The organism is Pseudomonas sp. GLN_2 (assembly GCF_043106005.1).
In the GTDB taxonomy this organism is placed as follows: Bacteria; Pseudomonadota; Gammaproteobacteria; order Pseudomonadales; family Pseudomonadaceae; genus Aquipseudomonas; species Aquipseudomonas alloputida.
The window spans coordinates 167,456-224,417 of record NZ_JBICMC010000087.1; the positions used below are offsets into that span (position 1 = coordinate 167,456).

The following is a 56,962-nucleotide window of genomic DNA, read 5'->3' on the forward strand; positions in this document are numbered from 1 at the left end:
TTCGGCCTCGTCGGGCTTCGGCGGAAGGTTCCCAACACGCCTCACCACATCAACATCCGAGAGAATTCTAGGCAAGCATTCAATCAGCGGGTTGCCATCATATTGAGGCATGCCTGTAGGAATGTATTCTGCGGGGGAGAAGGTCAAATCGTTCATGTCTCTGTCTCGCTACCCTCGCTGACTACCAGTTTCAGAAACGCCGCGCTTCTTGTGGAACTGGGCCTGCCGGTGACTGGCCTAGAATTTTCTCCCGCAAGGGGCGTGTGATCCACAACGCGTAGCTGATTCAGATCAGCGGTATGGGAATCGCGCTCGGTCTGAGCTTCGGTCGCACGCTTGGCACGTTTGTCCCGCTTGAAATCTGCATTCGATTTCGGGTCACCCTGTGCGGCACGTTTGGCTTTGGCCCGGTCAAGGATTTCCTCTTGCCGCCCCCTTACAAGCGCCGCAGTATTGTCACTGTCATAACGGGCATCCGGCGATACTTGGTTCAAGACATGGACCATATCAAGAACCTCCTCCATACGGAGTCCACCATATTTCTGCCGTTGCTGCGGTACAATAGTTAAAGCCTCAAAACCTGCTTCGGACTTGATCCAGCAATTTTCAATAGAGTTAGGATCGTAGAATACTCGAACATACTTCGTCCGCAGATTGTGCGAGCGCTCCAACCACTCCTCACGCAAAGCTGTTTGACATGTATATTGGACGCCTTGGAAAACAATACCGCCTCGACTGATACGACACTCTTGAGAGGGCAATAAAGCAATTTTCAACTCAGCCGGAGAAACCACTTTAGAATTGATAGGACTGTTAGCTTTAGACCAATTCCAAACTGCTATAGGCGTCGCATCTATACCGTCAGCAATCATCTCGCGACTTAATAGGTGTGGTATGCGTAGGCTCTTATTGTGCGCCAAGACCCCTACAATAACCATTTCTGTGAACTCGTCGATATCCAAAATCGCATCGAGTTGGTAGTCCCTATCACCACGCTCCATTTTACGAGCATCTACTCCGCCTGGAACAAATTTCAAATCCAGGTGTTCATTGATCAGACGGAAGCGGCTTTCGATGATCCCTTTCCAATCAGGCCTGAAGGGAGGCAAAATTTGCACCGCTAGTCCCAAGCTTTGCGACAGCGTTGCCCCAGCCTCACTTAGAAGCTCGGCCCGGTCAGCAACTATTTCGACTGGTAAGTGCGAGCACGGCCAGTCAGCCTCATCTATTTCAACATTGTATCGCTTGCAAAAATCGACCTTTGGGGTGCAAGCATTGTATATCGCATGTCGAGCCCCATTCCAACTGGGACCCTCAAGGCCCACGTGAATCCCTACAATCATTCTAGTAAAGGTATCGACGACCACATATAGTATGGGGCGCCCTATGAGCCATAGCCTGTTAACGCGATGCACTAAATATACATCAGCGATGGTGGAATCTATCTCATATCGATGGGTCGCACCCATCAGGCCTTGGGAAGCTGCGCCAACGATAGCACGATGATCTTTGTTGTATCGAACAGAACCGCCACGCACCTTAAGTTTATAAAGATCATCGAAAAAAAGCTTACCGTGATATCTGAGCTGTGTAGTAGTCGGGTAACTGCCGCGTACAATATTTCCTTTCGAACCGTCTGGCAGAGTCTCTCTATAAAATTTGTTTAACATCCACTTATGTGCGTCTTTCAGGGTACCGCATTTGCCGCTAGCAACCCGCCCGTAAGCCAAACGGATATGAGAGAGATGGCGCTGTTCGAGCGTGATGGCACCACCATCATTGACAATGACACCACGATACTTACGCGGCCTACCGGGGATAATGCCTGAGGATCGATCCTTTTTCTTTCCCCGTCCACCGCAAGCGCTAGTGTTCCAAAGAAACGCGTTAGGTGTCTGCCCCATGCTCCAATAGCGGTATAGAAGCCGGTATATCTGTTTACGCTCTACTCCTGCCTCTAGGGCATGCCTAGCAACCAGCTTCCCAAAACCCGGTCCAAGAATTTCCAAGGCGGAGCGATCTTCTACTAAACCTCTAATAAGGCTCCAGTTACGATTTCGGCTCGATTTTTCATTTTCACTAATTTCATCGTCACTTCTGAGTAGATGTAAGGGCACCATTTCTCGACTTAAGATTGCGCGTCCTGCGTCAATATCGTCAATTAAAACGGACCGCTCGATCTGCCACGGTTTGCTGGGATTCGTACTCAGCTCAATCACAATGACAGAATCATCATCTATGCCTACAATCCGAACCGCTTTTTTTAGCAGGCTAGGTTCTGCGCCAGGAGTGACAATGCTGTTGATTTTAAGATCAAGCATGATGGGAGACCTCGTTTGGCAGAGACAAAGCCGCTGACCTTTGGTTCGGCCATACGTGCAACGGCTGCGACATGCTTATTACTTTCGAGGTAAGATCTGACTCTAAACGACCGTTCCACAACAGGTGATGGAAGAGGCGCTTTACGCCCATATATTCAATGTAAAGATCACGAGACGCTCTATCTAAAAGAATTTTTAACGGTATTTGATCCGTCTTTGCCCCCTCGATGTATCCAAGCAAATTGCCAATGTTCTTCTCCGTCGGTAACGAGGGATGAATACTGGCGTATGTCCTGAGAATCTTGAGGTTCGCTAATTTAATCTTCGAGAGGTTTTCATGCAGGACCAGCTTCCAGTCCACCCCCCGCATTGCCCAGTATTTTTCTTCGATGGCTAGCTTTTCTGCTATTCGATTACGCGCATGAAGATCAGCTTGCTCAAACTCTTTTCTATACTTCACTGATCGAGCAGCAAGCCTAGTTTCGCCAGATGAGTCCAAGAAGGTAACGAGAAAGTCCGTCGTCATAACGACAGGTATTTGCGTACCAGGGTATATAGGGTGGCGACAGTTAATACTTGAGGCAATAGCTTGGGTCTCAGCCTGTGTCAGCAGAGGATACTGCTCTCGGATATCGATGATCGAGGCATCGTGCTCAAGTACAGTTAAGTAATCTCGCTCTGCATTGGACAGCAGGTGGTGTGTGCGGTGAATTTTAACTCCCGCGATCATATGAGAGACACCCTTTGATTTGATCTCCCACACTTTGATCCATGGCTTATAGGAATCTCTGACTCCACACCCACGACCCGATTGAATTTTCTTATCTATTTTTGCCTGGGTCATCAGCTTGCGATGTGCAGCCTTGACCGGAGCTATGGGCATGGATGCCATTGTTCGAGTCGCTCAAAATTGGGCGACCCGCTCGACCGGGACGAGGACAGGTGTCGTGCACAGGGGACACCCCAGAGAGCGGGCTAAGCCAGGACAACAGTCACAGCGTTGGGTAGAGGATTGTCACCCGAATCTCCAAGGCCTGGCTCCGGCCCGATGTGCGGTCAGAGCCTGCCTTGTGACAACCTTTATTACGTTGTGACAACCTTTATTGTTTTGTGACAACCTTTATTATTCAAAAACAGCTGATCAACACCTGACTACCCGTTACTCGACAGTCACCGACTTGGCCAGATTGCGCGGCTGGTCAACGTCGGTCCCCTTTAGCACGGCCACGTAATAAGACAGCAACTGAAGCGGAATGGTGTACAGGATTGGCGCCAGGGCATCGGCAATGTGCGGCACCTTGATCACGTGGGTGCCTTCGCCATTGGTCATGCCAGCGTGCTCGTCGGCGAATACGACCAGCTCGCCACCACGGGCACGCACTTCCTGCAGGTTGGACTTCAGCTTCTCCAGCAGTTCGTTGTTGGGTGCAACGGTAACCACCGGCATGTCGTTGTCCACCAACGCCAGCGGGCCGTGCTTCAACTCGCCTGCTGGGTACGCTTCGGCGTGGATGTAGGAGATTTCCTTAAGCTTGAGAGCACCTTCCATCGCCACCGGGTACTGCGCGCCGCGGCCGAGGAACAGGGTATGGTGCTTGTCGGCGAACAGCTCGGCAATTTTCTCGACGGTGGCATCCATGGCCAGGGCTTCGCCCAGGCGGGTTGGCAGGCGACGCAGCTCTTCAACCAGCTCAGCTTCGACACCGGCTTCCAGCGTACCGCGCACCTGACCAAGGGCCAGGGTCAGCAGCATCAGCGAAACCAGCTGGGTGGTGAATGCTTTGGTCGAAGCCACGCCGATTTCAGGGCCGGCCAAGGTCAGCAGGGTCAAGTCCGACTCGCGTACCAGCGAGCTGATACCCACGTTGCAGATCGCCAGGCTGCCAAGGAAACCCAACTCCTTGGCGTTGCGCAGTGCGGCCAAGGTATCGGCGGTTTCGCCGGACTGCGAGATGGAGACGAACAGCGTGTCCGGCTGCACCACCACCTTGCGGTAACGGAACTCGCTGGCCACTTCTACCTGGCATGGGATGCCTGCCAGGCTTTCCAGCCAGTAACGCGCAACCATACCGGCGTGGTAGCTGGTGCCACAGGCAACGATCTGCACGTTGCGCACCTTGGCAAACAGGTCGGCAGCTTGCGGGCCAAAGGCCTGGACCAGCACGTTGTCCTTGCCCAGGCGGCCTTCAAGCGTGCGCTGAACAACGCTTGGCTGCTCGTGAATTTCCTTGAGCATGAAGTGGCGGTAAGCGCCTTTGTCGGCAGCCTCGGCACCTTCGTGGTACTGCACGGTTTCGCGCTGGACCTTGTTGCCCTGCTGGTCCCAGATAGAGACCTGATCACGGCGGATTTCAGCGATGTCGCCTTCTTCCAGGTACATGAAGCGGTCAGTAACCTGACGCAGCGCCAGCTGGTCGGATGCCAGGAAGTTCTCGCCAAGGCCCAGGCCGATAACCAGCGGGCTACCACTGCGTGCTGCCACCAGGCGGTCCGGCTGCTTGGCACTGATCAGCGCGAGGCCGTAAGCGCCATGCAGGCGCTTCACCGCCGCCTTAAGGGCGTCGGTCAGGTCTGGAATGCTCTTCAGGGTGTGGTGGATCAGGTGGACGATGACTTCGGTATCGGTCTGCGAAGTGAAGACATAGCCCAACCCCTTCAGCTCTTCACGCAGCTCCTCGTGGTTTTCGATGATGCCGTTGTGCACCACGGCCACGTCATTGCCCGAGAAGTGCGGGTGGGCGTTGCCTTCAGTCGGCGCGCCGTGGGTAGCCCAGCGGGTGTGGGCAATTCCCAGCTGGCCTGCCAATGGGTCATCAGTAACAGCAACCTCCAGCTCGCTGACCTTGCCGATGCGGCGGCGGCGCTGCAGTTCACCATTCTGGGTGAGTACAGCCAAACCGGCGCTGTCGTAACCGCGGTATTCAAGACGCTTGAGGCCTTCGATCAGGATGGCTGTGATATTACGCTCGGCGACAGCACCAACGATTCCACACATGTTTTATTGCTCCTGGCTGATCGCGGCGCAGATCAGGTTGATGCCGCGGGCTTGAATTTGTTCGCGCGCTGCTGCTGGCAGGCGTTCATCTGTAATAAGGGTGTGTACGCTGCCCCAGGGCAGCTCGAGGTTAGGGATCTTGCGCCCCACCTTGTCCGACTCGACCATCACGATCACTTCACGGGCAACTTCGGCCATGACCCGGCTCAGCCCAAGCAGTTCGTTAAAGGTAGTGGTACCCCGGCCGAGGTCGATGCCATCGGCACCGATGAATAATTGGTCGAAATCGTAGGAGCGCAGTACCTGCTCCGCGACCTGGCCCTGGAACGATTCGGAATGTGGGTCCCAGGTGCCACCGGTCATCAGCAGCACCGGCTCGTGTTCGAGGTCGCAGATTGCACGAGCCACATTGAGCGAATTGGTCATCACCACCAGGCCTGGCTGGCGCCCCAGCTCGGGGATCATTGCCGCCGTGGTGCTGCCGCTGTCGATGATAATGCGCGCATGTTCGCGGATACGCCCCACAGCGGCACGCGCAATGGCCTTTTTATACGAAGAGACGGGTTGTGCCGGTTCACCGAGCAACTCTTGCGGCACCGGCACCGCACCACCGTAGCGGCGTAACAACAAGCCGTTGGTTTCCAAGGCGGCAAGGTCTTTGCGAATAGTCACTTCCGAGGTGGCGAAACGCTTGGCCAACGCGTCCACACTTACCTCACCCTGCTCGCTGAGCAGAGCCAGAATATTGTGTCGCCGTTGTGGTGTGTTTCGTTTCGACATGTGCGTTTAAGTTTCGATTCGAAAGTTAATGGTTGCAATCAAAACCTAAGACGAGCGATTCGTCAAGCTGTCGCTGACCTGTGGATTGTTTGCCTCTGCTTTGACGCGGTCCCTTTAGGCGCGGCAGCGCCAATAAAAAAGCCGACTTATTCACATAAGTCGGCCTTCGATCGAAACGGCTGTGAATAACTCAGCTCTTCTTGATCTTCTCCGGGCGCTTCCAGCCCGAAATGTTGCGCTGGCGCGCACGGGCTACAGCCAGGTCACCCGCTTCTACGGCCTGGGTGATGGTCGAGCCGGCTGCGGTGGTCGCGCCGGCCTTGATTTCCACAGGCGCCACCAGTGAGTTGTTCGAACCGATGAACACGTCTTCACCCATCACGGTCTTGAACTTGTTGGCGCCATCGTAATTGCAGGTGATGGTGCCGGCGCCGATATTGGTGCGCGCACCGATTTCGGCATCCCCCAGGTAGGTCAGGTGACCAGCCTTGGCCCCTTCACCCAGGTGGGCGTTTTTCAGTTCGACGAAGTTACCCACATGGGCCTTGGCGTCCAGTACGCTGCCCGGACGCAGGCGGGCGAACGGGCCAGCATCGCTGCCTTCTCCCATCACAGCGCCTTCGAGGTGGCTGTTGGCCTTGACCACCGCGCCTTTGCGCAGGGTCGTGTTCTTGATCACGCAGTTAGGGCCGATCTGCACATCGTCTTCGATGACCACCTTGCCTTCGAGAATCACGTTGATGTCGATCAGTACATCACGACCAACGCTGACTTCACCACGAACATCGAAGCGTGCCGGGTCACGCAGGGTAACCCCCTGAGCCATCAGACGGCGGCCTTCACGCAACTGGTAGTGACGCTCCAGCTCGGAGAGCTGGCGGCGGTCGTTGGCGCCCTGCACTTCCATAGCGTCGTGTGGCTGTTCAGTTGCCACCACCAAGCCATCGGCCACTGCCATGGCAATTACGTCGGTCAGGTAATACTCGCCCTGGGCGTTGTTGTTCGACAGCCGGCCCATCCAGTCAGCCAGACGCGCGGCTGGCAGCGCCAGAATGCCGGTGTTGCCTTCCTTGATCGCTTTTTGCGCGTCGTTGGCGTCCTTGTGCTCAACGATGGCAGTTACCTTGCCCTGCTCGTCACGCACGATCCGGCCATAGCCGGTCGGATCGTCGAGGGTGACTGTCAGCAGTCCCAGCTGCTGATCGTTGGCCTTCGCCAACAGACGCTGCAGGGTCTCCACTTCGATCAACGGCACGTCGCCGTACAACACCAGCACGGTGTCAGCGGTCAGCGCCGGCAGTGCCTGGGCAACAGCATGACCGGTACCCAGCTGTTTATCCTGCATGACGAAATTCAGGTCGTCAGCGGCCAGGCGCTCGCGAACCAGCTCGGCACCATGGCCAATGACCACGTGAATACCTTGCGGCTGAAGTTGGCGCGCGCTGTGGATAACATGGCCGAGCATGGAATTGCCAGCTACCGGGTGCAACACTTTGGGCAGCGCCGAGCGCATGCGAGTGCCTTGGCCGGCGGCGAGAATAACGATATCGAGTGACATTACTGGCTACCAATCCTGGGCGGTCAGTGAAAGACCGGGGGAGAAAACAGAAAAAGAAAAAGGGTAGCCGAGGCTACCCTTTTACTCAATCGCAACAGAAGTTATCAGCCGGGGCCGATTACTTGCCTTTGCGCATTTGCTGGACGGTACGCAGCTGGGCTGCGGCCTCGGCCAGACGTGCGGCGGCGGCGCCGTAGTCGAAGTCCGCGCCTTTCAGATTCAGGGCGTTCTCGGCAGCCTTGAGGGCCTCCTGAGCCTGAGCTTCATCCAGGTCTGCAGCACGTTGCACGGTATCGGCAAGCACCTTGACCATGTTCGGCTGAACCTCGAGGAAACCACCAGAGATGTAGAACACCTCTTGTGCGCCACCCTGCTTGGTCAGCGTGATCGGACCAGGCTTGAGATTGGTGATCAGCGGCGCATGGCCTGGAGCGATACCAAGATCACCCAGGTTACCGTGCGCAACCACCATCTCGACCAGGCCGGAGAAGATCTCTCCTTCCGCGCTGACGATATCGCAATGGACTGTCATAGCCATCTGCTTGCCTCAACCTGATAGCGCCCCTTGCGGGGCGCAGGAATTACAGTTTCTTGGCTTTCTCGATCGCTTCGTCGATGCTGCCGACCATGTAGAACGCTTGTTCTGGCAGGTGGTCGTAGTCACCTTTGAGGATGCCGCTGAAGCCAGCGATGGTGTCTTTCAGGGAAACGTACTTACCTGGCGAACCGGTGAAGACTTCTGCCACGAAGAACGGCTGCGACAGGAAGCGCTGGATCTTACGAGCGCGGGCTACCAGTTGCTTGTCGGCTTCGGACAGTTCGTCCATACCCAGGATCGCAATGATGTCCTTCAGCTCTTTGTAGCGCTGCAGAACATACTGAACGCCACGAGCGGTCTCGTAGTGCTCGTTGCCGATCACGTTCGGGTCCAGCTGGCGCGAAGTCGAGTCCAGTGGGTCGACCGCTGGGTAGATACCCAGGGAGGCGATGTCACGGGACAGAACGACGGTGGCGTCCAAGTGGGCGAAGGTGGTCGCTGGCGACGGGTCGGTCAAGTCGTCCGCAGGTACGTATACGGCCTGTACGGAGGTGATCGAACCTTCCTTGGTGGAGGTGATGCGCTCTTGCAGAACGCCCATCTCTTCAGCCAGGGTCGGCTGGTAACCTACTGCCGAAGGCATACGGCCCAGCAGTGCGGATACTTCGGTACCGGCCAGGGTGTAACGATAGATGTTGTCGACGAACAGCAGAACGTCGTTACCTTCGTCACGGAACTTCTCGGCCATGGTCAGGCCGGTCAGCGCTACACGCAGACGGTTTCCTGGTGGCTCGTTCATCTGACCGTAGACCAGCGCTACCTTGTCGAGAACGTTGGAGTCCTTCATCTCGTGGTAGAAGTCGTTACCCTCACGAGTACGCTCACCCACACCAGCGAACACGGAGTAACCGCTGTGTTCCATGGCGATGTTACGGATCAGTTCCATCATGTTTACGGTCTTGCCGACACCGGCACCACCGAACAGACCAACCTTACCACCCTTGGCGAACGGGCAAACCAGGTCGATAACCTTGATGCCGGTTTCCAGCAGGTCGTTGCCGCCTGCCTGGTCAGCGAACGAAGGCGCTGGCTGGTGGATACCGCGACGCTCTTCTTCGCCGATCGGGCCGGCTTCGTCGATCGGGTTGCCCAGTACGTCCATGATACGGCCCAGGGTGGCCTTACCAACTGGAACGGAAATGGCAGCGCCGGTGTCGACGACATCCAGACCGCGCTTCAGGCCTTCGGTCGAGCCCATCGCAATGGTACGAACCACGCCGTCGCCCAGCTGCTGCTGAACTTCCAGGGTGGTTTCCGCGCCTTGTACTTTAAGCGCGTTGTATACACTCGGCACGACGTCACGTGGGAATTCCACGTCGATGACGGCGCCGATGATTTGAACGATACGTCCGCTACTCATAGCTGGATCCTCTGAATATGTGAACCGTTAAACCGCGGCAGCGCCGCCGACGATTTCCGAGATCTCCTGGGTGATCGCAGCCTGACGCGCCTTGTTGTAGATCAACTGAAGCTCTTTGATCAAATCACCGGCGTTGTCTGTGGCGTTCTTCATGGCGATCATCCGGGCCGCTTGTTCAGCAGCGTTGTTCTCGACCACCGCCTGGTATACCTGCGACTCCACGTAGCGCACCATCAAGCCGTCCAGCAGCTCTTTTGCGTCGGGTTCGTACAGGTAGTCCCAGTGATGCTTGAGATCCTGATCCGGGGTTGCCACCAACGGTACCAATTGCTCGACCGTCGGCTTCTGGGTCATGGTATTGATGAACTTGTTCGAAACCACCGAGAGGCGATCGATACGGCCGTCCAGGTAGGCGTCCAGCATCACTTTGACGGAGCCGATCAGATCGTTGATCGATGGCTCTTCGCCCAAGTGGCTGATCGCTGCTACGACGTTGCCGCCAAAGATGCGGAAGAAAGTCGCACCCTTGCTGCCGATCACGCACAGGTCGATTTCCACGCCCTGTTCGCGGTTTGCGCTCATGTCCTTGACCAGGGCCTTGAACAGGTTGGTGTTCAAGCCACCGCACAGACCACGGTCACTGCTCACCACGATATAACCAGCGCGCTTTACAGGGCGCTCGATCATGAACGGGTGGCGGTATTCCGGGTTGGCGTTGGCCAGATGACCGATCACCTGGCGGATACGTTCCGCGTAAGGACGGCTAGCAGCCATGCGCATTTGTGCCTTGCGCATCTTGCTGACCGCCACTTTCTCCATGGCGCTGGTAATTTTTTGCGTGCTTTTGATGCTCGCAATCTTACTGCGAATCTCTTTTGCGCCTGCCATGTATCACCTATCAGGTTAGCAAGCGGGGGCCTGAGCCCCCGCTGCGGCTTACCAGGTCTGGGTGGCCTTGAACTTCTCGATACCGGCTTTCAGGCCTGCGTCGATTTCGTCGTTGAAGTCACCCTTCACGTTGATCTTCGCCATCAGTTCAGCGTGATCACGGTTGAAGAAGGCGATCAGAGCTTGCTCGAAGCTGCCGATCTTGGAGACTTCTACGTCGATCAGGAAGCCACGCTCAGCGGCGTACAGCGACAGAGCCATGTCCGCGATGGACATCGGCGCGTACTGCTTCTGCTTCATCAGCTCGGTAACGCGCTGACCATGCTCCAGCTGCTTGCGGGTCGCTTCGTCCAGATCGGACGCGAACTGGGCGAATGCAGCCAGTTCACGGTACTGAGCCAGAGCGGTACGAATACCACCGGACAGCTTCTTGATGATCTTGGTCTGAGCGGCACCACCTACGCGGGATACCGAAACACCGGCGTTCACTGCAGGGCGGATGCCCGAGTTGAACATGGCCGATTCCAGGAAGATCTGACCGTCGGTGATGGAAATCACGTTGGTCGGAACGAACGCAGAAACGTCGCCAGCCTGGGTTTCGATGATCGGCAGAGCGGTCAGGGAACCGGTTTTGCCAGTGACAGCACCGTTGGTGAACTTCTCTACGTACTCTTCCGAAACGCGCGATGCACGCTCCAGCAGACGGGAGTGGAGATAGAACACGTCGCCTGGGTATGCTTCGCGTCCTGGTGGACGGCGCAGCAGCAGGGAGATCTGACGGTAGGCAACGGCCTGCTTGGACAGGTCATCGTAAACGATCAGTGCGTCTTCACCGCGGTCGCGGAAGAACTCGCCCATGGTGCAACCGGCGTATGGCGCCAGGAATTGCAGTGCGGCGGATTCCGAAGCACTGGCAACAACCACGATGGTGTTGGCCAGGGCGCCGGTTTCTTCCAGCTTGCGAACGATGTTGGCAACGGTGGAACGCTTCTGGCCGACTGCAACATAAACACAGAAAATACCGGAGTCTTTCTGGTTGATGATGGCGTCGATGGCCATGGCGGTCTTGCCGATCTGACGGTCGCCAATGATCAGCTCACGCTGGCCACGGCCGACAGGGATCATGGCGTCGACGGATTTGTAACCAGTCTGTACAGGTTGGTCTACCGACTTACGCCAGATCACGCCTGGAGCCACTTTCTCGACTGCGTCGGTCTGGGTGTTGCCCAGAGGACCTTTGCCGTCGATCGGGTTACCCAGTGCGTCAACGACGCGACCCAGCAGTTCCTTACCAACCGGAACTTCCAGGATGCGGCCGGTGCACTTGGCGCTCATGCCTTCGGCGAGGGTGTCATAGGCACCCAGGATCACTGCACCTACGGAGTCTTGCTCCAGGTTCAGGGCCATGCCGTATACGCTGCCAGGGAACTCGATCATTTCGCCGTACATGACGTCGGCCAGACCGTGGATCCGCACGATACCGTCGGATACCGAAACGACGGTACCTTCGTTACGGGCTTGGGAGCTCACATCGAGGTTATCGATGCGGCCCTTGATGATTTCACTAATTTCGGAAGGATTGAGTTGCTGCATTGCTCTGCTGCCCCTTCAAACTCAAGATTTCAATGCTTCGGCCAGTTTCGCGATTTTGCCGCGAACAGAGCCATCGATTACCAGGTCACCGGCGCGGATGACGACGCCGCCAATCAGGCTGGCATCCTCCGACGCGTGCAGGCGCACTTCCTGGCCTAACCGTGCACTGAGAACCTTGGCGAGTTTGTCTTGCTGTTCTTGGTTCAACGCGAAGGCACTGGTGACTTTCACGTCCACGGATTTCTCTTGCTCGGCCTTGTACAGGTCGAACAGGGCGGCAATCTCCGGCAGAAGCAGGAGACGGTCGTTTTCCGCGGCAACATGAATGAAATTCTGTGCCTGTGCATTGAACTTGTCACCGCACACGTCAATGAACGTGGCGGCCTTTTCTGCGCTCGTCAGTCGCGGGGCCTTGAGCAGGCGCTGCATGGTGTCGTCTTGCGACACCGCAGCAGCCAGGCCGAGCATGGCTGACCAATTGGCCAGTTGCTGATGGGCCTGGGCATGCTCAAAGGCAGCCTTAGCGTAAGGTCGGGCCAACGTGGTCAGTTCTGCCATGATCGCCCTCGCTTAAATTTCAGCGGCCAGTTTGTTAACCAGCTCCGCATGCGCGTTTTGATCGATTGTGGCGCCAAGGATCTTTTCAGCACCACCAACGGCCAGAGCACCCACTTGGGCACGCAGGGCGTCTTTAGCGCTGTTCAGTTCCTGTTCGATCTCGGCCAGAGCCTGAGCCTTCACACGGTCAGCTTCGACGCGAGCCTGTTCACGGGCTTCGTCGACAAGCTGAGCAGCGCGTTTCTTGCTTTGCTCGATGATTTCGGCTGCCTGTGCTTTAGCTTCACGCAGTTGCTGACCCGCTTTCTCTTGGGCCAGCTCCAGGTCGCGAGCTGCGCGGTTGGCAGCGTCCAAGCCGTCGGCAATCTTCTTTTGGCGCTCTTGCAGAGCAGTGATGACCGGAGGCCATACATACTTCATGCAGAAGAGTACAAAAATCAGGAAAGCAACGGATTGGCCAATCAGGGTTGCATTAATGTTCACGCCAACACCTCGCTCGGTCTTAATTCATACAGCCATCAACTCGTGGTGACGAGTGATTAGCCGGCGATCTGACCAACGAACGGATTCGCGAAGGTGAAGAACAGAGCGATACCAACACCGATCATGGTTACGGCGTCGAGCAGACCGGCAACGATGAACATTTTGACCTGCAGCATCGGAACCATTTCTGGCTGACGAGCAGCGCCTTCCAGGAATTTGCCACCCAGCAGGCCGAAACCAATGGCGGTACCCAGAGCACCCAGGCCGATCAGCAGAGCAACAGCGATAGCGGTCAGACCAACTACAGTTTCCATCTTTCCTCCCGACTTTTACGTCGTATTGGTTAGGTTTTTAGTTTGAAGCGGTAAAACAAATCGTTTGGTACAGCATGCCCTTGCGGACTTTTTAAGCCCTCCCCCCGTACAGGCAGGGAAGGCTATCAGACACGCCAGGCGGTCTTAATGGTTATCTTCGTGAGCCATCGACAGGTAGACGATGGTCAGCATCATGAAGATGAAAGCTTGCAGGGTGATGATCAGGATGTGGAACACAGCCCACGCCCATTGCAGCACCACACCCAGGCCGCTGAGCCACAGCAGGCCGGAGCCGAACATTACAGCGATCAGGATGAACACCAGCTCGCCAGCATACATGTTGCCGAACAGACGCAGTGCCAGCGAGATCGGCTTGGCGATCAGGGTGACGAATTCCAGCAGGAAGTTGACTGGAATCAGCAGGATCTGCACGAAGATATTCTTGCTGCCAAACGGGTGCAGGGTCAGCTCACCGATGAAGCCGCCCAGTCCCTTGACCTTGATGCTGTAGAAGATGATCAGGGCGAAGACGCAGAAGGCCATGGCCAGGGTCGCGTTCGGGTCGGTGGTCGACACGGCGCGGAACGGAATGTGCGGGTCACCGGAAATCAGGATGGCCAGCTGAGGAATCCAGTCGACCGGTACCAGGTCGACGGCGTTCATCAGGAATACCCAGACGAAAATGGTCAGCGCCAGTGGTGCGATTACCGGGCTACGGCCGTGGAAGGAGTCCTTCACGCTGCCGTTGACGAAGTCGACCATCACCTCAACGAAGTTCTGCAGACCGCCAGGTTGGCCGGAAGTCGCCTTCTTAGCCGCCATGCGGAAGATCAACAGGAAGATCAGACCCAGCGCGACGGACCAACCCAGGGTGTCCAGGTGGAACGCCCAGAAGCCCATTGCCTTGGCTTCTGCAGCCGAATGGGCGAAGCCCCAGCTGCCGTCTGGTAGTTGACCGTAGGTCAGGTTCTGCAAGTGGTGCTGGATATAGCCCGAAGCGGTTTCTGCTGCCATGGTTGCCTCAAACGCCCTAAGGTCTCGAAAGTCTTTTATTCATCAGCAGGGGCGCGAACCAGCTGACCAAAAGGGTCAACACGAAGACGCCGAATACTGCTAGCGGCGCCAGTGGCTTCACTCCTGCAAAGGTCAGTGCAAAAAGCACTGCCGTCAAAATCATCTTGCCTGCCTCGCCAGCGTAAAACGACTTGACGATAGCTTGTGCCGCCCGAGCCCCGCTGAAGCGAAAAGCCTTCCAGGCGAAATACACATTGGGCAGCCAGGCAATCAAACCTCCGCAAAGGCCTGAATATCCACTGACCGCCCCTTTCCACTGCCACAACACCAAGGTTGCCAGCAGCAGTACGACAAATTGAGCCAGCAGTACCGGAAAAACCGCCCAGCGATGGAAAGGCAGGCGGTTTGGCGTGCGTATTTCCATCACAACTGCTCCTCGGAAGTCGACCAACAAGTCAGCTATGACTTGGCATAATTTGTGCCGACAAAATGCGCGCAGAGTATAGGGGTGGATTAACCCCTATTCAACTCTTCGGTAGTGATTTCCGACTTCGCGCTACAACAGGAATTGTTTCAGCGGATGTGAGCGAGCACGCCTTGCAACTCATCAAGCGAGTTGTAGCGAATAACCAACTGGCCTTTGCCCTTGTTGCCATGACGGATCTGCACGGCCGAGCCCAGGCGCTCTGCGAGCCGCTGTTCAAGGCGTGCGATATCCGGATCAGGTTTGCTCGGTTCGACCGGATCAGGCTTGTCGCTGAGCCACTGACGGACCAGTGCCTCGGTTTGGCGCACGGTGAGGCCACGTGCGACAACATGACGCGCCCCCTCCTCCTGACGATTTTCATCCAGGCCGAGCAATGCACGGGCGTGCCCCATCTCCAGATCACCGTGGGCGAGCATGGTCTTGATCGCATCAGGCAAGGTAATGAGGCGCAGCAGGTTGGCCACAGTCACCCGCGACTTGCCCACAGCATCAGCCACCTGCTGCTGGGTGAGCTCGAATTCCTGTTGCAGGCGCTGCAGGGCCATGGCCTCTTCCAGTGGGTTGAGGTCTTCGCGCTGGATGTTCTCGATCAATGCCATGGCGATGGCGGCTTCGTCGGGCACTTCGCGGACCATGGCCGGGATCGTGTCCAGGCCGGCCTGCTGGGTCGCGCGCCAACGGCGCTCACCGGCGATGATCTCGTATCGGTTGTCGCCAATCGGGCGTACCACGATCGGTTGCATCACACCATGGTTGCGAATCGAGTGCGCAAGCTCTTCCAGCGCCTCCGGGTCCATGTCCCGGCGAGGCTGATACTTGCCGCGCTGGACCAGCTCGACCGGCAGGTGTTGCAGTTCTTTCTGGTCGATCTTCACAGCCTGCTCTTCGAGCGCGCTGACGGAAGGACCACTGAGCAGTGCATCCAACCCACGTCCGAGACCCCGTTTCTTGACGGCCATACGGATTCCTTAAGTTGTTTGTGCAGTGCGTGATGGACGGCGTTGACGGCGTACCAGTTCCCCAGCCAGGGCCAGGTACGCCAGCGCGCCCCGCGATTGCTTGTCGTAAGCAAGGGCTGGCATGCCGAAGCTGGGGGCCTCGGCCAAGCGAATGTTGCGCGGAATGACCGTGTCGTATAGCTGAGGGCCAAAGTGCTCCTTCAACTGTGCCGAAACATCGTTGTTCAGGCTCAGACGCGGATCGTACATGGTCCGCAGCAGGCCCTCGATCTTCAACTCCGGGTTCAACCGGGCGGCGATACGCTTGATGTTATCCACAAGGTCGCTGAGACCTTCCAGTGCGTAGTACTCACACTGCATGGGGATAATCACGCCATCGGATGCGACCAGAGCATTCAGCGTGAGCATCGACAGCGATGGCGGGCAGTCGATGAGGATGTAGTCGTAGTTATCGCGAATAGGCGCCAGGGCGTTGCGCAGACGGCTCTCCTTGACCTGCATTTCCAGCAGCACCACCTCAGCGGCGGTCAGGTCACGGTTGGCCGGCAGCAACTGGAAGCCTCCGTGCTCGGAGTAGTGCATAGCCTGGGCCAAGTCGCACTCCCCGATCAGCAGGTCGTAGACCGAATGCTCGAGCTCGTGCTTGTCCACACCGCTGCCCATGGTGGCGTTGCCCTGCGGATCGAGGTCGATCAGCAGGACACGACGCTTGGTCGCAGCCAGCGAGGCGGCGAGATTGATACAGGTGGTTGTCTTGCCCACACCACCTTTCTGGTTCGCGATTGCGAATACCTTAGCCATTGTTGCGAGTGTTCCCAGTCATGCCTTGCGGCGCAGTATCAGCAGATGGCGCTGGCCCTGGCAACCCGGAACGGTCAGGGCCTGTTCGCTTTCCACTGTGAAGTCTGCGGGCAATGCTACCAGTTCATCGGCAGGATGCAGCCCCTTCATTGCAAGCCATTGCGTCCCGGTGTCGCCCAAGTGGCGGGTCCAGTTGGTGAAGTTCTCCATGCTGCTGAAAGCGCGGGAGATGATTCCGTCGAACGGTTGTGCCGGCTGGAAGGCCTCGACCCGGCTGTGGATAACCGTGAGGTTGTCCAGCTTGAGTTCCATTTTCACCTGAGTCAGGAAACGGGTTTTCTTGCCATTGGCGTCCAGCACGGTGACGCGCTTGTGTGGATGCAGGATAGCCAGCGGGATGCCGGGCATGCCACCGCCGCTGCCAACATCCAGCCAGTTATCACGATCGTTGTGGATAAAAGACATGACGCTAAGGCTGTCGAGCAGGTGGCGCGAAACCATCTCGTCCGGGTCGCGCACAGCAGTCAGGTTGTAGGCTTTGTTCCATTTGATCAACAGAGCCAGGTAGCCAAGCAGCTTCTCGTGCTGCTCGGCAGTCAGCTCGACGCCAAGCTGGCGCGCACCTGTGGATAACTCTTCAGCGTGTTGAGGGGTGACCAGGGAACTCAAGCGCTTTGCTCCAATTCGCGGCCAGCGCCGCGTTTTTTCAAGTGAATCAGCAACAGGGAAATCGCCGCCGGGGTCACACCCGGGATACGTGAAGCCTGGCCCAGCGTCTCCGGACGGGTCTGGCTCAGCTTGCCCTGTATCTCCTTGGACAGGCCGGAAATCGTCGTGTAGTCGATATCCACAGGCAGGCGTGTGTCTTCGCTGGCGCGCAGTCGGGCAATTTCATCCTGCTGGCGGTCGATGTAGCCGGCGTATTTGGTGCGGATCTCGACCTGCTCGGCAACCTGTGGATCGATCGCTTCACCGCCAGTCGCTTCGATCAGGCCGGCGTAGTCGATTTCGGGGCGCGCCAGCAGGTTCAGCAAGCTGTACTCGTGGCTCAGCGGAGTGCCGAATTTATCCACAATGGCCTGGCCTTGCTCGGTATTCGGCCTAACCCAGGTCGATTTCAGGCGCTGTTCCTCACGCTCGATACCGTCGCGCTTGGCGCAGAACGCGGCCCAGCGCTGGTCATCGATCAGGCCCAGTTCACGGCCCTTTTCGGTCAGGCGCAGGTCGGCGTTGTCTTCGCGCAGTATCAGCCGGTACTCGGCACGCGAGGTAAACATGCGGTACGGCTCCTGGGTACCCAAGGTAATCAGGTCGTCCACCAGTACGCCGATGTATGCCTCGTCGCGGCGCGGGCACCAGCTGTCACGGCCCTGCGCCCGCAGTGCGGCGTTAGTCCCGGCCAGCAGGCCCTGGGCGCCGGCTTCTTCGTACCCGGTGGTGCCGTTGATCTGCCCGGCGAAGAACAGGCCGCCGATGACTTTGGTCTCGAGGCTGTACTTGAGGTCACGGGGATCGAAGTAGTCGTACTCGATGGCATAGCCCGGGCGCACGATGTGGGCGTTTTCCATGCCGCGGATCGAACGGACCAGCTCCAGCTGCACGTCGAACGGCAGCGAAGTGGAAATACCGTTGGGATACAACTCATGGGTGTTCAAGCCTTCCGGCTCAATGAACACCTGGTGGCTTTCCTTGTCGGCGAAGCGGTGGATCTTGTCTTCGATCGACGGACAGTAGCGCGGACCGACACCTTCGATCACGCCTGAGTACATCGGTGAACGGTCGAGGTTCGACGCAATGATCTCGTGGGTGCGCGCATTGGTGTGGGTAATCCAGCAGCTCACCTGACGCGGGTGCATTTCGGCATTGCCCATGAACGACATCACCGGGATCGGCGTATCGCCTGGCTGTTCGGTCATTACCGAGAAGTCCACCGAGCGGCCGTCAATGCGTGGCGGGGTACCGGTTTTCAGGCGGCCGACGCGCAGCGGCAGTTCACGCATGCGGTGGGCCAGGGCAATCGAAGGTGGATCACCGGCGCGACCACCGGAATGGTTTTGCAGACCAATGTGGATAAGGCCGCCGAGGAAGGTACCGGTAGTCAGCACCACCGATTCGGCAAAGAAACGCAGGCCCATCTGGGTCACCACGCCTTTGACCTGGTCCTGCTCAACGATCAGGTCGTCGCAGGACTGCTGGAATATCCACAGGTTTGGCTGGTTTTCCAGGATTTCACGTACCACTGCCTTGTAGATGGCGCGGTCGGCTTGCGCACGGGTGGCACGTACGGCCGGGCCCTTGCGGTTGTTCAGAACGCGGAACTGGATGCCGCTCTTGTCGGTGGCCAGCGCCATGGCGCCGCCGAGCGCATCGATCTCTTTGACCAGATGGCTTTTGCCAATACCGCCGATGGCGGGGTTGCAGCTCATGTGACCGAGGGTTTCCACGTTATGGGTCAGCAGCAGGGTTTTCACACCCATGCGTGCAGACGCAAGCGCAGCCTCGGTACCGGCATGGCCGCCGCCGATGACGATCACGTCAAAACGGGAAGGGAAATCCACCACGCACCTCGTGCCTGTTTTTGCGAATAGAGAAGGTAAGCGCACAAGTATAGGGACTTCACCCCCAGTAAAGAAACCGTCTGAGCAAATTTTGACCAGTCTGTGGATGAGTGGCAAACAACAGAAATCAGAGAGAAGAAATTTAAAAAGCTTTGTTTTTATGTTTATTCTTATGCACAGCGATATCTGTGGATAAAGTCCTGTATCCCAATAATGGCGCTATGTAGAGAGAAATTAAACCCTGTGTCTGGAGTGCCATGAGGCCTATGGATAACGTCTTTTAGCCTGTGGATTAAATGGCTGTTTACCCACAGGCGGGTTTTTCCTCAGAAAAAAAGCCCGCTTATCAACTGAGCTGAAGGCGACTTTTCCACAGGGCTCCTGAGCACAGTTTTGGAGCCGAGCATGGAAAATTCAGCGCGCTGGCGGCCAGACATGGTCAGGTTGGAGCGGTCGAGCCCCCGAAAGGGTCGGTACATCCACAGAGATCTGGAGCTTGTAAGGGCTTCTTCGCGGGTCCGCCCGCCCCCACAGGTGTTTGGGTCATCGGCCTGCATGCATCTTCTGCAACGAATTTCAGGCAAAAAAAAGCCGCTCCCTAAGGAGCGGCGCTTGGCCTTGCCTGGCTGTGGATTACTTGCCGATGCAGAAGCTGGAGAATATCCGCCCAAGCAGGTCATCCGAGCTGAATGCGCCTGTAATCTCCCCCAGCGCATGCTGTGCCTGGCGTAAGTCCTCAGCCAGAAGCTCTCCCGCGCCCGCCAAGGTCAATTGAGCACGGCCGTGCTCCAGGTGCTCGCTGGCTTGGCGCAAGGCATCCAGATGGCGCCGGCGGGCGCTGAAGCCACTCTCTGCAGTCTGCTCGTAACCCATACAGCCCTTCAGATGGTCGCGGAGCAGTTGCAGCCCTGTGTCGTCGCCCTTGGCGCTCAGGGTAATGGTCACATGGCCGTCATCGCACTGTTCCAGCGCTACCCGCTCACCACTCAGGTCGGCCTTGTTGCGAATCAGCGTGACCTTGGCCGGGTCCGGCCGCTGAGCGAGAAACTCCGGCCACAAAGCGAACGGATCGCTGGCCTCGGGCGCAGTGGAGTCGACCACCAGTAGCACACGGTCTGCCTCGCCAATGGCCTTCAGGGCGCGTTCCACACCGATCTTTTCCACATGGTCATCGGTATCGCGCAAGCCAGCAGTATCGACAACGTGCAGCGGCATGCCGTCGATGTGGATATGTTCGCGCAGGATATCCCGCGTGGTGCCGGCGATGTCAGTGACGATGGCAGCTTCCCGCCCGGCCAGCTGGTTCAGCAAGCTCGACTTACCAGCATTCGGCCGGCCGGCAATGACTACCGTCATGCCGTCACGCAGCAAGGCGCCCTGCCCGGCCTCGCGCTGCACAGTGGATAACTCGCTGCGCACGGCATCAAGCATCGACAGCACGTGGCCATCGGCGAGGAAGTCGATCTCTTCCTCAGGAAAATCGATCGCCGCCTCGACGTAAATTCGCAGGGCAATCAACGCCTCGGTGAGGCTGTGCACACGCTTGGAGAATTCCCCTTGCAGCGAGCGCAGGGCGTTGCGCGCTGCCTGGCTGGAACTGGCCTCGATCAGGTCGGCGATGGCTTCGGCCTGCGCCAGGTCGAGCTTGTCGTTGAGGAAGGCGCGCTCGCTGAACTCGCCCGGGCGAGCCAGACGACAGCCGACTTGTACACAGCGCTGCAGCAGCATGTCCAAGACCACAGGGCCACCGTGTCCCTGCAGTTCAAGCACGTCCTCGCCAGTGAACGAATTAGGCCCTGGAAAGAACAGAGCAATCCCTTCGTCCAGCACCAGCCCTTCATCGTCGCGGAACGGACCGTAATGGGCATGCCGCGGGGTCAGGGTGCGGCCAGTGATCAACAGGCCGGCCTTGGCAGCCAGAGGGCCGGACAACCTGACAATTCCCACACCGCCCCGGCCCTGGGCCGTGGCGATGGCGGCGATGGTTTCACGCACAGTGTTCATGCTCGAAAGCCTCTACGACAAAAACGACAGATAGCAAAAACGCCCCACTAGGGGGCGTTTTTTATTCACAGGCTAGCGTATTAGCCCGTCAAGCAGCAGCTTTTTTGGTAGCTGCTTCGATACGGCGAGTGATGTACCACTGCTGCGAAATCGACAGGCAGTTGTTCACAACCCAGTACAGCACCAGACCGGCAGGGAACCACAGGAAGAAGAAGGTGAAGATGATTGGCATCATTTTCATCACCTTGGCCTGCATCGGATCCGGCGGAGTCGGGTTCAGGCGCTGCTGGATGAACATGGTGGCGCCCATGATGATCGGCAGGATGAAGAACGGATCCTTGATCGACAGGTCGGTAATCCAAAGGATCCATGGGGCCTGGCGCATTTCCACGCTTTCCAGCAATACCCAGTACAGGGCCAGGAATACCGGCATCTGCACCAGGATCGGCAGGCAGCCGCCCAGTGGGTTGATCTTCTCTTTCTTGTAAAGCTCCATCATCGCCTGGGACATCTTCTGGCGATCGTCACCGAAGCGTTCCTTGAGTGCGGCGAGCTTAGGTGCAACGGCACGCATACGCGCCATGGAGCGGTAGCTGGCAGCCGACAGTGGGAAGAACAGGCCTTTGATCAACATGGTCAGCACGATGATCGACCAGCCCCAGTTACCCAGCAGGCTGTGGATATGTTGCAGCAGCCAGAAGATCGGTTGGGCGATAAACCACAGGAAGCCGTAGTCGACGGTCAATTCCAGGCCTGGGGACAACTCTTTCAGCTTGGACTGGATCTTCGGACCAGCGTACAGCAGGGCACTGGTTTCGACCTTGCCGCCAGCCGGTACGCTGATAACCGGGCCGGTGTAGCCGATGATGTAGTTGCCCTGGCTATCCTTGCGGGTCTGGACAACGTTGTTGTCCGACTTGGCCGGAATCCAGGCGGTCACGAAGTAGTGCTGCAGCCAGGCAACCCAGCCGCCGGACACATTTTCTTTCAAACTACCTTTGTCGATGTCCTTCATCGAGACCTTTTTGTAAGGCTCAGATGCTGTCCACAGGGCTGCACCCAGGTAGGTAGCGGTGCCGGTGGCAGTACTGGAGGACGGATCGCCGCTGGCATCACGCTTGAGCTGGGCAAACATGTTGCCGCTCCAGGCTTGGCCGCTCTGGTTGTCGATCAGGTAGCTGACATTCAGGTCGTACTCACCGCGCTTGAAGCTGAAACGCTTGATGTAGTTGACACCGTTGTCACTGAACTTAAGGTCTACCACCAGTTGTTCCTGGCCGTCGGCCAGCTGGTAGCTCTTCTGCTCGGCGGCATACAGGGGACGGCCGCTGGCGCGGGCATCCGGGCCATCGGTGCCGGTCAGACCACTTTGTGCCAGGTAAACACGCTCACCACCGTTGTCGAACAACTGGAATGGAATGTTCGGGTGGTCTTGACGGCGTGGGTACTTCGGCAGGTTCAGCTGGACGATGTCACCACCGACCGGATCGATAGCCAGTTCCAGAACGTCGGTCTTGACTCGGATCAGGTCCTTGCTGAGTGCGACCGGTGCCAGTTCGGCAGGGCTCGATTCGGCGTTGGCGCTCGGTACATCGGCGCTGGCACCGTTGTTACCGGCCGGCACGCCATCGGGCAAGCCCGGAGCAACAGTGCTGGCAGCAGTATTCTGAGTCGGCAGGGCAGCCTGGCCGTAGTCATCGTTCCACTTCAGGACCATGACGTAGGACACGACTGCCAGCGCGGCGATCAGGATCGTGCGTTTAATATCCATGATTACTCGGCTATCGAAGAAGTTCGGGAGGAAGGAGCGGGTGGAACGGGGTCGAAACCGCCGTCATTCCACGGATGACAACGCCCCAGGCGACGAACGGCCAGCCACCCACCACGCCAGATGCCATGGTTTTCGATGGCTTCATACGCGTAACAGGAGCAACTGGGGAAAAACCGACAGTGATTGGCCATCAGAGGACTAATGGCGTAACGGTAAAACTGGATCGGAACGAGTGCCAGTTTACGCATCTTGGCTGTCTACCCCTGCGGAATTGGCGGTGACTCCTGGTGTCGGCCGGCTGCGCGCCAGGCGTTTCCAGAGCTTGCCAAAGTGTTGGTGCAATTCCGGGTTTTCTATCTCACCCAATCCCTTGCGCGCGACGATCACGATGTCCAAGCCGGCAAGCAATTGCTGGTTCAGACGAAAGGAATCGCGCATCAAGCGCTTGAGGCGGTTGCGTTGAACGGCGAGCTTGACACTCTTCTTGCCGATTACCAAGCCAAGGCGTGGGTGATCGAGGCCGTTCTCGCGAGCAAGGATCAGCAGGTTTTTCCCTGGAACCTTGCCGGTTGGGGAGTCGAAGACCGCTTTGAAATGCCGGGGTGTAAGCAGTCGCTTTTCCCGACTGAAGTCCTGACTCACCACCTGTGCCGAAAAATCAAATGGCCAGACGCTTACGGCCTTTGGCACGACGACGCGACAGAACAGCACGGCCGTTCTTGGTAGCCATACGGGCACGGAAACCGTGGGTGCGGGCGCGCTTGATGGTGCTTGGTTGGAAAGTACGTTTCATGGCGTGTTACCTGGTTTGTCGACGACGGGCCGGGATGGCCCCCTTTTTAAGAGACCGGCGATTCTAGAGAAAGCAAGCCCATAGGTCAATTTCCAACCAGTCTTTCCATATAGAGCATGTGATGGACGGTGCCTGTTGATCAGTGCCCAAGGGGTGCTTGATCGGACACACGGATCGGGGACAACATGAAAAAAAAGAAGAGACATATAAAAAGCTTTTTTGAAGAACTTATAAATCTTAAGTGGATAACCTTCTGTGGATAACCTTCGCCAGCCCATGAATTACGGGGTTTACAGAGTTTCACAACTTTGTTCTGAACCCGTGCTGCGCTTGTTCCCATCGTGAGCGAAAGCTGTGGATAGAAACGCCTGTTATCCACAGAGGAGTTATCAACAGGCTAAGAGGTGGGGTTGTGCATAGCCCTCATGGGCATTTATCCACAGGGCTTATTCACAGAAGCAAAAAGCCGTTTTGGTCTATAAATGGCTGTTTTGTCGTGGTTCCTAACGTGTCCACATGTGGATAACTGAACGCTCGACCGGTACAATGGCGGTTTGTTTTTGCCTCATCCGGCTTTCAAACTCAGGGGATATCCGTGTCAGTGGAACTTTGGCAGCAGTGCGTGGAGCTTCTGCGCGATGAACTGCCTGCCCAGCAATTCAACACCTGGATCCGTCCGCTACAGGTCGAAGCCGAAGGCGACGAGTTGCGCGTCTATGCGCCTAACCGTTTCGTTCTCGATTGGGTCAATGAAAAGTACCTGGGTCGCTTGCTCGAGCTGTTGGGTGAGAACGGTAGCGGCATTGCACCAGCCCTTTCCTTATTAATAGGTAGCCGCCGCAGCTCGGCCCCAAGGGCTGCGCCCAACGCGCCGGTCAGCGCTGCCGTTGCGGCCTCGCTGGCGCAGACTCAGGCACACAAGACGGCCCCGGCAGCAGCGGTTGAACCCGTTGCCGTGGCCGCGGCCGAGCCTGTATTGGTCGAGACGTCTTCGCGTGACAGCTTTGATGCCATGGCCGAGCCTGCTGCGGCGCCGCCCAGTGGTGGCCGGGCTGAACAGCGCACCGTGCAGGTTGAAGGTGCGCTCAAGCACACCAGTTATCTGAACCGGACCTTTACCTTTGACACCTTCGTCGAAGGTAAGTCGAACCAGCTCGCCCGCGCGGCTGCCTGGCAGGTTGCGGACAACCCTAAGCATGGCTACAACCCACTGTTCCTTTATGGCGGTGTGGGTTTGGGTAAAACCCACCTTATGCATGCTGTGGGTAACCATCTGCTGAAGAAGAATCCGAACGCCAAGGTGGTGTACCTGCATTCGGAGCGCTTCGTCGCGGACATGGTCAAAGCGTTGCAACTTAACGCCATCAACGAATTCAAGCGCTTCTACCGCTCGGTGGACGCGTTGCTGATCGACGATATCCAGTTCTTCGCTCGCAAAGAGCGCTCGCAAGAAGAGTTTTTCCACACCTTCAACGCCTTGCTTGAGGGTGGCCAGCAGGTAATCCTTACCTCTGACCGCTATCCCAAGGAAATCGAAGGCCTGGAAGAGCGTCTGAAGTCGCGCTTTGGTTGGGGCCTGACGGTGGCTGTCGAGCCGCCAGAGCTGGAGACCCGCGTAGCGATCCTGATGAAAAAGGCCGATCAGGCCAAAGTCGAGCTCCCCCATGACGCAGCCTTTTTCATCGCTCAGCGCATCCGGTCCAACGTCCGTGAGCTGGAAGGTGCACTGAAGCGGGTTATCGCTCATTCGCACTTCATGGGGCGTGACATCACCATCGAGCTGATTCGTGAATCGCTAAAGGATCTGTTGGCGCTGCAAGACAAACTGGTCAGTGTGGATAACATTCAGCGTACCGTCGCTGAGTACTACAAGATCAAGATCTCCGATCTGTTGTCCAAGCGTCGTTCGCGTTCTGTCGCGCGCCCGCGTCAGGTAGCCATGGCCCTGTCAAAGGAGTTGACCAACCACAGTCTGCCGGAAATCGGGGACATGTTCGGTGGTCGCGACCATACGACCGTGCTGCACGCCTGCCGCAAAATCAATGAATTGAAGGAATCCGACGCGGACATCCGCGAGGACTACAAGAACCTGCTGCGGACGCTGACGACCTGATGGCCGTCTGCGCAGCTAATTGAAGGCAAGGGACTAGACCATGCATTTCACCATTCAACGCGAAGCCCTGTTGAAACCCCTGCAACTGGTCGCCGGTGTCGTCGAGCGCCGTCAGACCTTGCCGGTCCTGTCCAACGTATTGCTGGTCGTACAAGGCCAGCAACTGTCGTTGACTGGTACCGACCTGGAAGTCGAGCTGGTAGGCCGCGTGCAACTGGAAGAGCCGGCAGAGCCTGGCGAGATCACTGTTCCGGCGCGCAAGCTGATGGACATCTGCAAAAGCCTGCCTAACGACGCCCTGATCGATATCAAGGTCGATGAGCAGAAATTGTTGGTAAAGGCCGGCCGCAGCCGCTTCACCCTGTCGACCCTGCCTGCCAATGACTTCCCGACTGTGGAAGAAGGCCCGGGTTCGCTGACCTGCAACTTGGAGCAGAGCAAGCTGCGCCGCCTGATCGAGCGTACCAGCTTCGCCATGGCCCAGCAGGATGTGCGCTATTACCTCAACGGCATGCTGCTTGAGGTTTCCCGCAACACGTTGCGGGCCGTATCCACCGACGGTCACCGCCTGGCGCTTTGCTCGATGAGTGCGCCGATCGAGCAGGAGGGTCGGCACCAGGTCATCGTGCCGCGTAAAGGTATCCTGGAGTTGGCGCGCCTGCTGACCGATCCTGAAGGTATGGTCAGCATCGTGCTGGGCCAGCATCACATCCGCGCCACTACTGGCGAGTTCACCTTTACCTCCAAGCTGGTGGACGGCAAGTTCCCGGACTACGAGCGCGTACTGCCCAAAGGCGGTGACAAGCTGGTTGTCGGAGACCGCCAGGCGCTGCGTGAAGCTTTCAGCCGTACTGCGATTCTTTCCAACGAAAAGTACCGCGGTATTCGCCTGCAACTGGCTGCCGGTCAACTTAAGATCCAGGCTAACAACCCTGAGCAGGAAGAAGCTGAAGAAGAAATCAGCGTGGACTACGAAGGTAGCTCGCTGGAGATTGGTTTCAACGTCAGCTACTTGCTGGACGTGCTGGGCGTGATGACTACTGAGCAAGTTCGTCTGATCTTGTCCGATTCAAACAGCAGTGCGCTGCTGCAGGAAGCTGGCAATGACGATTCTTCCTACGTTGTCATGCCGATGCGCCTGTAACCTGTAGCAGGCGAAATGTCCCTTCGACGTATCATGGTCACCGCGGTGCGCAACTTGCACCCGGTGACACTCTTACCCTCCCCCCGCATCAACATCCTTTACGGCGCCAACGGCAGCGGCAAGACCAGCATGCTAGAAGCCGTGCATTTGCTCGGGCTGGCCCGTTCATTTCGCAGCACCCGCCTGAATCCGGTTATTCAGTACGAACAGGCTGCCTGTACTGTGTTCGGCGAGGTTCAGCTGACGGAGGGTGGTACGAGCAACCTGGGTGTGTCCCGTGAGCGCCAAGGGGATTTTACTATCCGCATCGATGGGCAGAATGCGCGCAGTGCTGCGCAATTAGCTGAGTTACTGCCCCTTCAGCTCATCAACCCAGACAGTTTCCGGCTGCTGGAAGGTGCCCCAAAAATACGCCGCCAGTTTCTGGACTGGGGGGTGTTCCACGTGGAACCTCGTTTTCTGCCAGCCTGGCAACGCCTTCAGAAGGCGCTGCGGCAGCGGAACTCATGGTTGCGTCATGGTACACTTGACCCAGCTTCGCAAGCCGCCTGGGACCGGGAATTGTGCCTGGCTAGCGCGGAAATAGATGAATACCGTCGCAACTACATCAAGGCCTTGAAGCCCGTCTTCGAGCGAACCCTGAGCGAACTGGTCGAGCTGGACGGGTTGACCCTAAGCTACTACCGAGGCTGGGACAAGGACCGGGAACTGCAAGAAGTGCTCGCCTCCTCCCTCCTTCGCGATCAGCAGATGGGCCATACCCAAGCCGGTCCGCAGCGTGCTGATCTGCGTTTGCGGTTGGCTGGCAACAACGCAGCCGACATCCTGTCGCGTGGTCAGCAAAAGTTGGTGGTATGCGCATTGCGCATTGCCCAAGGCCACCTCGTCAGTCAGGCTCGCCGCGGTCACTGTATTTATCTCGTGGATGACTTGCCGTCCGAACTGGATGACCAGCATCGCCGCGCACTGTGCCGCTTGCTTGAAGAATTACGCTGCCAGGTGTTCATCACCTGTGTAGATCACGAATTACTGAGGGAAGGCTGGCAGACGGAAACGCCAGTTGCTTTGTTCCACGTGGAACAAGGCCGTATCACCCAGACCCACGACCATCGGGAGTGAAGGCATGAGCGAAAATCAAACGTACGACTCCTCCAGCATCAAGGTGCTGAAAGGTTTGGATGCCGTACGCAAGCGTCCCGGCATGTACATTGGCGACACCGATGATGGTAGTGGCCTGCACCACATGGTCTTCGAGGTGGTCGACAACTCGATCGACGAAGCCCTCGCCGGTCACTGCGATGACATCACTGTCATCATCCATCCGGACGAATCTATTAGTGTGCGCGACAACGGTCGCGGCATTCCGGTCGATGTGCATAAGGAAGAAGGCGTTTCCGCAGCCGAGGTCATCATGACTGTGCTGCACGCCGGCGGTAAGTTCGACGACAACTCCTACAAAGTATCCGGCGGTTTGCACGGTGTAGGTGTGTCGGTTGTGAACGCTCTGTCCGAGAAGCTGGTTCTGACCGTTCGCCGTAGCGGCAAGATCTGGGAACAGACTTACGTTCACGGTGTTCCACAAGCGCCTATGGCGGTTGTCGGTGACAGTGAAACCACGGGTACTCACATCCACTTCAAGCCATCGGCTGAAACCTTCAAGAACATTCACTTCAGCTGGGACATCCTGGCCAAGCGCATCCGCGAACTGTCGTTCCTCAACTCGGGCGTTGGCATTCTGCTGAAGGATGAGCGCAGCGGTAAGGAAGAGTTCTTCAAGTACGAAGGCGGTCTGCGTGCGTTCGTCGAGTACTTGAACACCAACAAGACGCCGGTCAACTCTCAGGTTTTCCACTTCAACGTTCAGCGTGACGATGGCGTGGGTGTTGAAGTCGCCCTGCAATGGAACGACAGCTTTAACGAAAACCTGCTGTGCTTTACCAACAATATTCCGCAGCGAGATGGCGGCACCCACCTGGTGGGCTTCCGTTCCTCGCTGACCCGTAGCCTTAACAGCTACATCGAGCAGGAAGGCCTGGCCAAGAAGAACAAGGTGGCAACCACTGGCGACGACGCCCGTGAAGGCCTGACCGCAATCATCTCGGTGAAGGTACCGGACCCGAAGTTCAGCTCGCAGACCAAGGACAAGCTGGTCTCCTCGGAGGTGAAAACCGCCGTGGAACAGGAGATGAACAAGTACTTCGCCGATTTCCTCTTGGAAAACCCGAACGAGGCGAAGGCCGTCGTTGGCAAGATGATCGACGCAGCTCGCGCCCGTGAAGCCGCCCGTAAAGCCCGTGAGATGACCCGCCGTAAAGGTGCGCTGGATATCGCGGGTCTGCCGGGCAAGCTGGCCGACTGCCAAGAGAAGGATCCTGCTCTCTCCGAACTGTACCTGGTGGAGGGTGACTCTGCGGGTGGCTCAGCCAAGCAAGGCCGCAACCGTCGTACCCAGGCGATCTTGCCGCTGAAGGGTAAAATCCTCAACGTCGAGAAAGCGCGCTTCGACAAGATGATTTCGTCCCAGGAAGTGGGCACGCTGATCACTGCGCTGGGCTGTGGTATCGGCCGTGAAGAGTACAACATCGACAAACTGCGTTATCACAACATCATCATCATGACCGATGCTGACGTTGACGGTTCGCACATCCGTACGCTGCTGCTGACCTTCTTCTTCCGTCAGCTGCCGGAGCTGGTCGAGCGTGGCTACATCTATATTGCCCAGCCGCCGCTGTACAAGGTGAAACGAGGCAAGCAGGAGCAGTACATCAAGGACGATGAGGCCATGGAAGAGTACATGACCCAGTCGGCTCTGGAAGATGCCAGCCTGCACCTGGACGAATCGGCACCAGCAGTTTCCGGTGTGCAGCTGGAAGCGCTGGTGAATGAGTTCCGTAGTGTCATGAAGACTCTCAAGCGCCTGTCGCGCTTGTACCCGGAAGAGCTGACCGAGCACTTCGTCTACCTGCCTGAGGTGACCCTGGAGCAGTTGGGTGACCACGCAGTGATGCAAGCCTGGCTGGCTCAGTTCCAGGAGCGTCTGAACTCCAGCCAGAAGTCTGGCCTGGCTTACAACGCCAGCCTGCGTGAAGACAAAGAGCGCAACGTATGGCTACCTGAAGTGGAAATTACCTCTCACGGTCTGGCCAGCTACATCACCTTCAACCGCGATTTCTTCGGCAGCAATGACTACCGTACCGTAGTCAACATTGGTGCCAAGCTTTCGAGCCTGTTGGGTGAAGGTGCGTACGTGCAGCGCGGTGAACGCCGCAAGGCAATCGTCGAGTTCAAAGAGGGCCTGGATTGGCTGATGAACGAGACCACCAAGCGCCATACGATTCAGCGATACAAAGGGCTGGGTGAGATGAACCCGGACCAACTGTGGGAAACCACCATGGACCCGACCGTTCGCCGTATGCTCAAGGTCACTATCGAAGATGCCATCGCCGCTGACCAGATCTTCAACACCCTGATGGGTGATGCGGTCGAGCCGCGTCGTGACTTCATCGAAAGTAACGCGCTGTCGGTGTCGAACCTGGACTTCTGATCAGGTGTAATTCGCCAGACACTAAAAAGCCCGCTGATGCGGGCTTTTTAGTGTCTGCAAACAATCAGTAGCCGGTGAGAATGTTCACGATCACACCGCTGGCAATAGCCACCAGCACATAGTCGCCATTCACATACAGCCAACGATGATCACGAGGTGGCGCATACAGGTGGCGCGCTTTCCAGTCAGTTACCCAGTAACGGTCTCCACGGTAATGTGGATCAACGGCATGACCCCGCTGCCACTGCTTATGAGGTATCGGCATGCCTTGTTGTGGGTGGAAGTTTGGATCACGGTAAGCAGGACCGCGGCCATTGTCATGTCGGCCCTGGTGCTGTGGTTGACCCTGTGGTGGGTTGCCTTGGTGCGATGGGCCGCCATCATGCCGATCAGGCGGGCCCGGTTGCGCGAAGCTTGCCAGCGGTGTGCTGAGCATGAGCGCGGCGCAGATCACGGTTAGGGCTTTCTTCATTTTGATGCGGTCCTCTGCCTGTTAATCGCCTGGCAAGTATTGATTGCCAGGTTCGGTTAACTGATCAGACCACGATTTTTCCCTTTCAATGTCAGGGCGCAGGTAAAGGTCCGGTAAAGTCTGGCGTTCTTTCAGTTCAGCCCGAGCGCTTTCAAGCGGCGATACAGCGTGCGTTCACTCATGCCAAGATGACTGGCCAGTTCACTGCGCGAGCCTTTGAACTGCTCCAGCGCCTGCGCCAGCTCACCCAGGTCATTGCGACGGCCGCTTCCTTTAGCCGCGCCAGTCAGTCCAGTGTCTTCCGGTAAATGCTCTGGCCTGATCACACCGTCATCGGCAAACAAACGCGCGCGTTCCAGAATGTTGCGCAGTTCGCGGATATTGCCCGGAAACGGATGCAATGCAAGTTGCTGCAAGGCGTCTTCACTCAGCCTGGGCGTCGGCTGGCCGGCCATGCGCTGCAGCAGGCTCTGTGCGAGCAGCGGCAGATCTTCCACCCGTTCGCGCAATGCAGGCAGACGAATCGGGAAGCCGCTGATGCGGTAATACAGGTCTTCACGGAAGGAGCCATCCGCGACCATTTGTTTAAGTGGTTTATGGGTGGCCGATATCAGGCGGAAATCCGAATGCACAGTGCGCAGGCTGCCCACGGGACGGAAACTCCCGGACTCTATCAGGCGCAGCAACTTCACCTGCATCGCCAGCGGCACTTCACCAATTTCATCGAGGAACAGGGTGCCGCCATGCGCCGCCTCGGCCAAGCCGATCTTGCGCTGATTCGCCCCGGTGAACGCGCCCTTCTCATAGCCGAACAGTTCACTCTCGAACAACGACTCGGTCAGGCCGGTGCAGTCGACCACCACCAGTGGGCCGTTGGCCCTGGGGCTGCCCATGTGCACTGCACGGGCGAACAGCTCCTTGCCGGTCCCCGACTCCCCCTGCAGCAACACCGGGATCTGCGCCGGTGCCGCACGCTGCAGGCTGGCCAGCGCGGCCTTGAAGGTTGGCGCGCGGCCGACCAACCCCTGCTCCTGTGGCTGGGCCGAAGCGAGGGTGATGGTGGTGAGGCGTTCGACAAAGGCCACTACCTTGCCCTGCTCATCCAGGATCGGCCGCAACTCCACATCCACATGCTCCGGGCCACGTGGTGTGTGATGAATGTGCAATACCCGCTCCGGTACCTTGCTGTCCCACGCCTTGCGCATCGGGCAATGTTCGCCAGCCTGGTCGCACGGCACAGCGTAGTGGTGCGAAACCCTGTGGCACTTCTCGCCCAGTGGGGCCTGATCATGCCGGCCAAACTGACGGCGATAGGCCGCATTGGCGGCGAGGATGTTGTAGTCGGTGTCCAACACGATGGTCGGAAGGGCATCGTGCTCGAGGTAGGAAACCAGAGCTAGGATGAGAGGATGGGCTTCAGGCATGTCGGCACCGTATGGATGACCGACGCAGGGTAACAAGGACTGCCAAACACTGCCATTGGCTGTCAGTCGACTGCCACCTGGGCTGCCAGTTTTGCCCGCAGCTGTCTGCAACTGGCCGGTTTTATTGGCCAGTGAGTGGCAAAAAGCCTGGCATGCATCTTGATAAAGCTCCTGTCACTGCCTACGCCTGTACAAGGCGGGGCGGATAAATTGGAGAACGTGATGATCATCGGCAACAACCTTCACGTGGACGCCTTCTACGACGAGGCGACCTCGACCATCAGCTATCTGGTCATGGACCGTGAAACCCGACAATGCGCATTGATCGACAGCGTGCTGGATTACGACCCCAAGTCCGGGCGCACCTGTAGCGCTTCGGCTGATCGCTTGGTCGAGCGTGTGAATGAACTGAACGCCAGCGTGCGGTGGGTGTTGGAAACCCATGTGCACGCTGACCATCTTTCAGCGGCTGCCTACCTGAAAGAAAAGCTGGGCGGCCATACCGCAATTGGCGCGCACATTACCCAGGTGCAGAAAGTGTTTGGCGCCTTGTTCAACGCAGAGCCCGGCTTTGCCCGTGATGGCAGCCAGTTCGATGTGCTGCTCGAAGATGAGGAAGGTTTCCGTATTGGCAACCTGCAGGCCCGTGCGTTGCACACGCCTGGGCACACACCCGCGTGCATGAGTTTCATGATCGAAGATGCCGGCGAGATCGCGGTGTTCGTTGGAGACACCTTGTTCATGCCCGATTACGGCACCGCCCGCTGCGACTTCCCCGGGGCCGATGCCCGCACCTTGTACCGCTCAATCCGTCGCCTGCTGGCGTTTCCCGATCAGACTCGGTTGTTCATGTGCCACGACTACCTGCCGGGTGGCCGCGACATGCAGTACGTCACAACTGTCGCCGAGCAGCGCGCCAGCAACATTCACATCCATCAGGGTATCGATGAGGACAGCTTCGTTGCCATGCGCGAAGCCCGTGACAAGACGCTCGAAATGCCCGTACTGATCCTGCCTTCGGTGCAGGTGAACATGCGTAGCGGCCAGCTACCCCCTCCGGAGGCGAACGGCGTGAGCTATCTGAAGATCCCGCTGAACAAGCTGTAACCGCCCTGCCCCCATAATCAGATTTCCAGGATTTGCCGCCATGCCTGCCTTGTTGTCCCCTGCCAATACCGACCACCACAAGGTGGTCATCGTCGGTGCCGGTGCCGCCGGGATCGCCACTGCTTCCAGCCTGATCAGCCGCGACCCATCGTTGGACGTCGCCTTGATCGACCCTGCCGAAGTGCACTACTACCAACCCGGCTGGACCATGGTCGGTGCCGGTGTGTTCAAGGCACCCAGCACTGCCCGCACCATGGCGTCGACCATTCCTCGCGGTGTGCGCTGGGTCAAGGCGCGGGTAAAGGGATTCGACCCGTTGGGCCAGTTGGTCATCCTCGATGATGCTCGCGCCATCAGCTATGAACAGCTGATCGTCTGCCCCGGCCTCAAGCTGGACTGGGCGGCCATCGATGGGCTCAGCGAGACCCTGGGCCGCAATGGTGTCACCTCCAACTACCGCTACGACCTGGCGCCCTATACCTGGGAACTGGTGCAAAAGCTCAAGCAAGGACGCGCGCTGTTCAGCCAGCCGCCCATGCCGATCAAGTGCGCCGGTGCACCACAGAAGGCGCTGTATCTGTCTTGTGACCACTGGCTGCGCCATGGCCATTTGGGGGCGGTGAAAGCCAGCTTCTACAATGCGGGTGCCGTGCTGTTCGGTGTCGCGGACTACGTGCCCGCGCTGATGAAGTACATCGAAAAATACGCCGTCGATCTCAACTTCTCTCACCGGTTGGTTGCCGTAGACGGCCCCGGAAAGCGCGCTACATTCTTGCGTACCTTGCCCGATGGCAGCAGCGAAACGCGCATCGAGGTCTTTGACATGCTGCACGTGGTACCGCCACAGGTGGCGCCAGACTTCATTCGCGAAAGTCCCTTGGCTGATAGCTCCGGCTGGGTTGACGTCGATCCGCATACCCTGCGCCATCGCAAATACACTAACGTTCATGCCCTGGGTGACGTGGCTAACACCAGCAATGCCAAGACCGCCGCTGCGGCCCGCAAGCAGGCACCGGTGGTCGCCAACAATGTCCTGGTGGCGCTGGGCAGGCTGGCGACCCTGGCCCAGTACGACGGCTATGGCTCGTGCCCGCTTACCGTCGAGCGCGGCAAGATCGTCCTGGCCGAATTCACCTATGGCGGCAAGCTGGCACCGAGCTTCCCCAACTGGTTACTCGATGGCCGCAAGCCGACACGTCTGGCCTGGCTGCTCAAGGCACAGGCGCTGCCACCGTTGTACTGGCAAGGCATGCTCAAGGGGCGCGAGTGGTTGGCACGCCCGCAGCTGGTAGCCGAGGGTGGGCAGTGATCGAGCATCAACTGTTAGGGGCGGGCCTTGGCGCAATCATCGGCGCTGTGCTGGCGCTGACCGGCGCAGGCGGTGGCATTCTCGCTGTACCCTTACTGGTGTTCGGCCTGGGGTTATCGATGGTCGAAGCGGCACCGGTGGGCCTGTTGGCTGTAGGTTTGGCTGCAGCGGTTGGTGCGGTGCTGGGCTTGCGCCAAGGGATGGTGCGTTATCGGGCTGCGCTGTTCATCGCTTTGGTTGGTGTGGCAGCAGCGCCGTTCGGGCTGATGCTGGCGCACCGCCTGCCGAATGCACCGTTGCAGGTGGTATTCGCTGGCGTGCTGGTTTATGCCTGCCTGCGCATCTGGCGCAAGGCGGCCAAAGAGCTGCGTGGCGAAGCCAATGACGCTCATCGCTTTATCGAGCCGTGTGTGCTGAACCCGTTGCAGGGGCGTTTGCGCTGGACCCTGCCCTGCGCGCGCGCACTGGCATTCACGGGTGCCTTGTCCGGGTTGTTGTCCGGCCTGCTCGGCGTGGGTGGGGGGTTCGTCATCATCCCTGCCCTGAACCGCTACACCAACCTGCGCATGGCCAGCATCGTTTCCACTTCGCTGGCGGTGATTGCCTTGGTCTCTACCGGCAGTGTGGTCAGCGCCAGCCTTGCGGGCGTCATGCACTGGCAGGTTGGCGCCCCGTTTGCCGTCGGCGCGGTGCTCGGTCTGCTGCTGGCGCGACCCTTGGCAGCCAGGTTGGCCGGGCCGCGTCTGCAGCAGATGTTTGCCGTGGCAGGTTGGGCCGCTGCCCTGTTGTTGGCCGGCAAGGCACTACTCGGCTAGCAACTCGCTTTGTTCGGCCGCGCACAACGCCAGCAGGTAGTCCCACACCACCCGCAGGCGCACAGACTTGTGCAGCTCGCGTCGGGTGCAGATCCAGTAGCTACGCTGGATGGTCTCACCCGGCAGCACGCGCACCAGTGTCGGGTCGTGGCGGGCCATGTAGTTGGGCAGCACGGCGATGCCGAGCCCGGCGCGGGCGGCAGCTTGCTGGGCGATCACGCTCGTACTGCGAAACACCACGTTGGGTGCTCGGCAGAAACTGTTGAGAAACAGCAGTTCCTGGCTGAACAGCAAATCGTCGACGTAGCCGATCCAGCTGTGCCGGGCCAAGTCTTCGCGGTTGCGCAGTGGCGGTGCGCGGTCCAGGTAGTCCTGGCTGGCGTACAGCGCCAAGCGGTAGTCGGTGAGTTTGCGGGTGATCAGCAGATCGGCGTTGGGTCGCTCCAGATGGATGCTGATTTCTGCCTCGCGGTTGAGGATGCTGACGAAACGCGGCACCGCTACCAGTTCTACCTCCAGGCCGGGGTAGCGCTCGAACAATGCGTTCATGCGTGGGGTGAAGAACATGATGCCGATGCCTTCGGTTACCCCCAGGCGAATCTTGCCCAGCGGGGTGATGGCCTGGGTGATTTCCTCCTGTGCCAGCAAGGCGACGTTCTCCATGGCTTCGGCATGCTTGAGCAGGGCTTGGCCCGAGGGGGTCAGCTCGTAGCCCTGGGCATGCTGCACGAACAGCGCGGTCCCCAGGCTCTGCTCGATGCTCTCGATATGCCGGGCCACGGTGCTGTGGGTAGTGTTCAGGCGCTTGGCGGCGGTCAGCAGGCGGCCGCTGCGCTGCAACTCGAGGAAAAACCGCAGATCATTCCAGTCGAACATGCTTGTCCTTTATGGCAGTTCGTTCCGGCCTCTTCACGGGCATGCCCCGCAGGTGCGGTGAACACCCTGAAGGTAACGTGATCCCTGAGGTGCGGGCGAGCCCGCGAAAAGGTCGGTACAGGCTTGCCACTGTGCTAAAACGCACAGCGGCTGCGCGAAATCTCGTGTTTCATCCACGAAATTACTCACTAAGATGGATCGGGACAAGAATAAAAAACAGGCGCGAGGTTGCACATGCCATCAGCCGATTCTGTCTTCGACTACGTGGTCGTAGGGGCCGGTCCCGCCGGATGCCTGCTGGCCAATCGTTTGTCCGCCGACCCTTCCTGCCGCGTGCTGCTGCTGGAGGCGGGTGGCCGCGACAATTATCCCTGGATCCACATCCCCGTCGGTTACCTCTACTGCATCGGCAACCCGCGCACAGACTGGTGCTTCAAGACCGAGGCACAGGCTGGCCTCGGCGGTCGCGCGTTGGGTTATCCAAGGGGCAAGGTGCTAGGTGGCTGTTCGTCGATCAACGGCATGATCTACATGCGGGGCCAAGCCGCCGACTATGACCATTGGGCCGCGCAAGGCAACGACGGCTGGGCGTGGAAAGATGTGTTACCCCTGTTCAAGGCCAGCGAAAACCACTTTGCCGGCGCCAGCGAGCACCATGGTGCGGAGGGCGAGTGGCGGGTCGAGCGCCAACGCTACAGCTGGCCGATCCTTGATGCTTTCCGTGATGCCGCCGCGCAGAGTGGTATTGGCAAGGTCGACGATTTCAACACTGGCGACAACCAGGGTTGTGGATATTTTCAGGTTAACCAGCGCAGTGGTGTGCGCTGGAACGCTTCCAAAGCTTTCCTGCGGCCGATCAAGGATCGCGCCAACCTCACTGTGCTGACCGGCGTGCAGGTTGACCAGGTACTGCTCGACAACACCCGCGCAAGGGCGGTGAAGGCGCTCTGGCAAGGGACCTGGCATGAGTTTGCGGCGCGCCGCGAGATCATTCTCTGTGCTGGGGCGGTAGGTTCACCGGGCATTCTCCAGCGCTCCGGCATCGGCCCGCGTCAGTTGCTGGAAAGCTTGGGCATTGGTGTTCGCCACGATATGCCTGGCGTTGGTGGCAACTTGCAGGACCACCTGCAACTGCGCCTGATTTACCAGATCCGCAACACCCATACCTTGAACCAGATGGCCAACAGCCTGTGGGGCAAGATGGGCATGGGCCTGCGTTACCTCTACGACCGTAGCGGGCCGCTGGCCATGGCGCCGAGCCAGTTAGGCGCGTTCGTGCGTTCAAGCCCTGAACAGGCCACCGCCAACCTTCAGTATCACGTGCAGCCGCTGTCACTGGAACGCTTCGGTGAGCCGTTGCATCAGTTCCCGGCCTTTACGGCTTCGGTGTGCAACTTGCGCCCGGTCAGTCGCGGGCGCATCGACATCTGCAGCACCGACATGAACAGCACGCCGCTGATCGACCCCAATTACCTCAGTGCTCCGCAGGACTTGCGGGTTGCTGCCGATGCCATTCGCCTTACCCGGCGCATCGTCCAGGCCCCTGCCCTCGCCGCTTTCGAGCCCAAGGAATATTTGCCGGGCCCAGCGCTGCAAAGCGAGGAAGAACTGTTCGAGGCCGCTGGCAAGATCGGCACCACCATCTTCCACCCGGTCGGTACCTGTCGCATGGGCAACGATGCCATGGACGTTGTGGATAACCAGCTGCGCGTGCATGGCATCCCCGGTCTTCGTGTCGCTGATGCTTCGATCATGCCGCAGATAACGTCCGGCAATACCTGTTCCCCCACCCTGATGATCGCCGAAAAGGCGGCGCAACTGATCCTCAAAGGAGCGGCTACTCAGACCTACCTGAACGAAGACGCGTTACCGACGCCCTGACCCGGGTGCGTGCAGTACCGGCGGCTTGCGGTCAGAAGTCGCCGACAGTGGAACAACAAGAATAATCACTGTGGCCTAAGGGCCGAGGACAGCAACGATGTCGGATTACATCCAAGAGCAGGGTGCGGCGGCCAGCAGCTCCAGCCGCCGTGAAGAACGCAAGATCATTTTCGCGTCATCCCTCGGGACGGTTTTCGAGTGGTATGACTTTTTTCTCTATGGTGCGCTGGCAGCGGTCATCAGCAAGCAGTTCTTCGCTGGCGTGAACGATACCACCGCTTTCATCTTCGCCCTGATGGCCTTCGCTGCGGGCTTTCTGGTGCGGCCGTTTGGCGCGCTGGTGTTCGGCCGCCTGGGTGACATGATCGGGCGCAAGTACACCTTCCTGGTCACCATCGTGCTGATGGGCCTGTCCACTTTCGCTGTGGGGTTGTTGCCCACCTACGCCAGCATCGGCATCGCCGCACCGATCATCCTGGTGATCCTGCGCATGCTTCAGGGGCTGGCGCTGGGCGGCGAGTATGGCGGTGCCGCCACTTACGTGGCCGAGCATGCGCCGCCCGGCAAGCGTGGCTTACACACCGGTTTCATCCAGTCCACCGCAACGTTGGGCCTGTTGTTGTCGCTGTTGGTGGTGCTGGGTAGCCGGTATGTCAGTGGCGACCAGTTCGAAACCTGGGGCTGGCGCTTGCCGTTCCTGCTGTCGATCGTGCTGCTGGCGATCTCCACCTGGATTCGCATGAGCATGCACGAGTCGCCGGCCTTTGTGAAAATGAAGGCTCAGGGCAAGGTCAGCAAGTCGCCCATCCGTGAGTCATTCACCTCCTGGCCAAACCTGAAAGTGGTGCTTACCGCCCTGTTCAGCATCAACGCGGGGCAGGCTGTGACCTTCTACACGGCGCAGTTCTACGTTCTGTTCTTCATGACCCAGATGCTGAAAATGGACTCGGCTCAGGCCAACACCCTGCTCATCATCAGCGTTGTGATTGGCGCGCCGTTCTTCGTGTTCTTCGGCTGGTTGTCCGACCGTATCGGCCGCAAGCCGATCCTGATGCTCGGCCTGTTGCTGGCCACGGTACTGTACTTCCCACTGTTCAAGGCGCTGAGCCACTACGCCAACCCGCAGATCGACGCTGCCAGCCGTCAGGCGCCGATCGTGGTCACCGCCGACCCGCAAGGCTGCACATTCCAGTTCGACCCAGTGGGCAAGGCTCGTTTTGACAGCCCGTGCGACAAGGTCAAGACCTTCCTGGTCAAGCAGGGCCTGCCGTACAGCTCGGTAAGCGTGGCCGGCAGTGAAGTGGTGGTGAACATCGGTGACAAGACCATCAACGGTTTTGACGAAACCGCCATGCGTGCTGCAATCGAGCAGGCTGGTTACCCGGCCAAGGCCGACCCTGCGCAGGTCAACCAGGTAATGGTGGTGGTACTGATCGTGGCGATGATCCTGATCGCGACCATGACCTATGGTCCTTTGGCGGCGGTGATGGTCGAGCTGTTCCCGACCCGCATCCGCTACACCTCGATGTCGCTGCCCTACCACATTGGTAATGGCTGGTTTGGTGGTTTCCTGCCTACCGTATCGTTCGCGCTGGTGGTCTATACCGGGGATATCTTCTACGGGCTGTGGTACCCGGTGCTGGTGACCGGGATCAGCCTGGTGGTTGGGATCTTCTGTCTGAGAGAAACCAAGGATGTAGATATCGACAAAGTCTGATGTCCACATGCCATAAAAAAACCGGCTGTAAAAGCCGGTTTTCTTATGCCTCAAAAAAACTTATGCACGATTTTCAGAAAAAATTCATACAAAGAAATAAATAGAAAATTCATACACTTAGGTATCAATTCAAGCATTTAATCCAAAAACTGCACACAAGTTATCCACAGAAGGTCAAGCCATCTGCTCCTGAGGTTTTTCCGCCGCTGGCGGCAGCGATCCCATGGCCCGCTGGGTCGCTTCGTTCCAAGCTGCAGCGCGGTCGTTGAGTTCGGCAATGGCACGTGGCCCCGTGCCGTTGGCGTACATCGGCTCACCAATTACCACTTCGATTGTACCGGCACGCTTGCCCCAACCGGTCTTGGGCCAGAACTTGCCAGCGTTGTGGGCAATCGGCAGCACCGGCAGCCCGGCATTCACGGCCAGTGCCGTACCGCCGCGGGAAAACTTGCCGATGGTGCCGAACGGCACACGGGTGCCTTCTGGGAAAATCAGCACCCACGTCTTCTGCTTGAGCAGTTCGTCACCCTTGCTCGCCACCTGGCGCAACGCTTCCTTGGGGTTGTCGCGGTTGATCGCGATGGGCCGCAGCATGGCCATGGCCCAGCCGAAGAACGGTACATACAGCAGCTCGCGCTTGAGCACCTGGCTAAGCGGCGAGAAGTACTGGGACAGGAAGAAGGTTTCCCAGGTGCTCTGGTGATTGGACAAAATCACGCAAGGCTCAGCTGGCACGTTCTCGGCGCCAGTGATCTTGTAGTCGATGCCCAGGATGGTGCGCACCAGAAACAGCGCGCAGCGGCACCAGTACACATTGATGAACTTGTAGCGCTTGGGGAACGACAGGAACGGCGCGACGAAGAAGCTCAGCGAGCACCACAGCAGCGAACTGGTGCCCAGCAGCAGGTAAAAAAGAAAGATTCTGATCGCCTGCAGGATCGACATAGTGGCTTGTACCATTGCGGGGCATGCCCGCCTGAGAAAAATGCGCCAGAAGGCGCACTGTTTAAATTAGTTCTCTGGCGATAGCTGCCAGATCGTCGAAAATCAGTGTAGTTTCCGGGACGCCTTTTTCCAGGGTCCGCTCGCCCTTGCCGGTCTTCACCAGCACGGGTTGTGCACCGACGGCCAGGGCGGCCTCAAGGTCACCTTTGCTGTCGCCGACGAACCAGACGCCTTCAAGGCCGATCTGGTAATGCTCGGCGATCGCCCGCAGCATGCCGGGCTTGGGCTTGCGGCAATCGCACCCTTCGTCCGGCCCATGCGGGCAATACACGATGTGGCCCACCTCGCCGCCCTGCTCGGCCACCAGCGCGCGCAGGCGCGCGTGCATGGCCTCAAGGGTTGCCAGCGGGTAGTAGCCACGGGCAATGCCGGACTGGTTGGTGGCCACGGCCACCGTCCAGCCCGCCTTGCTCAACTGCGCGATCGCATCGACCGAACCGGGGATCGGCACCCATTCTTCCAGCGTCTTGATGTACGCATCGGAGTCGTAGTTGATCACCCCGTCACGGTCGAGAATCAGCAGTTTCAAGGCTTACCCCAGCAGCGAAATGTCAGCCACGCCCAGGAACAGGCCGCGCAGACGGCTGAGCAGGGCATAACGGTTGGCACGTACCTTGGCGTCTTCGGCGTTGACCATGACCGCCTCGAAGAAGGCATCGACCGGGTCACGCAGGGCCGCCAGGCGGGCCAGCGATTCGCTGTACTGACGTGCTGCAGCCATCGGTTGCACGGCCTGGTCGGCCTGCTGGATGGCCGAGTACAGGGAGAACTCGTTGGCATTGTCGAAGTACTTCGGCTCGACCTGCTCGGCGATGGCACCTTCGGCCTTGCTCAGCAGGTTCGACACGCGCTTGTTCACCGCGGCCAGGGCCTCGGCTTCCGGCAGTTTGCGGAACGCCTGCACAGCTTGTACGCGCTGGTCGAAGTCCAGGGCGGAGCCTGGCTGCAGTGCGCGTACCGACAGGTACGTGGCCACGTCGATGCCTTCGTCTTCGTAACGCGCGCGCAGGCGGTCGAAAATGAACTCCAGTACTTGCTCGGCCAGGCCGGGGGCCTTGACCTTGGCGCCGAACTGCTTGACCGCAAACTCGACTGCACCGGTCAGGTCCAGGTCCAGTTGCTTCTCGATCAGGATACGCAGCACGCCCAGAGCCGCACGGCGCAGGGCGTACGGGTCCTTGCTGCCGGTAGGCAGCATGCCGATGCCGAAGATGCCCACCAGGGTGTCGAGCTTGTCGGCGATGGCCACGGCAGCACCGGTGAGGGTCTGCGGCAGCTCGGCACCAGCACCGCGCGGCATGTACTGCTCGTTCAGGGCCAGGGCTACGTCTTCCGGCTCACCGTCGTTGAGCGCGTAGTAGTAACCGGCAACACCCTGCATTTCAGGGAATTCGCCGACCATCTCGGTGGCCAGGTCGCACTTCGACAGCAGCCCGGCACGGCCAGCGCGCTGGGCGTCGCCGCCGATCAGCGGGGCAACGAAGGCGGCCAGCTTGGAAACACGTTCCGCCTTGTCGTACACGGTGCCGAGCTGAGCCTGGAACACCACGTTCTTGAGGCGCTCGTTGAAGGTTTCCAGCGGCTGCTTCTTGTCCTGCTTGAAGAAGAACTCGGCGTCGGTCAGGCGTGGGCGCACGACCTTTTCGTTGCCTTGCACGATCTGCTTCGGGTCGCGGCTTTCGATGTTGGCCACGGTGATGAAGCGCGGCAGTAGCTTGCCTTCGCTGTCCAGCAGGCAGAAGTACTTCTGGTTGTCCTGCATGGTGGTGATCAGGGCTTCCTGCGGCACCTCGAGGAAACGCTCTTCGAACGAGCACACCAGCGGCACTGGCCATTCGACCAGAGCAGTCACTTCGTCCAGCAGCGCCGGCGGCACGATGGCAGTGCCCTCCTGCTGCATGGCAAGCTCGGCGGTACGCTTGCTGATCAGCTCGCGGCGTTCGGCGAAGTCGGCCAGCACGTGAGCTTTACGCAGGTCTTCGACATAGTTGGCCGGGGTAGTGATGACCACGGTTTCCGGATGATGGAAGCGGTGGCCACGGGATTCACGGCCGGCCTTCTGCGACAGAATGGTGCAGTCGACCACCTGGTCGCCCAACAGCATTACCAGCCATTGGGTTGGGCGCACGAACTCTTCACGGCTGGCCGCCCAGCGCATGCGCTTGGGGATCGGCAGGTCGTTCAGCGAATCTTCGACGATGGTCGGCAGCAGGTCAGTGGTGGCCTTGCCCGGGATGTGCTGGGAGAAGCGCAGCTTGGGGCCGCTCTGGTCGATTTCGGCCAGTTCCACACCGCACTTCTTGGCGAAGCCCAGCGCAGCCTGGGTCGGCTCGCCTTCGGCGTTGAAAGCTGCCTGCAGGGGCGGGCCGTCGATGTTGATGCTGCGGTCAGGCTGCTGCACGTCCAGCTGGCGAATCAGCACGGCCAGACGACGCGGCGCGGCGTACACCTGCTTGCCGGTGTAGTTCAGGCCAGCAGCCTGCAGGCCTTTTTCGATACCGGCCAGGAAGGCGTCGCCAAGGCTGGCGAGGGCCTTGGGTGGCAGCTCTTCGGTGCCCAGTTCTACCAGGAAATCTTGAGCACTCATTGTGCAGCCTCCAGCTTAGCCAACACTTCGTCACGCAGTTCAGGGGTGGCCATCGGGAAGCCCAGGCGTGCGCGGGCTTGCAGATAGCTTTGCGCCACGTCCCGGGCCAGGGTACGTACACGCAGGATGTAACGCTGGCGCTCGGTTACCGAGATGGCGCGGCGGGCGTCCAGCAGGTTGAAGGTATGCGATGCCTTCAGGACCATTTCATAGGTCGGCAGCGGCAGCTCCAGCTTGATCAGGCGGTTGGCTTCGCTTTCGTAGAAATCGAACAGCTCGAACAGTTTGTCGACGTTTGCATGTTCAAAGTTGTAGGTCGACTGCTCCACCTCGTTCTGGTGGAACACGTCGCCATAGGTGACCTTGCCGAACGGGCCGTCGGCCCACACCAGGTCGTACACCGAATCGACGCCCTGGATGTACATGGCCAGGCGCTCCAGGCCGTAGGTGATTTCACCGGTGACCGGGTAGCACTCAATGCCGCCAACCTGCTGGAAGTAGGTGAACTGGGTCACTTCCATGCCGTTGAGCCAGATTTCCCAGCCCAGACCCCAGGCGCCGAGGGTCGGCGATTCCCAGTTGTCTTCTACGAAACGAATGTCGTGCACCAACGGATCCAGGCCGATGGCTTTCAGCGAGCCGAGGTACAGCTCCTGGAAGTTGGCCGGGTTCGGTTTGAGCACCACCTGGAACTGGTAGTAGTGCTGCAGGCGGTTGGGGTTTTCGCCATACCGCCCGTCGGCAGGACGACGGCTCGGCTGCACATAGGCGGCGTTCCAGGTTTCTGGGCCCACGGCGCGCAGGAATGTAGCGGTGTGGAAAGTGCCGGCGCCTACTTCCATATCGTAGGGCTGAAGTACCACACAACCTTGAGCTGCCCAGTAGTTCTGCAGGGCAAGGATCAGGTCTTGGAAGGTACGCACGGCTGGCGTAGGCTGGCTCACGAAATTCACCTGTATCTGGGGATGCGGATGTAAAGAGCGGGAGTATAACCTGATTCGCCTCGCCCTCTACTCATTGGAGCCTTATGCCACGCTGCTTTTGGTGTACCGACGATCCGTTGTACCAGGCCTACCACGACCAGGAATGGGGGATGCCACAGCGCGACCCGGCGTTGCTCTTCGAGATGCTTTTGCTCGAAGGGTTCCAGGCAGGGCTTTCATGGATTACCGTTTTGCGCAAACGCGAGCGTTATCGCCAGGTGATGTACGGCTTCGACCCCGTGAAGCTGGCGGCCATGGGCGACGAACGCATCGAAGAATTGATGCAGGATGCAGGCATCATCCGCAATCGCCTCAAGCTCAAGGCTGCGCGGCGCAACGCCCAGGCCTGGCTGGCTGTGGATAACCCCGCCGAATGGCTGTGGTCGTTCGTCGGCGGCTCGCCGAAGATCAACCATTTCAAGGCGCGCGGCGATGTGCCAGCTGTTACCGATGAAGCCAAGGCAATGAGCAAGGCCTTGCAGAAAGCTGGCTTCACGTTCGTCGGTCCGACCATCTGCTACGCCTTCATGCAGGCCACCGGCATGGTCATGGACCACACCACCGACTGCGATCGCTACGCCGCCTTGTTGCGCTGAGGGGTTACAATGCGCGCCTTGCTGAAATAAGGAATTCGCCTGTGGAAAAGTTCAAGGGCGCCCTGATGGTCGGGGTGCTGCGCCTGTTTGCCAAGCTGCCCTGGGGCGCTGTGCAGCGTGTCGGCGCCGGTATTGGCTGGCTGATGTGGAAAATCCCCAACAGTTCGCGCAACGTGGTACGGATCAACCTGGCCAAGTGCTTCCCGGAGATGGACCCGGTTGCCCGAGAGCAACTGGTGGGCCAAGCGCTGCGGGATATCGGTAAATCCTTTGTCGAAAGTGCCTGTGCCTGGATCTGGCCGCCACAACGCTCGCTGGAGCTGGTCAAGGAAGTGCATGGCCTGGAAGTGCTGGAGCAGGCTTTGGCCTCAGGTAAAGGGGTGGTCGGCATCACCAGCCACCTGGGCAACTGGGAAGTGTTGAACCACTTCTACTGCAACCAGTGCAAACCGATCATCTTCTACCGCCCGCCGAAGCTGAAGGCGGTGGATGATCTGCTGCGCGAGCAGCGCGTGCAGATGGGCAATCGCGTGGCACCGTCGACAAAGGAAGGCATCCTCAGCGTGATCAAGGAAGTGCGCCGTGGTGGCCAGGTGGGTATTCCTGCCGACCCGGAGCCGGCGGAATCGGCGGGCGTGTTCGTACCGTTCCTCGGCACCCAGGCGCTGACCAGCAAGTTCGTGCCGAACATGCTGGCCGGTGGCAAGGCGGTAGGTGTGTTCCTGCATGCGCTGCGGTTGCCGGATGGCTCTGGCTTCAAGGTGTTCCTGGAGGCGGCGCCAGAGGAGATGTACAGCACCGACGTGAATGTGTCGGCGGCGGCGATGAGCAAGGTGGTCGAGCGCTATGTGCGCGAGTACCCCAGCCAGTACATGTGGAGCATGAAGCGCTTCAAGAAGCGCCCGGCTGGCGAGCCGCGCTGGTATTAAGCCATTCACCGCCCTCTGGTAGGAGCGGGTTTACCCGCGAATGCGATGTTGGATTCACCGACGCATTCGCGGGTAAACCCGCTCCTACAGGGACCGCGTCATACCGATGTCTTGTTCAGCTTCTTGAGAAAAACGGTCATTTCTTTTTCGGCCTGCTTGTCACCATGGGCCTGCGCCGCCACGATCCCGTCTTCCCACGCCTTGCGCGCCGCCGCCAGGTCGCCCTGCAACTGATAGGCCTTGCCCAGCAGCTTCCATGCTGCCGAGTATTTCGGATCCTGCTCTACACAGCGCGCCAGGTGCACCGCTGCTTCAGCGCCGTTGCCTTCATCCAGCCAGGCCTTGCCCAGGCCAAACCTCAGCAGCGGGTTATCCACACCTTTGGCCAGCATCTTCTCCAGCGATTCGCGCATGCCCTCTTCTCCTAGAAGAAACTCAAGCCGACGTGGAACAGCTTCTCCACATCACGAATGTGCTTTTTATCCACAACGAACAGGATCACATGGTCACCCGATTCGATCACGGTGTCGTCGTGGGCAATCATCACCTCTTCGTCACGGATGATCGCGCCGATGGTGGTTCCCGGTGGCAGGGCAATGTTCTCGATCGCCTTGCCGACCACCTTGCTCGACTTCGAATCGCCATGTGCCACCGCCTCGATCGCTTCGGCCGCACCACGGCGCAGCGAGTGCACACTGACGATGTCGCCGCGACGGACGTGCGCCAGCAGGGTACCGATGGTAGCCAGCTGCGGGCTGATGGCAATGTCGATATCGCCGCCCTGCACCAGGTCGACATAAGCCGGGTTGTTGATGATGGTCATCACCTTGCCTGCGCCCAGGCGCTTGGCCAGCAGCGACGACATGATGTTGGCTTCGTCATCGTTGGTCAGGGCCAGGAAAATATCGGCGTCGGCGATGTTCTCTTCGAGCATCAGGTCTTTGTCCGAGGCGCTGCCCTGCAGCACCACAGTGCTTTCGAGGGTATCGGAGAGGTGCCGACAACGCGCTGGGCTCATCTCGATGATCTTCACTTGATATCGGCTTTCGATGGCCTCCGCCAGGCGCTCGCCGATCTGCCCGCCGCCGGCGATGACAATGCGTTTATTGGTCTCGTCGATGCGGCGCAGCTCGCCCATCACGGCGCGGATATCCTTCTTCGCGGCAATGAAGAACACCTCGTCGTCGGCTTCGATCACCGTGTCGCCACGCGGGGTGATCGGCCGGTCGCGGCGGAAGATGGCTGCCACGCGGGTGTCGACGTTGGGCATATGCGCACGGATCTGGCGCAATTGCTGGCCGACCAGCGGGCCGCCATAGTAGGCCTTCACTGCCACGAGCTGGGCCTTGCCCTCGGCGAAATCGATCACCTGCAGCGACCCTGGGTGTTCGATCAGGCGCTTGATGTAGTTGGTCACCACCTGCTCGGGGCTGATCAGAACGTCGACCGGGATATGGTCGTTGTCGAACAGCTCTTCGCGGGTCAGGTAGGACGATTCGCGCACCCGTGCAATCTTGGTCGGGGTATGAAACAGCGAATAGGCCACCTGGCAGGCAACCATGTTGGTCTCGTCACTGTTGGTTACTGCCACCAGCATGTCGGCGTCGTCGGCACCGGCCTGACGTAGCACTGTCGGCAGTGAGCCGCGGCCCTGGACGGTGCGGATGTCCAGGCGGTCGCCGAGGTCGCGCAGGCGGTCGCCGTCGGTGTCGACCACGGTAATGTCGTTGGCTTCGCTGGCCAGGTGTTCAGCCAGCGTACCGCCTACCTGCCCTGCGCCGAGGATGATGATCTTCATGCGCTACTCCCTATCCTTTGTTCTTATCCGCGCGAGGCGGCGATCTTGATCAGCTTGGCATAGTAGAAACCGTCGTGACCGCCTTCCTGGGCCAGCAGCTGACGGCCGTGGGGCTGGCGCAGGCCGGCTTCGGTCGCCAGGTCCAGCTCACGGGCGCCCGGGGTGCGGGCGAGGAAGGCTTTGATCACTTCAGTGTTTTCGGTCGGCAAGCTGGAGCAGGTGGCGTATAGCAGCATGCCGCCCACTTCCAAGGTCGGCCACAGGGCATCGAGCAGCTCGCCTTGCAGCGTGGCTAAAGCCGGGATGTCGTCGGCTTGGCGGGTCAGCTTGATGTCCGGGTGGCGGCGAATCACGCCGGTGGCCGAGCACGGCGCGTCGAGCAGAATGCGCTGGAATGGCTTGCCGTCCCACCAGCTGGCAGTGTCGCGGGCATCGCAGGCGATCAGCTCGGCGTCCAGCTGCAGGCGGTCGAGGTTTTCTCGCACGCGGGTCAGCCGCTTGGCTTCGAGATCGATGGCCACCATGTGCGCCAGGCCAGCCTCAGCCTCCAGCAGGTGGCAGGTTTTGCCGCCCGGTGCGCAGCAAGCATCGAGCACGCGTTGGCCGGGGGCCAGTTCCAGCAGGTCGGCAGATAGCTGCGCAGCTTCGTCCTGGACGCTCACCCAGCCTTCGGCGAAGCCTGGCAGGCCGCGCACGTCGCAGGCTTCGGCCAGCACGATGCCATCCCGGCTGTACTGGCATGCGCTGGCGCCGATGCCGGCTTCGGCCAGCAGTGCCAGGTAGGCATCGCGGCTATGGTGACGGCGATTGACCCGCAGAATCATCGGTGGGTGGGCATTGTTGGCGGCGCAGATGGCTTCCCACTGCTCTGGCCAGAAAGCTTTCAGCGCTTTTTGCAGCCAGCGCGGGTGCGCGGTACGCACCACCGGGTCGCGCTCCATGCCGGCGAGCAGCTCCTCGCCTTCGCGCTGTGCACGGCGCAGTACGGCATTGAGCAGGCCCTTGGCCCACGGCTTCTTCAGTTTGTCGGCACAGCCCACGGTCTCGCCGATGGCGGCATGGGCCGGAATGCGCGTGTAGAACAGCTGGTACAGGCCGACCAGCAGCAGCGCCTGAACATCGGCATCGGCTGCTTTGAAGGGTTTTTGCAGCAGCTGTGCGGCCAGCAGGTCGAGGCGTGGCTGCCAGCGTGCGGTACCGAACGCCAGGTCCTGGGTCAGGCCGCGGTCGCGTTCATCTACCTTGTCCAGTTGCGCCGGCAGCGAGCTGTTCAGCGAAGCCTTGCCGCTGAGCACAGCAGCAAGCGCACGGGCGGCGGCGAGGCGTGGGTTCATTGGCCCAGCACCTTGCCGGCGGCGAACTTCTCGCGGCGGCTGTTGAACAGGTCACTGAAGCTCAATGCCTTGCCGCCAGGCAGTTGCAGGCGGGTCAGGCTCAGGGCTTGGTCACCGCAGGCAACTACGAGGCCATCCTTGCTGGCGGAAAGTATCTCGCCCGGGGCGCCTTGGCCTGTGGACAGCTTGGCGGCCAGCACCTTGACGCTTTCACCATCCAGCATGCTGTGGCACACCGGCCATGGGTTGAAGGCGCGGATCAGGCGTTCCAGCTCGACGGCCGGGCGGGTCCAGTCGATACGCGCTTCGTCCTTGTTCAGTTTGTGCGCGTAGGTGGCCAGGGCATCGTCCTGTATTTCGCCTTGCAGCGAACCGTCAGCCAGGCCGGCGATGGCCTGAACGACTGCGGGCGGGCCCATTTCGGCCAGACGATCGTGCAAGGTGCCGCCGGTGTCCTCGGCGCTGATCGGGGTGACGACCTTGAGCAGCATCGGCCCGGTGTCCAGGCCGGCCTCCATGCGCATCACGGTCACGCCGCTTTCGGCGTCGCCGGCTTCCACGGCACGCTGGATCGGCGCGGCACCGCGCCAGCGTGGCAGCAGGGAAGCGTGGCTGTTGATGCAACCCAGGCGCGGGATATCCAGCACCACCTGCGGCAGGATCAGGCCGTAGGCGACCACTACCATCAGGTCTGGTTTCAGTGCGGCCAGTTCGGCCTGCGCATCGGCATTGCGCAGGGTCTGCGGCTGGAACACCGGGATGTCATGGGCCACGGCCAGTGCCTTGACCGCACTTGGCATCAGCTTTTGGCCACGGCCGGCCGGGCGGTCGGGCTGGGTGTAGACGGCCACGATCTCGTAGGGGCTGTCGAGCAGGGCCTTGAGGTGTTCGGCGGCAAACTCTGGAGTGCCTGCAAAGACGATGCGCATGGAGTTCTCGCTTCAAAAAAGAAAAAGGCTTGCCGGAGCAAGCCTTCAGGAAGGTGGGGATCAGGCTTGCTGGCGATGCTGCTTTTCCAGCTTCTTCTTGATCCGGTCGCGCTTGAGCTGCGACAGGTAGTCGACGAACAGCTTGCCGTTGAGGTGATCGAATTCGTGCTGTACGCACACCGCCAGCAGGCCTTCGCATTCCAGTTCGAATGGCTTGCCGTCGCGGTCCTGGGCCTTGACCCGGACACGCAGCGGACGGTCGACGTTCTCGTAGAAGCCCGGTACCGACAGGCAGCCCTCCTGGTACTGGCCCATGTCATGGGTCAGCTCTTCGACCGACGGGTTGATGAAGACGCGCGGTTCGCTGCGGTCTTCGCTGAGGTCCATAACCACAACCTGCTTGTGCACGTTCACCTGGGTAGCGGCCAGGCCGATGCCAGGGGCTTCGTACATGGTTTCAAACATGTCGTCGATCAGCTGACGCAGGGCGTCGTCGAACTCCGTCACCGGTTTGGCGAGGGTGCGCAGGCGCGGGTCCGGGAATTCGAGAATGTTCAAGATGGCCATAAGGTCAGGCAGTCACTGTGCGTTCGGTTGAAAACTGAGCACACATAATAAAGGGAAACGGGGATTTCGGCACCTGGCAAGCTCGTCTAGGGTGACTATGGGCTTGATAGCCCCCAATCAATGGACAGCTTTTCAAAGTGTTACTCACAGAGTTATCCACAGGTTGTGCCACGTAGATGGCCCTGTTTCGATCAAGGACGATCCCCATGCCCAGTTACCATTCGTCGCTCTGCCCGCCTGCTGAACTGGAGGCCCGATTACGCCTGCATCGCTTGCCCGAGACAGGATTGCGACGTTTTCGCACCTTGCTGGATGCGTTCGGCAGCGCCTCTAGTGCGCTTAGCGCTCCCGGTTCGGCCTGGCGAGCGTTGGGCATCCCCCAAGCCACCATCGATGCCCGGCGCAGTGCCGAGGTACGCGAGGGCGCGCTCGCCGCAATGGCCTGGTTAGAGCGCCCTGGCCAGCATTTGCTGATGTGGGACGGCCCAGACTACCCAGCCTTGCTGGCAGAAATCGACGATGCTCCGCCGCTGCTTTTTGTCGCTGGCGAACCTGCCTTGCTCGATCGTCCTCAGCTGGCGATCGTGGGCAGCAGACGTGCCACACCCCCGGCGCTCGACACCGCCCGGGCATTTTCCCGCTACCTCGCGCAGGCTGGTTTCACCATTACCAGCGGGCTGGCGGTAGGTGTCGACGGTGCCGCTCATCGGGCCGCGTTGCAGGCTGGCGGCGGCACGATCGCCGTGCTCGGTACGGGCTTGCAAAAACTTTATCCACAGCGCCATCGGGACCTTGCGCAGGCGATGATCGACAACGGCAGCGCGCTGGTTTCCGAGTATCCCCTGGATGCCGGGCCGCTGCCTGGCAACTTCCCACGGCGCAACCGCATCATCAGTGGCCTGTCGCTAGGTGTACTGGTGGTTGAGGCGAGCCTCGCCAGTGGCTCGCTGATCACGGCGCGCCTGGCCGCAGAGCAGGGCCGTGAGGTGTACGCCATTCCGGGCTCCATTCATCACCCGGGGGCCAAGGGCTGCCACCAGCTGATTCGTGATGGGGCGCTGCTGGTGGAAACTGTGGAGCAGATCCTGGAAAGCTTGCAGGGTTGGCAGAACCTGCCGCCTGCGGTTGTGGACAGGTTCGACCACCCCCTGCTCGCCCTGCTGCATGCCGCACCCCAGACCAGTGAAAGCCTGGCCCACTGCAGCGAGCAGCCGCTGGCCGACGTGCTGGCGCAGTTGACCGAACTGGAGCTGGAAGGCCGGGTCAGCAATGAAGCCGGGCGTTGGTTTGCCCGCGCGGGCTAAGTACACTGCGCACATGCAAGGTATATAGGCGGAGAAACAGCAATGGTGAGCAGTTTTCGTGTGCAACAAGCCGCACGTGAGATCCGGGCGGGCGCGGTGATCGCCTACCCGACGGAAGCGGTCTGGGGCCTGGGCTGCGACCCATGGAACGAGGACGCGGTGTATCGCCTGCTGGCGCTGAAGTCGCGTCCTGTGGATAAAGGGCTGATCCTGATCGCTGATAACATCCGTCAGTTCGACTTCCTGTTCGAGGACTTCCCCGAAGACTGGATCGACCGCATGAGCAGCACCTGGCCGGGGCCGAACACCTGGCTGGTGCCGCACCAGGACCTGTTGCCCGAATGGGTGACCGGGCAGCATGACACGGTGGCGCTGCGGGTCAGTGATCACCCGGTGGTGCGTGAGCTGTGCGCGCTGGTGGGGCCGCTGATTTCCACCTCGTGCAACCCTGGCGGGCGCCCGGCGGCGAAGACCCGCTTGCGGGTTGAGCAGTACTTCCATGGCCAGTTGGACCTGGTGCTTGGCGGGGCGCTGGGCGGGCGGAAGAACCCGAGTGTGATTCGCAACCTGGCAACCGGCGAAGTCGTTCGCCCGGGGTGATACCTATCCACAGGCCCGGCTCGGGACTCGGGCCCCTGTGGGAGCGGGCGCGCCCGCGAAGAATACAACTCGGTGCCTGGCACGGGCTTCGCCCGTGTTCGCGGGCATGCCCGCTCCCACAGGTCCGGGCCTAGCCACCGCAGATTTTTCTGATTTTGTCTCGAATGGTTGTCCGGTTTGAGGATTGGGAAATATCCTACGACCCGCGTCTCCTTCCATCACCTTTTAAGTGGGAACCTCTGCCTCTAGGCTCTATCCGTCGCCGAATAACTTGGCGATCGGGTGTGGTAGCCCGGATGCATTTTTTCCATGACAGTCTATGGTGGCTGTGCGTGGGAGGCTTTCGAGCCTGCCTGGATTGGAAAATGCCCGGGTCTACCACCTCGCGTACAGTCGCCACCCATTCACGTGGTAGTGAGGGTTGGCAGCCTTGAGGAGCATTTTCCAATGATGAAGAAAATAGTCCCCGATCCACCTCTCCCATGCACCTCCACCCGCCCCTTCGGCCGCTGCGATGCCGGCCACGATCCACTCTTCACCGTCAACCCAAACATTTCTGCCGAGGACGCTCTGGTCCACGTAGCCCTGTACCTGCGCAGCGCTTACGAAACCGGCTACAAAGCTTTGGACTACATGCGTGAAGAAGGTCGTGGCATGTTCTGGTCGAACCTGCATGCGATTGAGATGGCAGAGGGTGTGATCGAGGCGATACTCGATGGCATCGAGTCGACTCCACCGCTGACAAACCGACCCTCACAGGCATAGCGAAGCTATCGAAGCCGACGCAGTACCTGTGGGAGCGGGCTTGCCCGCGAACACCGGCAAAGCCGGTGCCATCCATCGCGGTGGTTTCTTCGCGGGTAAACCCGCTCCTACATGGATGTGTGTGGCTCAGGGGATTAGTACAGTCGATCCTACAGTCCGCCGCGCCGACAGCTCTGCCTGCGCCTTGGCCGCCTCGCTCAGTGGATACCGCTGCTGGATGTCCACAACCAGCTTCCCGCTCGCAATCATCGCAAACAGGTCATCGGCCATGGCCTGAGTGTTCTCGGCATTGTTGGCATAGGTGGCCAAGGTCGGCCGGGTGACATACAGCGAGCCCTTCTGCGCCAGGATCCCCAGGTTCATCCCGCTCACCGCACCGGAAGCATTGCCAAAGCTCACCATCAACCCACGCGGGCGCAGGCAGTCCAGCGAGGTCAGCCAGGTGTCGGCACCCACGCCGTCGTACACCACCGGGCATTTCTTACCGTCGGTCAGCTCCAGTACGCGCTTGGCCACCTCTTCACGGCTGTAGTCGATGGTCGCCCAAGCCCCCAGCGCCTTGGCCCGTTCGGCCTTCTCGGCAGAGCTCACGGTGCCGATCAGCTTGGCGCCCAGGGCCTTGGCCCATTGGCAAGCCAGCGACCCTACACCACCGGCTGCGGCATGGAACAGGATCACATCACCCGCCTTCACCTCATAGGTCTGCTTCAGCAGGTACTGTACGGTCAAACCCTTGAGCATCACCGCTGCCGCCTGCTCGAAGCTGATGGTGTCCGGCAGCTTGACCAGGTTGGCTTCCGGTAGCGTATGCACCTCGCTGTAGGCGCCCAGCGGGCCGCCGGCATGTGCCACACGGTCTCCTACCTTCAGCCGGGACACGCCTTCGCCCACGGCCTCTACCACACCTGCCGCTTCGGTACCCAGGCCAGAAGGCAGGGACGGCGGCGCATACAGCCCGCTTCGGAAGTAGGTGTCGATGAAGTTCAGGCCGATCGCATGGTTACGCACACGCACCTGCTGCGGCCCGGGCGGGGTGGGTTCGAATTCCACAAACTGCAGCACTTCCGGGCCGCCATGCTGGCTGAACTGGATACGCTTGGCCATCTCGCACTCCTGTAGTCGGGATCGGGAAAGGCCTTCTATCGGACGCCTTTGCTTGGTCGTCGTCAACTGCGGCGCGCGCGCTGGCGGTGGTATGCTACGCGGCGAATTCTTCCCTGCCCGTTCCTGGTGACCCGATGACTAGCCGCACCGAGGCCGTGAAAGCCTACCTGCTCGACCTGCAAGACCGCATCTGCTCTGCCCTCGAAACAGAAGACGGCGGTGCCCGCTTCGTCGAGGACGCCTGGGTGCGCGAAGCCGGTGGCGGGGGCCGCACGCGGGTTATCGGTGATGGCAACGTGATCGAAAAAGGCGGGGTCAACTTCTCCCATGTGTTTGGTAGCGGCCTGCCGCCGTCGGCCAGTGCCCACCGCCCCGAACTGGCAGGCCGTGGCTTCGAAGCCTTGGGCGTGTCGCTGGTGATACACCCGCACAACCCGCATGTGCCCACTTCCCACGCCAACGTTCGCTTCTTCATCGCCGAAAAGGAAGGTGAAGAGGCCGTATGGTGGTTCGGCGGCGGCTTTGACCTGACGCCATACTATGGCAACGAAGAAGACTGCGTTCACTGGCACCGAGTGGCCGAGCAGGCCTGCGCGCCGTTTGGCGCCGATGTGTACCCACGCTACAAGGCCTGGTGCGACCGCTACTTCCACCTCAAGCACCGTGGTGAGCCACGTGGTATCGGCGGCTTGTTCTTCGATGACCTGAACGAGTGGGACTTCGACACGTGCTTCGCCTTCATCCGCGCCATCGGCGATGCCTACATCAACGCCTACCTGCCGATCGTCCAGCGCCGCAAAGACACGCCTTACACCCCGCAACAGCGCGAGTTCCAGGAATACCGGCGCGGCCGCTACGTGGAGTTCAATCTGGTCTACGACCGTGGCACCCTGTTCGGCCTGCAATCCGGTGGCCGTACCGAGTCCATCCTCATGTCGCTGCCGCCTCAGGTGCGCTGGGGCTACGACTGGAAGGCTGCACCCGGCAGTGAAGAAGCGCGCCTGACCGAGTACTTCCTGCAGGACCGCGACTGGCTCGGTCAGTAAGCCTGTGGATAAACAAGGAGCCGTCATGGACCAGTACGTCGTTTTTGGTAACCCCATCGGCCACAGCAAGTCGCCGCTGATCCACCGCCTGTTCGCCGAGCAGACCGGTCAGGACCTGGAATATGCCACTTTGCTGGCGCCGCTGGACGAGTTCAGCGACTGCGCGCGCGGCTTCTTCAAGCAAGGCAGTGGCGGCAACGTCACCGTGCCGTTCAAGGAAGAGGCCTACCGCCTGTGCGACAGCCTGACCCCGCGTGCCCGCCGCGCAGGTGCAGTGAACACGCTGAGCAAGCTGGCTGATGGCACCCTGCAGGGCGACAACACCGACGGCGCTGGCCTGGTGCGCGACTTGACGGTGAATGCCGGGGTCGAGCTGGCGGGCAAGCGCATTCTCATCCTCGGTGCCGGTGGCGCCGTGCGCGGCGTGCTGGAGCCTATTCTGGCGCACAAGCCGCAGTCGCTGGTGATTGCCAACCGTACCGTGGAAAAGGCCGAGCAGCTGGCGCGCGAGTTCGATGAACTGGGGCCGGTGGTGGCCAGCGGGTTTGCCTGGTTGCAGGAGCCTGTGGATGTAATCATCAACGCCACCTCGGCGAGCCTGGCCGGGGAGTTGCCGCCTATTGCCGACAGCCTGGTCGAGGCGGGTCGTACGGTTTGCTACGACATGATGTATGGCAAAGAGCCGACGCCGTTTTGCCAGTGGGCTACCAAGTTGGGGGCTGCCAAGGTACTGGATGGGTTGGGGATGCTGGCCGAGCAGGCGGCTGAGGCCTTCTTTATCTGGCGTGGCGTGAGGCCGGATACGGCGCCGGTGTTGGCTGAACTGCGCCGGCAACTCGCTCGGGGCTGAGATGGCCGGGGCCGCTTTGCGGCCCTATCGCGACGCAAGGCCGCTCCCACAAAGTACGTCGTACGCCGATCCTCTGTGGGAGCGGCCTTGTGTCGCGATGGGCTGCAAAGCAGCCCCAGCATCCCAACCTCATTCCTCAAACCGGATCGGGCACAACTCCACCCCTTCCAGCTTCTGCAACTCCTCGATCACTTGTGGCCTGGCCCGGTGCAGTGTCAAGCTCCCGCCCAAGCGCCGCAAGCGCCGCGCCTCACGGTGCAACATATCCACACCCGAGTAATCGATGAAATTCACCTGCCGGGCATCGATCACTACATGCGGCCCTTGG

54 protein-coding genes (2 of these 54 cut by a window edge) are annotated in these 56,962 nt (G+C 59.5%); 16 read left to right on the plus strand and 38 right to left on the minus strand.

Annotated features, from left to right (window positions below):
* The 24 genes from ACF8Q6_RS21740 to rpmH form a co-directional block, all read right to left on the minus strand.
* A protein-coding gene (locus ACF8Q6_RS21740) for an ATP-binding protein (RefSeq protein WP_324737268.1) crosses the window boundary here: on the minus strand, positions 1-156 show its beginning. The gene continues 1,293 nt to the left of window position 1, outside the view; the window shows 156 of its 1,449 coding nt (coding positions 1-156); it begins with the start codon at positions 154-156; the stop codon falls past the left edge of the window.
* Entirely contained in the window at positions 153-2,321 is a 2,169-nt protein-coding gene (locus ACF8Q6_RS21745; RefSeq protein WP_324737269.1) for a Mu transposase C-terminal domain-containing protein, read from the minus strand. The genes ACF8Q6_RS21740 and ACF8Q6_RS21745 overlap by 4 nt, the downstream gene beginning before the upstream one ends.
* The gene (locus tag ACF8Q6_RS21750) at positions 2,314-3,213 is read right to left on the minus strand and encodes a TnsA endonuclease N-terminal domain-containing protein (protein WP_324737270.1); all 900 of its coding nucleotides are present in this window, start codon (positions 3,211-3,213) and stop codon (positions 2,314-2,316) included. Before ACF8Q6_RS21750 ends, ACF8Q6_RS21745 begins: the two co-directional genes overlap by 8 nt.
* A 267-nt stretch (positions 3,214-3,480) precedes the next feature.
* A complete protein-coding gene (glmS, locus tag ACF8Q6_RS21755; protein WP_392489771.1) occupies positions 3,481-5,316 on the minus strand; it encodes a glutamine--fructose-6-phosphate transaminase (isomerizing) in 1,836 nt (611 codons plus the stop codon).
* Positions 5,317-5,319: 3 nt separating this feature from the next.
* Entirely contained in the window at positions 5,320-6,096 is a 777-nt protein-coding gene (locus ACF8Q6_RS21760) for a DeoR/GlpR family DNA-binding transcription regulator (protein ID WP_003253204.1), read from the minus strand.
* Between the two features lie 190 nt (positions 6,097-6,286).
* A complete protein-coding gene (gene glmU, locus ACF8Q6_RS21765; protein WP_010955885.1) occupies positions 6,287-7,654 on the minus strand; it encodes a bifunctional UDP-N-acetylglucosamine diphosphorylase/glucosamine-1-phosphate N-acetyltransferase GlmU in 1,368 nt (455 codons plus the stop codon).
* Positions 7,655-7,772: 118 nt separating this feature from the next.
* Entirely contained in the window at positions 7,773-8,192 is a 420-nt protein-coding gene (locus tag ACF8Q6_RS21770) for a F0F1 ATP synthase subunit epsilon (RefSeq protein WP_016489909.1), read from the minus strand.
* A gap of 43 nt (positions 8,193-8,235) precedes the next feature.
* Entirely contained in the window at positions 8,236-9,612 is a 1,377-nt protein-coding gene (gene atpD, locus ACF8Q6_RS21775) for a F0F1 ATP synthase subunit beta (protein ID WP_003253197.1), read from the minus strand.
* A gap of 27 nt (positions 9,613-9,639) precedes the next feature.
* Complete coding sequence (gene atpG / locus ACF8Q6_RS21780; protein WP_003253195.1) at positions 9,640-10,500, minus strand: F0F1 ATP synthase subunit gamma; 861 nt, start codon at positions 10,498-10,500, stop codon at positions 9,640-9,642.
* A 48-nt stretch (positions 10,501-10,548) separates the two neighbouring features.
* The gene (atpA, locus tag ACF8Q6_RS21785) at positions 10,549-12,093 is read right to left on the minus strand and encodes a F0F1 ATP synthase subunit alpha (RefSeq protein ID WP_010955887.1); all 1,545 of its coding nucleotides are present in this window, start codon (positions 12,091-12,093) and stop codon (positions 10,549-10,551) included.
* Positions 12,094-12,114: 21 nt separating this feature from the next.
* Positions 12,115-12,651, minus strand: a complete 537-nt coding sequence (locus tag ACF8Q6_RS21790) for a F0F1 ATP synthase subunit delta (RefSeq protein ID WP_392499448.1) — start codon at positions 12,649-12,651, stop codon at positions 12,115-12,117.
* Between the two features lie 12 nt (positions 12,652-12,663).
* Entirely contained in the window at positions 12,664-13,134 is a 471-nt protein-coding gene (locus tag ACF8Q6_RS21795) for a F0F1 ATP synthase subunit B (protein WP_010955888.1), read from the minus strand.
* A 56-nt stretch (positions 13,135-13,190) separates the two neighbouring features.
* Entirely contained in the window at positions 13,191-13,448 is a 258-nt protein-coding gene (gene atpE, locus ACF8Q6_RS21800) for a F0F1 ATP synthase subunit C (RefSeq protein ID WP_003097235.1), read from the minus strand.
* A gap of 144 nt (positions 13,449-13,592) precedes the next feature.
* Positions 13,593-14,462 carry a F0F1 ATP synthase subunit A gene (gene atpB, locus ACF8Q6_RS21805; protein ID WP_003253188.1) on the minus strand — a complete coding sequence of 290 codons (870 nt, stop codon included), beginning with the start codon at positions 14,460-14,462 and terminating at the stop codon, positions 13,593-13,595.
* Positions 14,463-14,478: 16 nt separating this feature from the next.
* Entirely contained in the window at positions 14,479-14,886 is a 408-nt protein-coding gene (locus tag ACF8Q6_RS21810; RefSeq protein WP_008092225.1) for a F0F1 ATP synthase subunit I, read from the minus strand.
* Between the two features lie 149 nt (positions 14,887-15,035).
* Complete coding sequence (locus tag ACF8Q6_RS21815) at positions 15,036-15,908, minus strand: ParB/RepB/Spo0J family partition protein (protein ID WP_003253185.1); 873 nt, start codon at positions 15,906-15,908, stop codon at positions 15,036-15,038.
* Between the two features lie 9 nt (positions 15,909-15,917).
* Complete coding sequence (locus ACF8Q6_RS21820) at positions 15,918-16,709, minus strand: ParA family protein (protein ID WP_003253182.1); 792 nt, start codon at positions 16,707-16,709, stop codon at positions 15,918-15,920.
* A gap of 18 nt (positions 16,710-16,727) precedes the next feature.
* Positions 16,728-17,378 (minus strand): 16S rRNA (guanine(527)-N(7))-methyltransferase RsmG, encoded by a 651-nt coding sequence (gene rsmG / locus ACF8Q6_RS21825; RefSeq protein ID WP_003253179.1) that lies wholly within the window; start codon positions 17,376-17,378, stop codon positions 16,728-16,730.
* On the minus strand, positions 17,375-19,267 hold the full coding sequence (mnmG, locus tag ACF8Q6_RS21830; protein WP_014589199.1) for a tRNA uridine-5-carboxymethylaminomethyl(34) synthesis enzyme MnmG: 1,893 nt from the start codon (positions 19,265-19,267) through the stop codon (positions 17,375-17,377). Before mnmG ends, rsmG begins: the two co-directional genes overlap by 4 nt.
* A 633-nt stretch (positions 19,268-19,900) precedes the next feature.
* A complete protein-coding gene (mnmE, locus tag ACF8Q6_RS21835) occupies positions 19,901-21,271 on the minus strand; it encodes a tRNA uridine-5-carboxymethylaminomethyl(34) synthesis GTPase MnmE (RefSeq protein ID WP_003253174.1) in 1,371 nt (456 codons plus the stop codon).
* A gap of 88 nt (positions 21,272-21,359) precedes the next feature.
* A complete protein-coding gene (gene yidC, locus ACF8Q6_RS21840; RefSeq protein WP_003253171.1) occupies positions 21,360-23,042 on the minus strand; it encodes a membrane protein insertase YidC in 1,683 nt (560 codons plus the stop codon).
* 2 nt (positions 23,043-23,044) lie between these two features.
* The gene (gene yidD, locus ACF8Q6_RS21845) at positions 23,045-23,290 is read right to left on the minus strand and encodes a membrane protein insertion efficiency factor YidD (RefSeq protein ID WP_003253169.1); all 246 of its coding nucleotides are present in this window, start codon (positions 23,288-23,290) and stop codon (positions 23,045-23,047) included.
* Entirely contained in the window at positions 23,283-23,687 is a 405-nt protein-coding gene (gene rnpA, locus ACF8Q6_RS21850; RefSeq protein WP_392494566.1) for a ribonuclease P protein component, read from the minus strand. Before rnpA ends, yidD begins: the two co-directional genes overlap by 8 nt.
* A 13-nt stretch (positions 23,688-23,700) precedes the next feature.
* Positions 23,701-23,835, minus strand: coding sequence for a 50S ribosomal protein L34 (gene rpmH, locus ACF8Q6_RS21855; RefSeq protein ID WP_003253163.1), 135 nt, complete (start codon positions 23,833-23,835; stop codon positions 23,701-23,703).
* Between the two features lie 595 nt (positions 23,836-24,430).
* On the opposite strand from rpmH, the gene dnaA reads away from it, so the two are divergent.
* From dnaA to gyrB, 4 genes are read left to right on the plus strand one after another with little or no spacing between them, the layout of a single operon-like run.
* Positions 24,431-25,948 (plus strand): chromosomal replication initiator protein DnaA, encoded by a 1,518-nt coding sequence (gene dnaA / locus ACF8Q6_RS21860; RefSeq protein ID WP_003253158.1) that lies wholly within the window; start codon positions 24,431-24,433, stop codon positions 25,946-25,948.
* 40 nt (positions 25,949-25,988) lie between these two features.
* Complete coding sequence (gene dnaN / locus ACF8Q6_RS21865; RefSeq protein ID WP_392494558.1) at positions 25,989-27,092, plus strand: DNA polymerase III subunit beta; 1,104 nt, start codon at positions 25,989-25,991, stop codon at positions 27,090-27,092.
* A gap of 15 nt (positions 27,093-27,107) precedes the next feature.
* Positions 27,108-28,211: a DNA replication/repair protein RecF gene (recF, locus tag ACF8Q6_RS21870; RefSeq protein ID WP_392494560.1), complete on the plus strand. Its 1,104-nt coding sequence runs from the start codon at positions 27,108-27,110 to the stop codon at positions 28,209-28,211.
* Between the two features lie 4 nt (positions 28,212-28,215).
* Complete coding sequence (gyrB, locus tag ACF8Q6_RS21875; RefSeq protein ID WP_392494561.1) at positions 28,216-30,636, plus strand: DNA topoisomerase (ATP-hydrolyzing) subunit B; 2,421 nt, start codon at positions 28,216-28,218, stop codon at positions 30,634-30,636.
* Positions 30,637-30,700: 64 nt separating this feature from the next.
* On the opposite strand, the gene ACF8Q6_RS21880 is transcribed toward gyrB, so the two are convergent.
* Both ACF8Q6_RS21880 and ACF8Q6_RS21885 read right to left on the minus strand, forming a co-directional pair.
* Entirely contained in the window at positions 30,701-31,108 is a 408-nt protein-coding gene (locus ACF8Q6_RS21880) for an RcnB family protein (protein ID WP_011953114.1), read from the minus strand.
* A 131-nt stretch (positions 31,109-31,239) separates the two neighbouring features.
* Positions 31,240-32,532 (minus strand): sigma-54-dependent Fis family transcriptional regulator, encoded by a 1,293-nt coding sequence (locus ACF8Q6_RS21885; protein ID WP_003253147.1) that lies wholly within the window; start codon positions 32,530-32,532, stop codon positions 31,240-31,242.
* Positions 32,533-32,754: 222 nt separating this feature from the next.
* Between ACF8Q6_RS21885 and ACF8Q6_RS21890 the strand changes: the two genes are divergently transcribed.
* Genes ACF8Q6_RS21890 through ACF8Q6_RS21900 form a run of 3 tightly spaced genes read left to right on the plus strand, consistent with a single transcriptional unit; the run spans position 32,755 to position 35,763 of the window.
* Entirely contained in the window at positions 32,755-33,639 is an 885-nt protein-coding gene (locus ACF8Q6_RS21890) for an MBL fold metallo-hydrolase (protein WP_003253146.1), read from the plus strand.
* A 40-nt stretch (positions 33,640-33,679) separates the two neighbouring features.
* Positions 33,680-34,948 (plus strand): FAD/NAD(P)-binding oxidoreductase, encoded by a 1,269-nt coding sequence (locus tag ACF8Q6_RS21895; protein ID WP_392494563.1) that lies wholly within the window; start codon positions 33,680-33,682, stop codon positions 34,946-34,948.
* Positions 34,945-35,763 (plus strand): sulfite exporter TauE/SafE family protein, encoded by an 819-nt coding sequence (locus ACF8Q6_RS21900; protein WP_392494564.1) that lies wholly within the window; start codon positions 34,945-34,947, stop codon positions 35,761-35,763. Before ACF8Q6_RS21895 ends, ACF8Q6_RS21900 begins: the two co-directional genes overlap by 4 nt.
* Here the strand turns inward: ACF8Q6_RS21900 and ACF8Q6_RS21905 are convergent.
* Positions 35,752-36,639 (minus strand): LysR family transcriptional regulator, encoded by an 888-nt coding sequence (locus tag ACF8Q6_RS21905; protein ID WP_003253138.1) that lies wholly within the window; start codon positions 36,637-36,639, stop codon positions 35,752-35,754. The two genes, ACF8Q6_RS21900 and ACF8Q6_RS21905, sit on opposite strands and share 12 nt — an antisense overlap.
* Positions 36,640-36,873: 234 nt before the next feature.
* Between ACF8Q6_RS21905 and ACF8Q6_RS21910 the strand changes: the two genes are divergently transcribed.
* Both ACF8Q6_RS21910 and ACF8Q6_RS21915 read left to right on the plus strand, forming a co-directional pair.
* A complete protein-coding gene (locus ACF8Q6_RS21910; RefSeq protein ID WP_392494565.1) occupies positions 36,874-38,520 on the plus strand; it encodes a GMC family oxidoreductase in 1,647 nt (548 codons plus the stop codon).
* A 97-nt stretch (positions 38,521-38,617) separates the two neighbouring features.
* Complete coding sequence (locus ACF8Q6_RS21915; RefSeq protein WP_011953118.1) at positions 38,618-40,237, plus strand: MFS transporter; 1,620 nt, start codon at positions 38,618-38,620, stop codon at positions 40,235-40,237.
* Positions 40,238-40,411: 174 nt separating this feature from the next.
* Here ACF8Q6_RS21915 and ACF8Q6_RS21920 read toward each other — a convergent pair whose 3' ends face one another.
* Genes ACF8Q6_RS21920 through glyQ form a run of 4 tightly spaced genes read right to left on the minus strand, consistent with a single transcriptional unit; the run spans position 40,412 to position 44,773 of the window.
* On the minus strand, positions 40,412-41,197 hold the full coding sequence (locus ACF8Q6_RS21920) for a 1-acyl-sn-glycerol-3-phosphate acyltransferase (RefSeq protein ID WP_010951467.1): 786 nt from the start codon (positions 41,195-41,197) through the stop codon (positions 40,412-40,414).
* A gap of 46 nt (positions 41,198-41,243) precedes the next feature.
* Complete coding sequence (gene gmhB / locus ACF8Q6_RS21925) at positions 41,244-41,771, minus strand: D-glycero-beta-D-manno-heptose 1,7-bisphosphate 7-phosphatase (protein ID WP_003253129.1); 528 nt, start codon at positions 41,769-41,771, stop codon at positions 41,244-41,246.
* Positions 41,772-41,774: 3 nt separating this feature from the next.
* Complete coding sequence (glyS, locus tag ACF8Q6_RS21930; RefSeq protein ID WP_014754938.1) at positions 41,775-43,829, minus strand: glycine--tRNA ligase subunit beta; 2,055 nt, start codon at positions 43,827-43,829, stop codon at positions 41,775-41,777.
* On the minus strand, positions 43,826-44,773 hold the full coding sequence (gene glyQ, locus ACF8Q6_RS21935) for a glycine--tRNA ligase subunit alpha (RefSeq protein WP_003253126.1): 948 nt from the start codon (positions 44,771-44,773) through the stop codon (positions 43,826-43,828). The genes glyS and glyQ overlap by 4 nt, the downstream gene beginning before the upstream one ends.
* An 83-nt stretch (positions 44,774-44,856) precedes the next feature.
* Between glyQ and ACF8Q6_RS21940 the strand changes: the two genes are divergently transcribed.
* Positions 44,857-45,408 (plus strand): DNA-3-methyladenine glycosylase I, encoded by a 552-nt coding sequence (locus ACF8Q6_RS21940; RefSeq protein ID WP_003253123.1) that lies wholly within the window; start codon positions 44,857-44,859, stop codon positions 45,406-45,408.
* A 41-nt stretch (positions 45,409-45,449) separates the two neighbouring features.
* Positions 45,450-46,337 (plus strand): lysophospholipid acyltransferase, encoded by an 888-nt coding sequence (locus tag ACF8Q6_RS21945; protein WP_003253121.1) that lies wholly within the window; start codon positions 45,450-45,452, stop codon positions 46,335-46,337.
* A gap of 98 nt (positions 46,338-46,435) precedes the next feature.
* Here ACF8Q6_RS21945 and ACF8Q6_RS21950 read toward each other — a convergent pair whose 3' ends face one another.
* From ACF8Q6_RS21950 to def, 5 genes are read right to left on the minus strand one after another with little or no spacing between them, the layout of a single operon-like run.
* Entirely contained in the window at positions 46,436-46,750 is a 315-nt protein-coding gene (locus tag ACF8Q6_RS21950) for a tetratricopeptide repeat protein (RefSeq protein WP_392489871.1), read from the minus strand.
* Between the two features lie 11 nt (positions 46,751-46,761).
* A complete protein-coding gene (gene trkA, locus ACF8Q6_RS21955) occupies positions 46,762-48,135 on the minus strand; it encodes a Trk system potassium transporter TrkA (protein WP_003253117.1) in 1,374 nt (457 codons plus the stop codon).
* A gap of 23 nt (positions 48,136-48,158) precedes the next feature.
* Positions 48,159-49,469 carry a 16S rRNA (cytosine(967)-C(5))-methyltransferase RsmB gene (gene rsmB / locus ACF8Q6_RS21960; protein ID WP_003253115.1) on the minus strand — a complete coding sequence of 437 codons (1,311 nt, stop codon included), beginning with the start codon at positions 49,467-49,469 and terminating at the stop codon, positions 48,159-48,161.
* On the minus strand, positions 49,466-50,398 hold the full coding sequence (gene fmt / locus ACF8Q6_RS21965; protein ID WP_392493890.1) for a methionyl-tRNA formyltransferase: 933 nt from the start codon (positions 50,396-50,398) through the stop codon (positions 49,466-49,468). Before fmt ends, rsmB begins: the two co-directional genes overlap by 4 nt.
* Positions 50,399-50,458: 60 nt before the next feature.
* The gene (gene def, locus ACF8Q6_RS21970) at positions 50,459-50,965 is read right to left on the minus strand and encodes a peptide deformylase (RefSeq protein WP_003253111.1); all 507 of its coding nucleotides are present in this window, start codon (positions 50,963-50,965) and stop codon (positions 50,459-50,461) included.
* Positions 50,966-51,171: 206 nt separating this feature from the next.
* Here def and dprA point away from each other — a divergent pair, with 206 nt between their 5' ends.
* The 3 genes from dprA (at position 51,172) to ACF8Q6_RS21985 (ending at position 53,634) form a co-directional block, all read left to right on the plus strand.
* Positions 51,172-52,269: a DNA-processing protein DprA gene (gene dprA / locus ACF8Q6_RS21975; RefSeq protein ID WP_019750121.1), complete on the plus strand. Its 1,098-nt coding sequence runs from the start codon at positions 51,172-51,174 to the stop codon at positions 52,267-52,269.
* 42 nt (positions 52,270-52,311) lie between these two features.
* Entirely contained in the window at positions 52,312-52,869 is a 558-nt protein-coding gene (locus ACF8Q6_RS21980) for an L-threonylcarbamoyladenylate synthase (RefSeq protein WP_014859478.1), read from the plus strand.
* A gap of 447 nt (positions 52,870-53,316) precedes the next feature.
* Positions 53,317-53,634 carry a hypothetical protein gene (locus tag ACF8Q6_RS21985; protein WP_011953123.1) on the plus strand — a complete coding sequence of 106 codons (318 nt, stop codon included), beginning with the start codon at positions 53,317-53,319 and terminating at the stop codon, positions 53,632-53,634.
* Between the two features lie 126 nt (positions 53,635-53,760).
* Here the strand turns inward: ACF8Q6_RS21985 and ACF8Q6_RS21990 are convergent, their stop codons facing one another.
* Positions 53,761-54,738, minus strand: a complete 978-nt coding sequence (locus ACF8Q6_RS21990) for an NADPH:quinone reductase (protein WP_392494262.1) — start codon at positions 54,736-54,738, stop codon at positions 53,761-53,763.
* 134 nt (positions 54,739-54,872) lie between these two features.
* On the opposite strand from ACF8Q6_RS21990, the gene hemF reads away from it, so the two are divergent.
* Positions 54,873-55,784: an oxygen-dependent coproporphyrinogen oxidase gene (hemF, locus tag ACF8Q6_RS21995; protein WP_161773599.1), complete on the plus strand. Its 912-nt coding sequence runs from the start codon at positions 54,873-54,875 to the stop codon at positions 55,782-55,784.
* Positions 55,785-55,809: 25 nt separating this feature from the next.
* Positions 55,810-56,634 carry a shikimate dehydrogenase gene (gene aroE / locus ACF8Q6_RS22000; RefSeq protein WP_003253098.1) on the plus strand — a complete coding sequence of 275 codons (825 nt, stop codon included), beginning with the start codon at positions 55,810-55,812 and terminating at the stop codon, positions 56,632-56,634.
* A gap of 129 nt (positions 56,635-56,763) precedes the next feature.
* Here aroE and ACF8Q6_RS22005 read toward each other — a convergent pair whose 3' ends face one another.
* A protein-coding gene (locus ACF8Q6_RS22005) for a SulP family inorganic anion transporter (RefSeq protein WP_011953127.1) crosses the window boundary here: on the minus strand, positions 56,764-56,962 show its 3' end. Its footprint extends 1,367 nt past the window's final position; 199 of the gene's 1,566 nt are visible here — the last part of the coding sequence; its start codon lies off the right edge, out of view — the gene reads right to left on this strand; it ends in the stop codon at positions 56,764-56,766.

Coding starts and splice junctions, on each gene's coding strand:
- ACF8Q6_RS21815 (WP_003253185.1), bottom strand. CDS start 15,908: ATGGCCGTCAAGAAACGGGGTCTCGGACGTGGGTTGGATGCACTGCTC.
- glyS (WP_014754938.1), bottom strand. CDS start 43,829: ATGAGTGCTCAAGATTTCCTGGTAGAACTGGGCACCGAAGAGCTGCCA.
- ACF8Q6_RS21915 (WP_011953118.1), top strand. CDS start 38,618: ATGTCGGATTACATCCAAGAGCAGGGTGCGGCGGCCAGCAGCTCCAGC.
- glmU (WP_010955885.1), bottom strand. CDS start 7,654: ATGTCACTCGATATCGTTATTCTCGCCGCCGGCCAAGGCACTCGCATG.
- yidC (WP_003253171.1), bottom strand. CDS start 23,042: ATGGATATTAAACGCACGATCCTGATCGCCGCGCTGGCAGTCGTGTCC.
- trkA (WP_003253117.1), bottom strand. CDS start 48,135: ATGAAGATCATCATCCTCGGCGCAGGGCAGGTAGGCGGTACGCTGGCT.
- ACF8Q6_RS21950 (WP_392489871.1), bottom strand. CDS start 46,750: ATGCGCGAATCGCTGGAGAAGATGCTGGCCAAAGGTGTGGATAACCCG.
- ACF8Q6_RS21760 (WP_003253204.1), bottom strand. CDS start 6,096: ATGTCGAAACGAAACACACCACAACGGCGACACAATATTCTGGCTCTG.
- dnaN (WP_392494558.1), top strand. CDS start 25,989: ATGCATTTCACCATTCAACGCGAAGCCCTGTTGAAACCCCTGCAACTG.
- ACF8Q6_RS21985 (WP_011953123.1), top strand. CDS start 53,317: ATGATGAAGAAAATAGTCCCCGATCCACCTCTCCCATGCACCTCCACC.
- glmS (WP_392489771.1), bottom strand. CDS start 5,316: ATGTGTGGAATCGTTGGTGCTGTCGCCGAGCGTAATATCACAGCCATC.
- yidD (WP_003253169.1), bottom strand. CDS start 23,290: ATGCGTAAACTGGCACTCGTTCCGATCCAGTTTTACCGTTACGCCATT.
- rpmH (WP_003253163.1), bottom strand. CDS start 23,835: ATGAAACGTACTTTCCAACCAAGCACCATCAAGCGCGCCCGCACCCAC.
- hemF (WP_161773599.1), top strand. CDS start 54,873: ATGACTAGCCGCACCGAGGCCGTGAAAGCCTACCTGCTCGACCTGCAA.
- ACF8Q6_RS21890 (WP_003253146.1), top strand. CDS start 32,755: ATGATCATCGGCAACAACCTTCACGTGGACGCCTTCTACGACGAGGCG.
- ACF8Q6_RS21895 (WP_392494563.1), top strand. CDS start 33,680: ATGCCTGCCTTGTTGTCCCCTGCCAATACCGACCACCACAAGGTGGTC.
- def (WP_003253111.1), bottom strand. CDS start 50,965: ATGGCCATCTTGAACATTCTCGAATTCCCGGACCCGCGCCTGCGCACC.
- ACF8Q6_RS21810 (WP_008092225.1), bottom strand. CDS start 14,886: ATGGAAATACGCACGCCAAACCGCCTGCCTTTCCATCGCTGGGCGGTT.
- ACF8Q6_RS21940 (WP_003253123.1), top strand. CDS start 44,857: ATGCCACGCTGCTTTTGGTGTACCGACGATCCGTTGTACCAGGCCTAC.
- ACF8Q6_RS21980 (WP_014859478.1), top strand. CDS start 52,312: ATGGTGAGCAGTTTTCGTGTGCAACAAGCCGCACGTGAGATCCGGGCG.
- atpE (WP_003097235.1), bottom strand. CDS start 13,448: ATGGAAACTGTAGTTGGTCTGACCGCTATCGCTGTTGCTCTGCTGATC.
- ACF8Q6_RS21750 (WP_324737270.1), bottom strand. CDS start 3,213: ATGGCATCCATGCCCATAGCTCCGGTCAAGGCTGCACATCGCAAGCTG.
- atpG (WP_003253195.1), bottom strand. CDS start 10,500: ATGGCAGGCGCAAAAGAGATTCGCAGTAAGATTGCGAGCATCAAAAGC.
- recF (WP_392494560.1), top strand. CDS start 27,108: ATGTCCCTTCGACGTATCATGGTCACCGCGGTGCGCAACTTGCACCCG.
- ACF8Q6_RS21770 (WP_016489909.1), bottom strand. CDS start 8,192: ATGGCTATGACAGTCCATTGCGATATCGTCAGCGCGGAAGGAGAGATC.
- atpB (WP_003253188.1), bottom strand. CDS start 14,462: ATGGCAGCAGAAACCGCTTCGGGCTATATCCAGCACCACTTGCAGAAC.
- rsmB (WP_003253115.1), bottom strand. CDS start 49,469: ATGAACCCACGCCTCGCCGCCGCCCGTGCGCTTGCTGCTGTGCTCAGC.
- ACF8Q6_RS21920 (WP_010951467.1), bottom strand. CDS start 41,197: ATGGTACAAGCCACTATGTCGATCCTGCAGGCGATCAGAATCTTTCTT.
- fmt (WP_392493890.1), bottom strand. CDS start 50,398: ATGCGCATCGTCTTTGCAGGCACTCCAGAGTTTGCCGCCGAACACCTC.
- ACF8Q6_RS21820 (WP_003253182.1), bottom strand. CDS start 16,709: ATGGCTAAGGTATTCGCAATCGCGAACCAGAAAGGTGGTGTGGGCAAG.
- ACF8Q6_RS21990 (WP_392494262.1), bottom strand. CDS start 54,738: ATGGCCAAGCGTATCCAGTTCAGCCAGCATGGCGGCCCGGAAGTGCTG.
- dprA (WP_019750121.1), top strand. CDS start 51,172: ATGCCCAGTTACCATTCGTCGCTCTGCCCGCCTGCTGAACTGGAGGCC.
- ACF8Q6_RS21880 (WP_011953114.1), bottom strand. CDS start 31,108: ATGAAGAAAGCCCTAACCGTGATCTGCGCCGCGCTCATGCTCAGCACA.
- gyrB (WP_392494561.1), top strand. CDS start 28,216: ATGAGCGAAAATCAAACGTACGACTCCTCCAGCATCAAGGTGCTGAAA.
- aroE (WP_003253098.1), top strand. CDS start 55,810: ATGGACCAGTACGTCGTTTTTGGTAACCCCATCGGCCACAGCAAGTCG.
- ACF8Q6_RS21885 (WP_003253147.1), bottom strand. CDS start 32,532: ATGCCTGAAGCCCATCCTCTCATCCTAGCTCTGGTTTCCTACCTCGAG.
- ACF8Q6_RS21905 (WP_003253138.1), bottom strand. CDS start 36,639: ATGTTCGACTGGAATGATCTGCGGTTTTTCCTCGAGTTGCAGCGCAGC.
- ACF8Q6_RS21790 (WP_392499448.1), bottom strand. CDS start 12,651: ATGGCAGAACTGACCACGTTGGCCCGACCTTACGCTAAGGCTGCCTTT.
- atpD (WP_003253197.1), bottom strand. CDS start 9,612: ATGAGTAGCGGACGTATCGTTCAAATCATCGGCGCCGTCATCGACGTG.
- atpA (WP_010955887.1), bottom strand. CDS start 12,093: ATGCAGCAACTCAATCCTTCCGAAATTAGTGAAATCATCAAGGGCCGC.
- ACF8Q6_RS21910 (WP_392494565.1), top strand. CDS start 36,874: ATGCCATCAGCCGATTCTGTCTTCGACTACGTGGTCGTAGGGGCCGGT.
- mnmE (WP_003253174.1), bottom strand. CDS start 21,271: ATGAACACTGTGCGTGAAACCATCGCCGCCATCGCCACGGCCCAGGGC.
- ACF8Q6_RS21745 (WP_324737269.1), bottom strand. CDS start 2,321: ATGCTTGATCTTAAAATCAACAGCATTGTCACTCCTGGCGCAGAACCT.